Source organism: Aliivibrio finisterrensis, from assembly GCF_008933155.1.
Lineage (GTDB): Bacteria > Pseudomonadota > Gammaproteobacteria > Enterobacterales > Vibrionaceae > Aliivibrio > Aliivibrio finisterrensis.
In genome coordinates this window covers 1-57,671 of sequence record NZ_WBVP01000002.1, presented here as the reverse complement: position 1 = coordinate 57,671, position 57,671 = coordinate 1, and the positions used below count along the sequence as shown (strand labels likewise).

Genomic DNA, 57,671 nt, shown 5'->3' with positions numbered 1-57,671 from the left:
TAAAATTAAAAACCATACGTCTATTATTGAGTATTCATCTTATAAAACATTTAAAATATTATTATCTTATGCTTCGTTGTTAGTAAAGAAATACAGGAATAATCGTAACGTACCAATCTTTTACGATGGAAACCAAATAATAATTATTGGTAATTACATAGACAAAGGTAAGATTGATAGTTTTGCTTTAGGAATATATGAGTTGTTAATTAAACCAATAAAAATAAAAAACAGAAACTATATACTCCAGCCTATTATTGGTAATGTAATTTATTCAAATGATATAACTGATGCCGATGAAATACTTAAGCGAGCAGACATTGCTTGCTATAAAGCGAAAAAATTAGGGTTAGTTATTGATTATTATTCAGATAACTTTGCTCGTTCAATTAATGATGAAGTGGATATTTTAAGTAAGTTAGTATATGCCATTCCAAGTAAAGAGTTTGAACTATATTATCAGCCAATAGTAAATAGTATTGATAAAACACTGCATGGGTATGAGGCTTTGATTCGTTGGCCGCAGAAAGATGGGAGTATGATCCCTCCTGATAAATTTATATTAATTGCTGAAAAAAATCATTATATTAAAGAAATTACACAATGGGTTGTATCTCAGGCTGCAATAGATATAAGGACTTTTAGAGATCATAATTTAAATTATCAGGTTCACATAAATATATCGTCATTGGACTTGTATGATAACGATTTATATAATCAATTGTTTAATATGGTGACAAATAAACAACTTGAACCTTCTAGTATGATACTGGAAATAACAGAAAGTGCCTTAATGTCTGATGTTGATGCTGCCTATTTAATTTTATCAAAATTATCAGAATTAGGTTTTTATATAAGTATTGATGATTTTGGAACAGGGTATTCTTCTTTATCTCTATTAAGAGTTTTGGCCTTTAATCAAATTAAAATAGATCAGTCTTTTATTAGAAACATGCTTGTTGGTAATAGTGATTATGCAATTGTAGCATCTACTATTTATCTTGCTCACAACTTAGGATGCACAGTCGTAGCTGAAGGAATCGAAGATGAGCAGCTGCTTATTGAATTACAACAATTGAGTTGTGATTATGTTCAAGGTTATTATATTAATAAGCCACAACCTATTAATGAAATCATTAATTGGTCTCTGAAGCATAGTGTAATGGAATGATTACCAGATATTATGTAAATTAATTAGGCGAGAAATTCTTCAATTTGTAGGGAGACTTTATTTAATCCTGTAATTATATTGTTAATGCTCTCTGAAGATGGTAGCAGATTGTTTTTAAGTTGTATTTCGCTTTTTTCAATATCAGAGATTACACTTTCTTCGCAGAGGGAACTGAGCGCCCCCTTTAACGTATGCAGGGTATGAAATAAAGCGGTTCGGTTATCTGCACTATACTGTGCATTAATTAATTGAGGTACTGACTGATGCTCATCTAGGTAAAGCTGAAAGAGTTGCTGGATAAACTCATGCTCTTCTTCAAACATTTCTTCTAGTTTTTTTAGATTTATCATATTCATTCCTTCTTTATATACTATTTTGTGATTTAGCTATTATCTACTTATTTGAGTTTTTTGCCTATCTTTGACTATATATTAAACTAATCGTATAAGTAATAGACAGTTGTGATTTATTTAAAAAAAAGACTTGCGCCTGATCTCATTTTCTCTATAATGCGCGACATCACTTGATGAGGCAGATGCTTCAGAAGAGTCCCGTGGAGGGATGGCTGAGTGGTCGAAAGCACCGGTCTTGAAAACCGGCAACCGTTAATAGCGGTTCTAGGGTTCAAATCCCTATCCCTCCACCACATTTATTATTGAGCTAAGTTAGCTTGATGATGACAAAAGATATAGTGTGCCGACTTAGCTCAGTAGGTAGAGCAACTGACTTGTAATCAGTAGGTCACCAGTTCGACTCCGGTAGTCGGCACCATCTTTTCTCTTTATGAGATGTAAAACCTATTCCCTTTTAGTTCAGTTGGTAGAACGGCGGACTGTTAATCCGTATGTCGCTGGTTCAAGTCCAGCAAAGGGAGCCACCTTTAAGAACGCCGCTTGATAGCAATATCAAGCGGCGTTTTTGTATTTGTCAGTTATAAAATAATCTTCTTTTTTGAATATATTTACAAAGATGTCTCATAAGTGATTGTTTTTAAAGTTATGAAATGTGTTTAAATCCATTTTGTCACTTTACAACACTAGAAGCTCAGGAAAGTATTCAAGGATGAATAAAAAGCCTCTCACTAGTTATCATTAGACTAATTAAGAGGCTTTTTCTGAATTGTGATTTTCTATTTAGTTTTTGTTCACTGCCGTCAATTTATTATTTTCTAATTTTTCTTTTAGCCACAAACCAGATGTCTTCATTACATATGCAAATACAATACCCAAGATTAGAGATGGAATAACAAGCTGCCAATTACCATTTGAAGCGAAGGTTGCACACGAACCAATAAAGGTACCGGGGATAAAGCTTAACCAACTCTTCTTTGCTTGTGCACACATAAAGAAAGCAACAATAGCAGTAATGACATAACCGATGATCTCTAGGCTTACCATTGAAGAAAGTTTGATGATGACCATAGCCCAAAATACACCACTAAGATTTGTCGCAATGCTTAATCCTATGCCTTTTATTCCATCAACAGGAGAGGCGAAGTAGGTAGTGCAACCAAGAAAACCAGCCCAACTTAATAAGCCTAAGCTTACTGCTACCCAGCCCCAAAGGCCTGAAAGGATACCTGTAGTAATGGCAATGGCAATTAATGTACTCATGGTTATACCTATAATATCGGTTATTTGCTAATCACCTATCATAATGTCTTTAACTGTGATTTTTAGTGATTTAAATCTCCTTAATTAACTATTGTTACATTGCTCTCTTTAAAAATTGAGAGTGCAATCGATTGCACTTTTATGAAGTCAAAATGTAAATAGAAAAATAAAGTTTTAAGTAAATACACACATACATGTAAAACTTTATTTCACTGTGAATTAAGTATCTTGGGGTTGTAATGTGTATTGTTAGTCTTAAATTTTTATTTTGCACCTCAGTTGGTTGGGGGTTATTGTTGGTTACCTCACATAATGATAATTATATTTTTAGTGCAGCTACTAGTATTCCGTTCCGTTATAAGTTGACGTAACTCTCATTATTTTAATTTATACCGTAAAATATAGAATTAAATGTGATTCAAAGCATAATTTGGATTTATCTTAATTTGTAAAGTTAAAAAACTTTTGTATTGTAATTACAGATTTGAATTTTAATTACTTTATTTTTAGGAATGGAATTATGTTGAAAAGAACCCTTCTTTCTACTGTTATTATGGCAAGCTTAGCGGCTTGTTCTTCTACTTCTTCTGAACAATCAACAGTTAACCAGTTGGCTGAAAACCTAGATATTAATTACACAGTTATTACTAACCAAGGCGCTGATGACGGTCTTGCTTGTAAAGAACTTCAGGCTGAATGGGCATCATGTAACAAAGTAAACATGACAATCACCAACACTGGTGAAGCGGTTGATTCTGCTGATTGGACAATCTATTTTCACAGCATTCGTTTAATTCTAGATGTAGAGAACGACCAATTTAAAATTACTCGTGTAACGGGTGACTTACACAAACTTGAACCAACAGATAAGTTTGATGGTTTTGCTGCTGGCGAAGAAGTCGTTCTTCCATTGGTAGCTGAGTACTGGCAGCTATTTGAAACTGACTTCATGCCAGGTGCATTTGTAACGGCTCCAGGTGCAGAAGCTCGTAATATCATTTCTTTGGATACTGAAGATACTAGTGAGTTTGTTGATGAAATTATCGGTGTTCAACTAAAACGTACTCTTGCTGATAACAACGTTGTAGCAACAGCAAACACTCGTTTTGAGAAAAACGCTGATGTAGCTGAAGTAGATGCGTCTTCTCATATTATTCCAACACCTTTAAAAACAACGCTAACGAATAAAACGGTTGATTTAGCAAAAGGTATCTCGATCACTGCTAATGGCATTGATGCAGACCAACTTGCTGCATTAAATCAACGTGCTGAACTTCTAGGTCTTGAAACTTCTGGTGAATATCCAGTGTCTGTTTCTGTAGATAAGAAGCAATTCAAAGATGGCGTATCTGGTGCATACAAATTAGATGTGGCTGAAGGTAAAACTACGGTTGTTGCATTTGACCAAGCGGGTGCATTCTACGGCGTACAATCTTTACTTGCTCTAGTAAGCTTAGATAGTTCAGAAATCCCAACGCTAAACGTAGAAGATGCTCCACGTTTTGAATACCGTGGCGTGATGGTTGATGTTGCTCGTAACTTCCACTCAAAAGAAGCGATTCTTGCGACGGTTGATCAAATGGCAGCATACAAACTTAACAAGCTACATCTTCACCTAACAGATGATGAAGGTTGGCGTTTAGAGATCCCAGGTCTTCCTGAACTAACTGACATTGGTGGCAACCGTTGTTTTGATGAGACAGAAACATCTTGTCTACTACCGCAACTAGGTTCAGGTGCTGATTCAGATAACTTTGGTTCTGGTTTCTTCACAACAGAAGATTACTTAGAGATCCTAACGTACGCGAAAAACCGTAACATTGAAGTGATTCCTGAAATCGATATGCCAGCACACTCACGTGCAGCAGTTATGTCAATGGAAGCTCGTTACGCACGTCTTGCTGCTGAAGGTAAGATGGAAGAGGCGAATCAATACCGCCTGATGGATCCAAAAGACGAATCAAACGTAACAACGGTTCAGTTCTACAATAAACAAAGCTTCATTAACCCATGTTTAGATTCATCTGCAACGTTTGTAGATAAAGTGATCACTGAAGTTGCAGCAATGCACAAAGCGGCTGGTGTTCCTCTATCAACATGGCACTTCGGTGGTGATGAAGCGAAAAACATCAAACTTCACGCTGGTTTCCAAGACATCAACGATGAAGAAAAAATCGCATGGAAAGGTGACTTAGACTTATCTAAGCAAGACTTCCCATTTGAAAAATCACCACAGTGTCAGTCTCTGATTGCAAGCGGTGAAGTTGCAGATTTCGAACATCTACCAAGCCATTTTGCTGAACAAGTATCTAAAATTGTTGCAGCTAAAGGCATTCCACATTTCCAAGCGTGGCAAGATGGTCTGAAATATTCTGAAGGTGCTAATGCATTCGCAACTGAATCAGTACGTGCAAACTTCTGGGATACTTTATACTGGGGCGGCGGTGCTTCAGCGTATGAGTGGGCTGAAAAAGGTTACGACGTAGTGATCTCTAACCCAGATTACGTTTACATGGATTTCCCATACGAAGTTGACGCAAAAGAGCGTGGCTACTACTGGGCAACTCGTGCAACAGATACACGTAAGATGTTCGGTTTCGCACCAGAAAACCTACCTCAGAATGCGGAAACATCAGTTGACCGTGACGGTAACGGCTTTGAAAGTGCAGGTACAGTAACACCTAAGAAACCTTTCTACGGTCTGTCTGCACAACTTTGGTCTGAAACCGTACGTACTGATGAGCAATATGAATACATGGTATTCCCGCGTGTTATCGCAGCAGCAGAGCGTGCATGGCATGAAGCATCTTGGGAAAATGAATACAAAGCAGGTGTTAAATACTCTCTAGAAACAAACCTAGTGAATAAGAAAGCACAGCTTACTGATTGGACAAACTTTGCAAACACTATGGGTCAACGTGAATTAGCGAAGCTTGAAAGAGCGGGTATTGATTACCGTCTACCAATCCCAGGTGCAGAAATTGCAAACGGCGAACTAAGCATGAACATTTCATTCCCAGGTGTAACGCTACAATACTCTGTAGATGGCGGTAAAACATGGTCTGAATACGACAATGCGAACAAACCAAAAGTAACGGGTGATGTTCAAATTCGTTCTGCATCATTTACTGGCGAGCGTGTTAGCCGAGTAACTAGCGCTAAATAATTTACGTTAAAAACAGTAAATTCAGTCATTAAATAATCAAACGGCACTTCTGTTATAGAGGTGCCGTTTTTGTATTTATATGGTTTTTTAGTTTACTGTCCTATGCTTGTTATTTGCTTCCTATTAGTTGTGTTAAATATGATTTGAATATTAATGGCGGTAAACAAGGTAGTAATGAAGCGGGTGCCTTGTTACTTGCTATTCAAACGGTTTCGAATAACTTAAAAGAGATGATAGGCCAAATAGTTGAGACTAGTAATAAGTTGAATGATTCATCAAGTTATCTAAGTAATGCATTAGATAAAACTAGTAATGGTGTGAAAGATCAATTCTCTGCGATCACAGAGTCAATTACTAAGTTAAATGATATGAATACACAAAGTGCAAGTGCATCAGAAGAACAAAGGGTTGCCACTGAGCAAGTAAATGAAAGTATGAAAAACGGTATTTCTCAAGAAAATCATACTATTCTGATGGAAATAGTTAAATATTATGAAGCGCTTGTTGAATTGTCCGTTGTTTTAAATACTACCGTTAAACAATCTAAAATGTAGTTATTAATTTTAGTATTGTTCAATAAAAAGAAGCTTCCCCTCAATAAATAACATTATTGAAGGGTTTTTATTTATTCGATCTTACGCGGCTAATATTCCATTTTATAGGTCTAAATTTAAGGAGGTTTTCGTGTTTCTTAAGGTAGTACTAATGATTATTTTTCACAAATTCTAAAAAAGTACGGTCTGCTTTTGATAGATAACCATTTTTTCGCCATGCAATTGAAATATCTAAAAAGATAGGCTCACTAAAGGGAATTGAGACAATGTCAGGTTCGTTTTCTGTGGCTAATTCGAGCAAAGCACTAATGGCGAAGTCACGTTTTACAATTTTTAAGATCACTGGTAATAAGTTGGTTTCAAAAGAGAAATTAGCGGTTAGTTTTTGTTGTTGGCAAATAGCATCTAACCTTTCGCGATGAAAGTACCCTTGTTTGAACATCACCAACTCTTGAGAGAAAAATTCAGTAAACGATAAGGTCTTTTTCTTTGAAAACTCATGTTCAGGGCTAACAACAGCCACCATTTGAGATCGAAGTAAGTGATCGGAGTCGAGCTCATTAGGTAAGTCTCTTACTTGAGTAATGCCAAGGTCAATTTCCCCATCAAGCAGCATTTTTTGTATTGACTGTGCGCCGGCCTCTACCATAGTGAGTTTTAATTTTGAGTATTTGCTTTTAAAAGCCATGAGAACCTCTGGGAAATAGTAGGTGCCCATAATGCTTGGTACGCCTAATCGTACTTCCCCTTTTTCTAATCCTCTTAATTCTTTCATTGCAAGAGAAGCATCATCGAGTTGTTGTAAGATCAGTTTTGCATGACTAAGCAGCGTTTCACCTTCGTGAGTTAGGGATATTTTTCGTTCGTGACGACGAAATAACTCAAGTTCTAATTCAGTTTCTAATTTTTTAATCGCCACGCTTAATGCGGGCTGAGCGATATGTAGACTGCTAGCTGCATGGGTAATGTTTTTATGCTCTGCAACTGTGACAAAATACTTTAGTAACCGTGTATCCATATTTATTACACACCATAATCAAAAACTATCAAATCGATAATTATTATATATTTTCACTATTTCAATGAACTTGCTACTGTTTTGATATTGTTTTTTCTAATGATGATCACTGAGATGATTGAGTTTCGTAGTAAGGCGTATTACCAAGTGAGTGCCGCATTGGCTTTTGGATCATTTTTGGTCTTTTGTAATTTGTATCTGTTTCAACCTATGTTGCCAGTATTGGCTGATCATTTTATGGTGTCTGCGACTCAAATCAATTGGTTGTTGGCTGCAGGGACATTAATGCTGGCCCTGAGTTTATTGCCATGGGCGATGGTGTCTGATTTCATTGGTCGACGCAAAGTGATTTTATTGAGCTTATTCATGCTTCCTGTCATTGGAGTGACCTCATTATTAACCGATAGCCTTATTGTTCTTATTATATGTCGTGCTGCAATGGGTATCGCACTTGCTGGATTTGCGGCTGTTGCAGTCGCTTATATGGCGGATGCGTTTACTGCTAAAGCATTTAGTTATGCCATTGGTGCTTATATTAGTGCTAACTCGTTAGGAGGGATTTCTGGACGACTATTTAGTGGTGTTATAACCGATCACTTTAGTTGGCAAATGGCAGTGATCTTGATGGCTCTAATAAGTGCAATTGGTGCCATTATCGTTGCTCTAATTTTGCCAAAAGATACAGCTCAACAAACTGAAAAACGGTCAGTCTCTGATTATCATCGTGTACTTGTTCAGCATTTAAGAAACAAGCAACTCTTTTTGGCTATGCTGATTGGAGGGGTTAATTTTGCTTTGTTTGTTAACTTATACTCCGTTACTGGTTTTCGTTTAATTGCTGAACCTTATTCGTTGCCTTTAAGCGTGACTTCTATGATCTTTCTTTGCTACTTATCAGGCACAGTGAGTTCCCGTTTAGTTGGATTATGGTGTCAGCGATTTAATGCGGTATCGGGTATGTTTTCAGGAACGTTACTTAGCATAATCGGTATGCTTATCGCTAGCAATCAATCGCTTATTACTATTATTATCGGTTTGAATGTATTAAGTTTTGGTGCTTTTTTTACGCATTCATTGGCGTATGGCTGGGTAAGCCAAAAAGCAGAAACGGAGAAATCAACAGCAACGGCATTATACTTGGTGCATTACTATGTTAGTGGCAGTTTAGGTGGGTTTTATTTAATGTATTGTTGGCAGCATGGGGGATGGGAAAGCGTAACTCTGGGCGCAGGAATACTTTATGTTGTTATCTTTTGGCTTTGCTGGCGTTTATATCATTACGCCCATACCAAGGTTGCATGGGCATAATTTAAAAGGTCTTTTTATTTGTTAGATTTCAAATACTTTAAAACCATTTTTTCCAGAACGTTTGATGTCATACATTGCGGCATCAGCATTGTGCATTACATCATTGATGGAACCGCCATGTTCTGGGAAGAAGGCAATACCAATACTTGTACTTAAATGGTAAGGCATGCCTTCTAACATCAATGGAACATTACTGTTTTTAATAAATTTATCTACCTGTGCGATCGCTGTTTGCTGCTCAATAATATCATAAATCAGAACGGCAAATTCATCACCGCCAAGACGAGCTACATAAGCATTTTTAGAAAAAGCGCTGCATAGGTTTTTGCCTATTGCTTTTAAAGCTAAATCACCAGCACCGTGACCAAAGTTATCGTTAAGATCTTTAAAACCATCTAAATCGATATAGATTAATGCTAATTTAGTATCGTCTTTTCGAGCGTTCTGCATTTTCCAGTGAAATAGCTTTTTAAAATAAGCACGATTAATTAAACCAGTTAGACTATCATGATGTGCTAGTTTCTTGATTTTATTGTGGTTCATTCGTTTTTTAAGCTGTAACTGAGCCATTAATAACGCCATGAGTAAAGAAAAAAGAAATAAACTAATTACAATAAGTAGTTCACTTTGCTCAATTTTCTCTAAGCTCCAAATAGGGGCTCTTGGCACAAAGGTAATTAAACGCCAACATGAATCTCGTTTAATGATTGAAACGTGTTTATTGGTTTCTATGTTTTTAGGGTATGAAAAGACAGAATTAAAAGTCAGTATGCCTGAGCCTATTAGATATTGGCCTTTTGAGCGATTTTTAAAGCACTCATATGTTTTTGGATAAATTGCAGAATATTTTTTATCTGCATTTTTACCAAACATAAATGCAAATTCTAATTCAGGTCTTTTATCATAAATAAGAAAATAATCATCGCTATTAATAAGCATATGGTGATTTTTTTGCTCTAATGAGAAAAGCTTTAAACCATCAAGTAGATGCTCAGCTAAATAATTGAGTATCACCACACCACGTTTTTTCCCATATTCATCAAATACAGGTGTCGCAAGACGGATCATGGGCTTATAAGGTAGCTCAATCTCTCCGTGCTCAATATTTAAATCAAGAATCGAGATATAAATTTCACCGTCATGTAATTTTAAGCTGTCTTTAAAATAGTATCGATTACATTTATTTTGTAGTTTCTCTTTAGGTACGATTGATGGTATACCATTATTATAATTGATACGTATGATCTCATTACCATCAAGATCAAGGTAACGTAACTGGTCGTAAAGTCCTTTTCTAAGGCTTAAAGCAAGTGTACTTAATTCGGCAAGTTTAATGAGTTTTTTGTCTTGCCTATCATAAGCCTTATTGATATCAATGAAGTCAGAAAGCAGCAGGAGATCTTTCCCTATGCTGTTAAGGGTCATTGCAATGTATTTTTTCTGAGCGGAAATTAATGCACTTTGTTCTGTTCTTATTTGATTGATTTTTATTTCACTTTCTGAATGTTTGTAGAAGTAAAAAATAGAAAATAAGAAAGAAAATAAACACAAAAATAAAACAATAAAGCGAGACCAAAAAAATAGATTATTAGATTTATTAAATGTCATCACTTTATTCACTTAACTTAAAATTAACATGAGTACCATTTATGCAATAAACTCTTTCGTGAGAATATCATTTTTTGGTGTTATAAGTGGGGGGACTCTATAGCATATGAATATTTCTATCAACGTTTAAAAGTAATAAATTCGAAGAAAAATTGACTTATACCGTTGTGGCATCGGAAATTAATATGCTAAGTAACTAAGAGTGGTTACTTGTTGTTTGTCTTTTTAGTTTTATTCGTATTAAGTAAACAACAAGCAATTAATTTACTACTATTTAGCCACTGAAATTGCTTGTCGATAAACTCAAATCTACTTACTTTGAAGAGGGGTAATTAATACTGATGTATTCAGGCTCTTCAATCCCCGCTTCTTGGTTTAACACACGGGTTAATACAAAGTAATAATTTGCTAATACATTGGCGAATCTAGGCAGTGTTTCTGGAATGTTCTTTGTGGTTAATTTATCCACTTGAACTAAAGCGCGCACCACTTTTTTACTTAAACTACGGCATTGGTGAAGTAGAATCACAGGGCCAGTGCCTCGGGGAAGAACAAAGCGCTTCGCATCGTCGTGAACTTGAGACTTAAAGTGTAACATTTCAGATAGCAGGTTTTGAACATCGTCTTCAAAAATACCGCATTTACCACGAATTGATCCATTTAAATTGAATATTTTTGGTTGTAAGCGTTCTAGGGATTCTCGAACTTCTTGATTTAATGTTTGAGAAAGAGCGAGGCCAGTATAGGTACATAACTCGTCAGTTAAAATCTCAAAATCACACAGGGGACTGTCTTCAAAAATGAATGGGTAAGAGAGTTCAGCGACATTACCAGATGCTTTAAGTGTCATAGTTACATTACTTATTAGTGGGTTATGAAGAAATACACTTTACCATGAGCTAAGAAAACATAGCGAGATAATCTGAGTTTAATAGATAGAATATATTATCGTAGCGACGTACAATGTCGACCACTTCGGAATACGGTGAGAATCCGTAACGGACGCGCCACTGTGAAAGTCTCAATGGGATTTGAGTCAGATACGAAGTGATTAATTTTATGCTCTATTGTTCAGAGCTATAATGTACGCGATTTACAGGAGTTGCCATGCGTTGGCTTGCGTTAAAATCATTTATTATTGCCTCTTCTTGTTTGTTTTCTTTTTCATCGATGGCTGAGACTATTTATCCGTTAAGCGTGGTTGATGGCTTAGGGAATTCTGTCGTTATTGAACAAGAGCCTAAAAAAATATCCTCAAAAACATTATTTACAGATGCTGTGTTATTAGAATTGGTGGATGATAGTTCACTCTCAAGTTTGACTGATCTCGCTAATAATCCTAACTATTCTGCGGTAAAAGATATTCTTCCTAAATCAGTACCTTTATTAGCGCTGAATGTAGAAATGATCATCGCGAATCGTCCTGATATTGTGTTTGCTGCGAATTGGAGCGACGCATCAAAATTAGCGATTATTGAAAGTGCAGGTATTCCTGTTTATCGAATTCAAACACCTAAAACGATTGCAGAGATTGAAGCTGAGATCTTACGTGTTGGCGAGATAGTTAACAAAAGCGAAGCGGCTAAAAAAGTCGTTGCCAAAATGAAAGCGCGATTAACTCAAGATGTGATTAAGCCAAAACAAAGATTTACAGCGTTAGATTACAACCCGTGGGGAACATCAAGCGGACAAGACTCAACATGGGATGAAGTACTAGAACAAGCGGATTTGGATAATGCGATTGAAGGATTAGTCAGTGATAAGTACGGCCAAGTGCCTGTATCAAAAGAAATGGTCATTGTGCTTAATCCTGATGTGTTGTTTATACCTGCTTGGGTTTATGGCGATAAGGATGGGGCAGAGCAGTTCAAACAAGAAGTGATGTCTGATCCGTCATTGCAGTCGGTCACTGCTATTAAGGAAGGGCGTGTGTATCAAATGCCTCATGTATTAAGAAGTGTTTATAGCCAGTACATTATTGATGCTGTTCTTTTTGTTAATCATTCTGCGTATAAGAAACCTTAATGCCTTTTTATCGTTTAACTTCAGTTCAAATTATTATCTCAGTCAGTCTGTTTATTGGTCTGTTTTTGTCGTACCTCAGCCTTGGTGCGGTGCATATTCCAATTATCGATATTTTGTCGATGTTTAAGAGTTACTTGATGAATGGCAGTGAAATTGCCACAAAAGAATACCCATTAGCCTCTGCAATTGTCATGCACATTCGATTACCTAGAGCGTGCGCCGCTATTCTGGCTGGTGGCGCATTGGCGTTGGCAGGAGCTTGTACTCAGGGTTTATTTAAAAATCCATTAGCGAGCCCTGATGTATTGGGTGTGAGCTCTGGCAGTAGTTTTGGGGCTGTCATCGCAATTGTATCTGGCTTCTCGTTTATGAATCTGCTGTGGTTACCTATTTTTACTACGGTTGGCGCATTGGCGGCATCAGCATTTATCTATGTTTTAGCCTCTCGCAGTTCGTCGTCTCAAATTCTGTTTTTAATCTTAACCGGTTTAGCACTCTCTAGTTTATTGGGGGGGGCACGAATGGGGTTGCTATTAATGGCTCAACAATATGAAGTCAGTCAATTTGTCTTTTGGGCTATGGGTGGCTTAGATGGGCGTATGTGGCAACATTTATTATGGCCAACGCCTGTCATTATTGTCGTTTCAATTTTGCTCTTAAAAGAGAGTCGCGCCTTAAATTTATTAGCTCTAGGTGAAGAAAGCGCGCATGGCATGGGGCTGAATGTAAAGCAGACTAGATTCAAATTACTCATGTTCGCTACTTTGTTAACGGCAATGTCGATAGCGATAGCAGGACCAATTGGATTTATTGGTTTGATGGTGCCACATTTGGTGCGTTTATTGGTTGGGCCTGCGCATGAAAAACTGTTGCCGTTGTCTGCTATTTTTGGTGTTATTTTCTTGCTCGTATGTGATTTGTTAGGCCGTTGGATTATTGCGCCAAATGAGTTGAAAGCGGGGATTATTACCTCGTTTATCGGTGGTTGTTACTTTATTGGTTTGATTATTCGATTCCAAAGAAAAGGGCGTTTAGCATGAGCAAGATGAATTTAACAAAAACGCTTCTGAACGTATCAAATCTCAGCTATCAGGTCGGTTCAAAAGCGCTATTAAAAGACATTTCATTTTCAGTGAATGCGGGTGAGTTGGTTGGTATTATCGGCCCTAATGGCGCGGGAAAAAGTACTTTAATGAAGTGTATTAGTGGCTTTCAAAGCTATTCACAGGGTGAAATATCAATTAAAGGCAAGTCGCTATCGAGTCTTTCTCATATTGAACGTGCATTAAGCATGAGCTACTTACCCCAGTACAGTGAAGCTGCATTCCCATTTAGTGTGATGGAAACTATTGGTTTAGGGTTTCATGCTCGTCAGCAACAAGAAGTCATTTCAGCAGCCCTGATTAAAGATCAAAGCAAAGCGGCGTTAGAAAGGGTGGGAATAGGGCATTTAAGCTCCAGAACCGTGACAGACTTATCTGGCGGTGAAAAGCAACTAGTTCACTTTGCTCGATCATTAGTGCAAGGAACGCCATTAATGTTGCTTGATGAGCCAACCGCCAGTTTGGATATTGGCCATGAATCTCAATTAATGAATGTACTTCATAAAGAGTGCCAAGATGGAAAATCTGCCTTGGTTGCGATTCATAATCTAAATACAGCCGCTGAGTTTTGTGATCGCCTAATCTTGATTAATCAAGGAGAAGTGATGGTTGAAGGTAAACCCAACGAGGTATTGAGTGAAGAGAATATTCGAACTTTATATCAAGATTTAGTTATGGTGTCCCATCATGCGGTGACAGGGAATACGATAGTGTCGCCGTATAAGAAGTAACCCAACATTTAGAGAGTAATCATAAAAAAATCCAGAGTCTCGTTTGAGTCGCTCTGGATTTTTTGTTTACTGATTAGATGAAATTATTCACACGGTGGTGCCATGTGAATTAATGCCAAGCCACCAAGTGATGTTTCACGGTATTTACGGTTCATGTCTTTCCCCGTTTGGTACATAGTTTCTATTACTTTATCTAACGAGATTAAACATTTACTAGTGCGCTTTAACGCCATGCGAGAGGCGTTAATTGCTTTCATTGACCCCATTGCATTACGTTCGATACAAGGCACCTGAACAAGACCACCAATCGGGTCGCAGGTCATACCTAGCGAGTGTTCCATGGCAATTTCAGCTGCCATACAAATTTGCTCATTACTGCCGCCGCGAAGTGCTGTTAGCCCTGCTGCTGCCATTGAGGATGAAACACCAACTTCACCCTGACAACCCACTTCAGCACCAGAAATAGATGCATTAGTTTTGTATAAAATACCAATGGCACCAGAGACGGCTAAGAAGTCTTTTAGTTGCTTTGTATCTAGTTCTTTAATGAACCTATGGTAATACATTAACACGCCAGGAATGACGCCAGCAGCGCCATTGGTTGGAGAGGTGACGACTTGGCCGCCTGCTGCGTTTTCTTCACTTACTGCAAACGCAAACAAGTTAATCCAATCCATGATCTCCATTGGATCATTCTCAATAGAGGCGTTTGCTTCTAGCTTTTTGAGTAACGCAGGCGCACGACGAACGACATTTAGGCCGCCTTCAAGAATACCTTCAGTTTGAAAACCACGATCCATACAAAGAGACATTACCTTCCAAATTTGGTCGGCTTTTGCATCAATAGCTTCCATCGGTTGAAATGCAACTTCGTTACGTAGTACAAAAGCGCCTAAACTTAGTCCTTGAGCTTCTGCTTTCTCTAGCATTTCATCAGCTGATTTGAAGGGAAACTCAACCTCAACATCAGTGGTGCTTTTACCATTGATTAATTCATCAGCGGTTGCAATAAAACCGCCACCAACAGAGTAGTAGGTCTCGATGGCAAGTTGTTGTTCTGCGGCATCAAAAATGGAAATCGTCATACCATTTTCGTGCAATGGTAAATTGGTGTTATGAAAAAGCATGTCAGTGTCATAATCAAAGATGATTTCATGATCACCTGCAATATGTAATATCTTATCTTCAATCGCTTTTTTCATCGCCAAATTTGCACTGGTTATTTTGATGGTATCTGGACGGTTACCAAGTAAACCTAAAATTGTAGCGCGGTCAGTGTGGTGGCCGACTCCCGTTAGTGAGAGAGAGCCATAAAGATCAACTTGAACACGAGATACTTGTGCTAAATGAGGTTGGATTAATTGCGTGAAATTGTATCCAGCAATCATAGGACCATTGGTATGAGAACTTGATGGCCCAACGCCGATTTTGTAGATATCAAAGATAGACAGCATAAGACATTACCTATTGTAGAATTGCAAAACCAAGAATATAAATGTGTGAGCGGCATTTAAAGGTATTGCTATTATAATTATTAAGTTTAGTTGTTTTGTAGATTTGTGCTGATACCAATTTAATTTCGTTAGTTGGTATCAAAATTAAAAATCCCAAGTATGGATAACGAGAACTTGGGATTGGTGACGCGGAAAGTAACATGAATAAGGAGTGACAAATACCCCTAAAAAGAAAGGGTAATGATGCTTTTGTTACTTAATTGCCAGTCCTTTATTACTTAAATAACCTTTAATATGTGGGCGAGATTCTTGTGATAATTTACCTGTGATTTGCTCTGACCATGAACTCTGTTTTTGATTACTGGTACGTGTTGCATAGTATGTCGACATGGTGTCGTCGTATTCATGGATTTTATTTTTATCGAGTGGCTGATAGGTATTTTCATGAACGATAACCTCTGGGCTTAAACGAGGTTTCTTTTGTGGTGTTTGAGCAGGGTGACCTAAACACATACCAAATAGTACGGCGGTGTAATCTGGCAACTCAAGTAAATCATCCACTTCTTGTGCGTGAGTTCGTAAGCCACCAATGTATACGCCACCGAGGTTCATTGATTCTGCCGCTAATAAACAATTTTGCGCCATGATCCCGGCATCAACAGCTCCAATTAGGGTTAATTCTGTATATTCCGCTTTTATTTCTGAGTTCATTTCATGGTGACGTTGAAAATCAATACAAAAAACCAAAAATTCCGCAGCCCCTTCCACATAAGGTTGACCGCCAGAAAGCTTAACTAAGGCTTTACGTTTATCTATATCAGTCACACGAATAATCGAATTTACTTGAAGTAAGCTAGAAGAAGAGGCTGCAATACCAGAGCTGATGATTGTATCTAATTGCTCTTTAGAGATAGGTTCGTTAGTGAAAGAACGAATAGAGCGGTGGTTTAAAATCGTATCGATAACTGGGTTCATAACATAGTCCATTATTCGGTTTGTAGGAAAAGTAAACAGCTTACATGAGTGATTTATCAATATTTCTTAAATCAAGAATAATCACTCATGCTCACTATGTCTACATGCCGAAGAAAGTCCCTACCGCCAAGCCTAGGAAGATCACAGCAGTAATACGGTGAATTAAGGCCAGTGGCAGCTTGTCTGCAGAGAATTTACCGATAAGAACAACAGGAACATTAGCAAGTAACATGCCTACGGTTGTGCCTAAAACACCCAATGTAGAGGACCTGCATTTTGATCGCCTAAAATAGAAGTCGCGGTGGGTACTAAAAGGTGTTATTTCTCATTTTAACTGCAAAGTGTTTTATAATGTTTCTTGATTTAAATTTTACTCGATGGACAATAATGGACCTTATTCAACTCTCTCGCATTAGCTTCAAGCATCTTACTGCGTTGCATGTCATGCTCTCTACACACAGCGTAACGCAAAGTGCTGAGATATTATGCATGAGCCCATCAAGTGTGAGTAAAACCTTATCTCAATTACGACAATTATTGGATGATGAGCTGTTTTATCGTGACGGTACGAAATTAATTCCAACCTCTTATGCGTTAAAAATTGGGCCCGTATTGCATCAAATTTTAAATAATATGAATGGGTTACTGAATCAGTCTACGTTTAAACCTAAAGACTTCTCTGGTAAGTACTCACTCTCAATGCGAGAAAGTACTTTTGAGATATTTGCCCCAATCATTAGTGATATTCTTTCGACTCAAGCGCCTAGTTCTCATATTGATATTCACTCAAAAGAGCAGTTGGGGTTTGATGCCTTATTAAATGGCCAAGTTGATGTGATTTTACTGCCACATGATAGAAGTCAGCCGCCAACAACTGAAAAGCAGCTGGTTTGGGAAACGGTGATCGAAGATGAAATGATTTGTCTTATGAGTGCCGACCATCCCTTAGTTGATAAGGAGTTAACGGTTGAGGATTATCTAGCTTATAAACATATTGGTATTTTTGATAAGGAATTAAATGTCCCTTATTTTGAGCAGTGTCTAGCTCAGCAATACCAACCAAGGGACGTCGCGATTTCAGTCGCTGATTTTGGCAGTGCAGCGACCTTGTGTCACCACACTGAATTTTTATTTACGAGCTCTAAAAAATGGGCAGAAATGGCAAGTCAGGCGAAGGGGTTAGTGATAAAACCGATGCCATTTGATTATGGGCAGGTGGTGTATAGCATGGTTTATAATAAATTAAGTATTAATGATCAGGCGGTAAGTTGGTTGTGTGATCGCATTAAAGAGAAATAAGACATCTTGCTTAGGTAATTAATGTTACTATTTTTGGATAAATATTAGCGTCACATTTTATGTGATGTTTTATAACTATTTGTTTATCAAAGCAGTAAAATGGTCTACCACAAGAACAGATCACCGCAGAGCACTCTTTACAACGCATATACCCAAGACAGTTGAACCAAGATGATAAAGGTCATCAAGATGTGTTGAATATACACTTAGAGCGTTATCATTTGCCTCTGAGCAGATTCAGCATTGGGAATTTAAAGGATTGTTTTCGAAAAAAGAATCTAAAGAAAACCGCTCACAAGGTGTCGGTCGAAATAATCGATACTTGACTGCGGTATTTTCAAAATAACCAATAACCAAAGCATTAAGTATAAATCAATGGGATGATCACTGATCGCCCTAATCTCATCACTAACTTGGCTTCAAACTCTTCCATCTGTACTTTACTGCATTTATCCCACCCTAGCGCTTCACCAATTACGCCATGATGTTGGAATGCATTTAAACGGATAGTGATATATTCGGGTAATGTCTTTAAATACTCACTAATAGCATCGATTTCACACAATAAATCGGTTTTATGTGGAATGTACAACAGTCGAATTTCGTGCAATTTTTCGTGCTTAGCTAATAGATTGATCGAGTGTAATACGCGATGATTCTCTCTACCGACTAACCATAGATGCGTGTCATTTTGCCATGCTTTTAAATCAATCATAGCCCCATCTAAATAGGGTAGAACTTTATTCCAACCTTGCTCAGACAGACTGCCATTGCTGTCTATGAAACAAGTAAGGTGGCTTAATGATTTTTCGGCTTTGATGGCTTTAAAGTATTCAATAATAAAAGGTAATTGTAAGGTCGCTTCACCACCAGAAATCGTAACACCACTCAAAAATGGCGCGTGTTTTTTGGTGAATTCAATCAGCTTTCCTACCGTATACGTTGTTATTTTTGGGTTTGATTTACTTGGGCAGACATCAATGCATTTATCACATTGAGTACACAGCGCTTCATTCCATATGACTTTCTTGCTTGGTGAATCATCAAAGGTTAATGCACCTGTTGGGCACGGTTCAACGCAATCACCACAATGATCACAGTGATTAATGGTATGAGGGTTATGACAAGTTATACAATCGTAATTACAGCCTTGTAAGAAGATCACAAGGCGGTTTCCTGGGCCATCAACACAAGAAAAGGTCAGTACTTTACTGACCAATCCTGTTTTGTTGTCGCTGATGTTATCGCCAGAAAAAAGCTCAGCGTTAACCATAGTAATGATTTCTTATTCTGCGTACGTAGGTGTCATCTCTAGCGCTACAACACGAGGTGTACGGTTCAATACTTCCGTGTTTTTCGCCGCTTCTGCTCCTAAAAACGTCGTATTGGTTCGAGACCCTTCTGCGTCGTATTTAGCAATATCAGACAGTTTTACCATGTAACCTGTAATACGAACTAAATCGTTAGAAGCAACATTGGCGGTAAACTCACGATAGCCTAATTGCAGTGCGCCTTTTGCTAGGTTAAACATCGCTTCAGGATTTGATTTAACCGTTTCATCAATGGTCAAGATATCACTGACACCAGAGGTGTAATATTGATGGTGCTCAGCAGTGGCTTGCACATAAGATACTGGATCTGGCTCTGTGCCATAAGGGATGCGAACACCTGGAGTGACCTCAATGTCTAAGCTAATGCCACCTTGTGCATGAAGCAATGCTTTCCCGTGATAGCCGTGTATTACCTCGGTTGAATCAACAATTTCTGAGAGCTGTTTTGAAATAGCATGACCTAATTGGTTTGCTATTTCATCATGACCGTATTTTGCCTCAACGCCTTCTTTTTCCATAAGAATATTAACGGCTTCAGCCATGCCGTAAATACCAAACATTGGAGCGAATCGGTCTTCACTAATCAATCCTTCTTTGGTTAAAAAACCCTCAAAGAAATTTGATTTTTCATGTAAGAATGTACTTCTTGTATTAATTAAGCCAAACATAACGTTGCAGTAATTAGGTAGCACGTTATCAACAAAGTCCACTTTATTTTGGGCTTTTTTAGCCACTTCTTTTAAGTTCATGCGGACAAGAGTGTTAGAGCCACCTGCTAACGGTAGCGAGTTGTAGCAACTGACGATGCCAAAGCCGGTGTTATTGTACGCTTTTGCGTGTACTGGGTAATTTGCAATGTGAGGTTTACTGCACTCACAAATATTTGAAGCCGCTTGACGAAGCAGATCATCTGGTGTGATCTCAGCATCGTACATAAAGGTTAAGTTAGGTGCTATTTGCTTTAATTCAGCATCAACACGCAAGATAGTACGGCAAATAATGTTATCTGTTGGGCCAATGTTTACATGCATGAAGGCATCAGGTAGCGTGCGATCAAGCATGATCCAAAAACGTTTTATTTTTTGGTAAATTTCTTCATCACTAAGGGTACCAACAAAAGGCATGAGCACAGTATCAAGTTGGCCAAGATAAACAGGGATAGAAGTAACAGAAGGGACATGATGATAGATTATAGTGAGTAAATTTAATGCATCATCAAAATCTTCGGCCGCAGATAGCTCTAGGTATTTTGAACCTTGAGATAAAAACTTTGCGTAATCAGGCAATACATAACGAGGTTTAAAAGGGGCGTGGCCCTCAAACATATCACACAGAATGCCATCATCCAGTGCTTGTTGAGTATCAGAGTCAATCTCCATATAAGGCAAGCTAGCCTCAGCTTCTAATGCTAAATATTGTGATTTCTGTTTTGGAGAAAGGTTTGCATCGGTAATGATGCTATAGAAACGTTCTTGACTCATGATAAAACCCTTTTTATTAGTATGGGTTTATTCTAATGGAATAGTGTGATTTCTTTTAGTGAAAGTATGCGAAGTACTTATTTCTATTTTGGAAATATAAGATAATTGTAGTCGATATGTTCACATAAATCGCCCTGGTGTCTCACCTGTGTGTTGTTTGAAAAAGTGAATAAATGCGCTATCACTAGAGAACTCTAATGAATGAGCAACTTCTGAGACGCTTTTATTTTCAGCAAGATGTTCAATAGCGGTAAGTAAGCGCCATTGTTGTCGCCACGCTTGATAAGGCATCCCTGTTTCTTTTATGAATAAACGTGAGATGGTTTTGCTACTGGCCCCAATTTGAATCGACATTTCATTTAATGGCTGGGGAAGGAGCGCCTTTGTGGTTATTTTATTTAACCATGCAGTGAGTCGTTTGTCCGTAGGCAAAGGAAGGGTGAGATCGTATTTTTCAGCATGAAGTAATTCCTCACAACATAAAGCCAGAGTATTGGTTTGCTCATTGCTTGGTTTATCCCACTCCCAAAAGGCCATTCGTTCAATAAGTTCTTTCAATAAGGGGGTAATGTTAAAGATGGCGAGTTCGCTAGGTAAGTTATCAATAACTGACGGATCAAAATAGAGCGATCGATAAGCGACAACATTTCTCATGACAGCGCAGTGTTTCACGCCTGCTGGGATCCATGCGGCTTTGGTTGGTGGAAGTACACAGTGTGAGCCATCCAGAGTAATACTCATGCATCCGTGCGGAGCAAATAGTAGTTGAGCTCGCAACGGTTAATTCAGGTGGCTGTTGTATTTAGCCTGATAGGCTCGGTTCAGGTGTATTTGTATCAAGAGAGTCTTTGGTTTTTGCTCGGAATGGCAAGTGTGGTTGCTGGGTTTGGTATGGCTATTCCTAATATATTTAGCACGGCACTCGTTAATTATAAACACCAAGTAGGAACTGCTGGAGCTAGTGAACTTCGTTTACCTACGGGTAAATCTGTCTATTCAGCAGATAAGAGAAACGTTTCATCATGGTTGGAGCTCGTTGATGTAGCAAGATGTGATGCATTATTGCAATGTGGGAATCGTCAGGCTTTCGCTGAAGATTTAGCTCATTATCAAAAACGCTATAGAGATTCAAAAGCAGAATGGAATTTGGGAGTATTCATATTAGATGTAAATGGACTCAAAGCAATTAATGATCAATATGGTCATGACTTAGGTGATGAGTTAATCAGAACAAGTAGTTCTCACATTTCAGCATTATTAAGTGAAAATGGCTCTCTTTATCGAATAGGTGGTGATGAGTTTGCTCTTTTAACTAAGGGAATGACCAGAAAAGAATGCACACTCTTGGCTGAACAACTACACGTAAGTCAAGAGAGCTTAAAATTCTTTGATAAAGAAGGAAAAGCGTATGATGCGAATTACTCTATTGGTTGGTCATGCTCAGATAATGCTGATTTGTTTAAAATGTTTACTATTGCTGATGAGTCTATGTATCAAGATAAGAGGGAGTATTACTTACATTTATAATGGTGCAGCACATTTTAATTAATGTGCTCTATTTCTTTACGATCTAATTAATTCAGTGCATTTACTTGCCAATAATCAATGCTTTCAATGATCGTTATAAAATAGGTTACAGCCACTTTTTATGCACTAACTCTTTTGCAAACCATTCACACGCTTTGCCATCATTATCTTTATGCCATGCAATAAATAAAGGTGGGTTAACTCTTGGCACTGCGCATTTCTTCTCAATCAAAATACCGTCGTTTAGCTGTTGTTTAATTAAATGGCGAGGTAAAAAACCAACACCAAGCCCCATTGTCTGAGCCTCAATTTTAGCCTGCATGGTTTTAAAGCGAATTTGTTGTTTGCTCTTAAATAGACCAGTGTCTCTGGTAGGCAGTAATAAAGAAGAATCAGACACAATTAAGGAAGGGTACAGCAATAAATCACTGGCTTCGATAGGCCGTTCTATGAGGGCCAAAGGATGACTCTGACTTACTGCAAATAGAAAGTCGACTCTACCAATTTCTTTTATTTGATACTCGCCTTTTGGTAAATGATCTGAAACGCCAATGGCAATATCAGTACGGTTACTATGTAAGGCATCCCAACCGCCACCGAGTGATTCTTCAGAAATAGTAATATTGGTATCATGTTCTAATTTATTGAACTTAAGAATAGACTCTAGCAAAGGAGTTAGCGGGATAATGGTATCTCTTGAGATGATAAGGTTTCTTTCCCACCCAGAATCAAGCTGCTTTACTGCTGATTCTAATTTATCGGTAGCGATTAGAATTTCTCGCCCTTGCTCTAGTATCAACTTACCTGCAGAGGTCAGTTGGGCTTTCTGTTTTGAGCGATCAAACAAAATTACATTAAGGTCATCTTCGAGCTTTTTAATGGTATAAGTGAGTGCTGAAGGGACTTTGAATAAGGATTTAGCTGCAGCGGCAAAACTGCCTTTTCTATCTATGGCATCTAATGCTCTTAGTGCATCAAGCGTGATGGGTGATTGCATGACGATCCTTATTCAATCTATATTGAGTCGTAATCTGACAGAATTGAATTAATACTAGACCTCTTACCTTATCATGCCAATTTTTATATTCAAAAAATTTGAACGGTAAGCTCAAATACTTCCAATTTTCTTTACGGACCGATTATCTATACTGATTAGCAACGACAGAGGGATCTTCTCTTAGACTTAATTGGTAAGGAAATAAAATGAAACAGAAAATTGAACAACTATTAGCTTCAAACGCAGGGTTTAACACATTAGCGCTTCGTATTCCTGTGGGCATTATCTTTATGGCTCATGGCGCTCAAAAACTGTTTGCGTGGTTTGGAGGTTATGGTTTATCTGGCACGGGGCAGTTCTTTGAATCAATTGGACTAGCACCGGGTGTCGTAATGGCATTTTTAGCAGGCAGTGCTGAGTTTTTTGGTGGCCTATTTATTATTCTTGGTTTGCTGACTCGACCATCGGCGTTGGTATTGGCATTTACTATGTTGATTGCGATTGTAAGTGTTCACTTACCTAATGGATTGTTTATGTCCAATGGCGGTTATGAGTTTGGTTTAGCACTATTAGCAGCGAGTGTGTCTTTGATGTTATCTGGTGGAGGTAAAGTAGCGGTAGATAACTGGTTAGCAGATCGACTTTCTGTGCAAAAGTAATGTTTAGTAAATTTGAGTGATAATAAAGGAGAAGATGATGTTTGAATTAAGAAAAGCGAATGAGCGTGGTAGTGCAAATTTTGGTTGGTTGAATGCAAAGCATACCTTCTCCTTTGGTCACTACTATGACGTGAATCATATGGGATTTGGCCCATTACGAGTGATTAATGAAGACCGAATTAAACCTGAAGGTGGCTTTGCCCCTCATGGTCATGAAAATATGGAAATCTTAACCGTTGTGTTGTCAGGCGTAATTGCCCATAAAGACAGTATGGGACAAAATGAGAAGCTTGTACCGGGTGAATATCAGTTGATGTCAGCAGGGTCAGGGGTTCAACACAGTGAGTTTAATCCCTCTTCAAATGAAGAATTGCATTTATTGCAAATCTGGATACAACCGAATGTATTTAATGGTGATCCGAGCTATCAACAGAAACCTTTCCCTCAAGAACAAGGTTTTGTAGATATAGCAACGCCAACAGCGAGTGAAGGCTCATTTTTAATTAAGCAAAATGCGGTGATAAAGCAACTTATTTTAGAGCCAAATACTCAGCAATCACTTTCTATCGAGTTAAGTAATAAGGTCTTTGTACAAAGTATTAACGATGGGTTGTCGGTTGGTGAAAGGGAGCTAAGTTCTGGTGATGGGCTTAAAATAACTCAGGAATCAGAATTATTATTTAGCAATAACAGTTCAGAAAAAGTTAAAGCTATCGTTTTTATTATGTAACTGTCTTTGTTCTTACTGGTGATCTGCACTCTACATTAACCGCTATTTCTTTGATGAGTTGGCGGTTTTTTTATGTCTGATAAATACTCATAGTTACTGATTTTGTTTATTTTGAGGGTTATACCAGATTTAGTTCTACGTTATCAGTATCTTACCGTAATTAATAATGTTAACTGTTAGACAAAAAAACAGATAAAGCTCCAATTCGAACGTTCGAATGCGCATTATGTTCGTTTGTGTCACATTTATGTCATGCACTTCGCGTTATCATCGCTCCCATCTTCTAACACGTTAAATAGGTTAACAATGAAAACATTAATAGCGCATCGTGGAATGTCTTCTCTTGCCCCTGAAAATACCCTTTCAGCTTTCTCTTTATGCAAAGAGCATGGTGTTCAATGGTTTGAATGTGATGTGGATATTCTTCAAGACGGTACGGTCATTATTTCTCATGATGATACGTTAGATCGTTGTACTGATAAAAGCGGTCGCTTATGTGACATTAGTAGCGCTGATTTGTCTTCTATTGATGCAGGCAGCTGGTTTAGTGATGATTATATTGATGAGCGTTTACCTACTGTTCAACAATTAATCGAAATGGCGAACGAAAAAGAACTGAATTTAAACATTGAAATTAAGTCGTGTTCAGCAAGTGCGAAACTAAGTCATCTGTTGATTGATAATTTGATCATTGCTCTTAAAGAATTAGCGCCAGAAAGAGAGCTGATTATTTCAAGTTTTAACCACCTTGTATTATCAGAGTTTAAGCGTAAAAGTCCTCAAACTAAAATTGCGTGTTTGTTTGAAAGTCATAACTTATGGGATGACTGGAATTCAATTATTGAATGGTGTGAAGCAGATTATATTCATCCTGAAGAGAAAGGCCTAACTCGTGAAATGGTACAAAAATTCAAAGCATCAGGCATTAAAGTCAATGTTTGGACTGTGAATGATTTAGCTCGTGCAAACGAACTGTTTAATTGGGGAGTTGATGGTATTTGTACTGATATAGCACATCAATTCCCATCGAAATACAAAGCTAGAAAATAATAATTACAATATTAAAAACAATAACGTGAAAGGATACCCGCTATGAACTTATTTGAAAAAATAGGGTTTACCAGTCGAAACCAACTATTTGGCTTCTTCTCAGTCGTGATGTCAGGACAGATCATTTACTCTGCTTTTGAGGCATTTAAAGGCACATTCTACAATTTACTTTTAGAAGTTCTTCAAATAGACAATACCCAAATGGGGATCTTGTTTACGCTGATTGGTTCAGCGATGTTCTTCTATATTCCGGCTGGCTGGGTCAATAACCGCTTTTCTGTAAAATCCATTTTAATCACCAGTTTGAGTATTCGATTTTTGAGCATGATGGGGATTATTTTCTTAGAGCCCGGTTTTAGTGTTCTGGTTGTGATTGCGGGTCTTTGGGGCTTAGTCGATGCAGCATTCTGGCCTGCGGTTGTGAATGGTGTAACGTTAATGTCTGGCGATAAAAACAAAGGCATGGCATTTGGCTTGTTAGAATCTGTGCGACGCGCGGCTGAAATGAGCATGAATGCTGCTATCGTTGGTATTATGGCACTGGTTGGCGGCTCTATTCTTGTCTTCCAAGGCGCGATTGTTTTCTACACGTTACTTATTCTTCCTATGATTTTCTGTGTATGGAAATTTGTGCCAGATAACCACATGGAAATCAAACAAGGTGAAAGCAAAAACAAAGAAGCGTTAAAAGGTTTATTTCATGTATTGAAAATGCCAACGGTATGGTTAGCAGCGATTACGTCTTTAACGGTATATTGGATTTACATCACTCTAATTTACACGGTTCCTTATCTACAAGCGGTATTTGGATTATCAACAGCACAAGCGGCGGTTTTCGGTATTATTAATACCGGTGCAATGGGTGTAGTTGCTGGTTTGGTTGCGGGTTCGATTGCTGACTTTGTCTTTAAATCTTCAATTAAAATGATGTTCTTTGCATTAGGTTTAACCGCAGTTTGTTTAGGCGTCACTATTGCGTTGCCTAAGACTGAAGGAATGCTAATGATGAACATGGTGCTACTGATGTGTTTCTCATTCAGTATTTTCTTAGCAAAAGGAATTATCTTAGCACCAGTGGCTGAAGCTGGAGTACCAAAAGATTACAGCGGCTCTGCAATGAGTGTGGGTTCGTTTGCGGCTTACGCTTCTGTGTTCTGGGCTTATGCATTGAATGGCTGGATTATCGATACTTACCCTGCGATTGAAGCCTATCAAATGATCTTTGGTATCGGCTTAACAGTTGCGGTACTTGGTATGGTGTGTTCACTTATCCTGATTTCACTGAAGAAGAAAAACGGGGGCGATCAAGAGGGCAAACTGGTTGAATCAGAAGCTTAATTATCTACTGAATTAAATAAAACCCCAGAGTGTGAAAATACTCTGGGGTTTTGTTTGTTAGGTATGTTGAGTTATCAATATAACGTAAATGATTAAGCGTTCAGTACAAACTCTTCAATCACTTTAGCGACGCCGTGATCATTATTGCTAACGGTAATATGGTTCGCAATTTCTTTGATATCATCAGTCGCGTTCGCCATTGCAACGCCAAGACCTGCGTATTTGATCATATGCCAGTCATTGCCCGCATCGCCCATGCAAATAACTTCATCTGCAGTAATACCAAGATGATCCGCCAGTGCTTTTACACCGACGCCTTTATTGCTGTTTGGGTTTAAAAACTCCAAGAAGAAAGGCGCACTTTGTACAATAGTAAATTGCTCATATAGTGCTGTGGGCAGTTGTTTGATGGCAGCTGAAAGTAGTTCTGGCTCATCAATCATCATCGCTTTCATGATTTGTTCGTCATCAGCCAGTTCTTCAAAATCAATAACTGTAATTGGCATACCTGTGATGCTAGATTCATGCTCGGTGTAATGATTTAATTGTGGGGTAATTAAGCCTTTTTCTTGAGAGAAAGCATGAACATGAACCCCAAGCTTTTTAGCTAGCTTAGCAATGGCTTTTGCATCAACGCCCGTAATGATTTGGCTGCGGATCACTTCTTCACTTTTTACTTTTTGAACCAGTGAAGCATTGTAGCTAAGAACATAGTCGTCCTCAGTAGTCATTCCTAATTCTTCAAGTTGTGACTTCATTCCGTTGATTGGGCGACCTGAAGCTAATACAACCACAACGCCTTTTTCACGAGCTGCAGCAATCGCTGCTTTGTTTTCTGCTGAGATTTGTTTATCTGAATTAAGCAGAGTGCCATCCATATCCAGTGCGATTAATTTATACATCATAGTTACCATTGGATTAAAAATACTATTAGCTAGCTTACCTGAATTTTATGAAAAAAATACTATATACTGTCGCTGATTTTTACTACTGATACAGGCTAATGAAGTTAAGTTCTCGATTAGATACCATAAAAAATAAAGTTACCGATCACTATGATCATATTTGGGATTGCTGTTGTGATCATGGCCAACTAGGTGTTGCTTTGCTGAGCTCACAACCTAAGAGTGTGATCCACTTTGTTGATGTCGTGGATGAGCTGATGGTTGATCTTGAAAGTCAGCTTCAAAAACACGCATCGGCAATTCAGTCTCAGTGGCAAGTGCATTGTATGGATGTCGCCAATTTACCGTTAGTTAAGGGTAAAAAGAACCTGATTATTATTGCAGGCGTTGGTGGGGACTTGTTGATTGAGTTGGTGCGTTCTATTCAGACACGTAATAGTGATATTGAGCTGGAGTTCATTCTTTGCCCAGTATTACATAACTATATGGTTAGATGTGAGTTGGTAGAGATGGGCTTTGGTCTGATATCAGAAACAGTAGTAAAAGAGAACAAACGCTTTTATGAAGTGCTGCATATTAGTAATCAAGCAGCAAAACCGATTGCGCCTGTTGGAAGCGATATGTGGAATTTATCAGATAGTGATCATCAAGAGTATCTAAAAAAGACTATTTCACATTATCAACGAATGGAAGTGAATCTTAAATGTACGAGTAGGGTAACTGAGCTGTATCTTGGTATTTTGAATTGAAAAAAAATGCGACAGCCTTAATTATTTAGTATGTAGCTATTTATTAAAAATAGGACTTCATGTAAAAAGGCTGTCATTCAGTAAGTTAGTTATGAAGCGTAATTCATAATATAAAACAGCGAGGTTGTTGATATCACAATCCACAAACTAATACCAAAGATCAATGGTTTTGCGCCCGCCGCTTTTATTTTTTCAATCGAAATACCGCAGCCGATAAAGAATAAGCACAGAACTAAGAGCTTTTTCGATATATCAAAAATGCCTTCATAAACTAGATTGAACTGCGGTAGGTTATCGCTGATTAAAATAGCTAAGCAGTAGAAAAGGATAAAGTAAGGGATCGTGATTTTTTTACTGTTGCTACGAAAAAGAAGAGCACTAATAAAGGCAACAGGAACAATCCATAATGCACGCGCTAATTTAAGCGTTGTTGCTGTTTTTAATGCTTCTTCACCGTATGCAGAAGCAGCACCAACCACGGATGAAGTATCGTGAATCGCAATAGCTGCCCAAGTACCAAAGGCGTGTTGGCTTAGCTCTAATGCATGGCCAATGACAGGAAAAATGAATAGTGCAATTGAGTTCAATACAAATACGGTAGCTAAAGCAAGACCTGTAGATTCTTCATCGGCATTAATCGCAGGAGCAACTGCAGCAATAGCACTACCGCCACAAATAGCAGTACCCGATGCGATCAGATGGCCTGTCACTTTATCCAGTTTCATCAATCGTGCTAGTAACCAACCTAAAACGAGTGTGCCCACAATGGTTGATAAAATAATACCAATTCCATTTGAAGTTGCTTCTATTGCTTCATTCAGCTGAATACCAAACCCTAAGCCAACAATAGAGTAAGCTAATAATTTTTTAGTGACTTTTCCCAATGCAAAAGTCGTGGGTACAAAACCAAAGCTTGCTAAAGCAAAACCCATAACTAAAGCGGTAGGTGAACTAACCCAAGGGGTGAGCGTTAATAGTGCAGCAAGATAAAAAGGAAAGTAATGTTGCAAATGGGATTTATTAAAAGTCATGTTTATTATTCGTAGGTATAGATAAAGCAAAGATATCACTTTTATTCTGTTTAGTAAGTTTAATAATTCAATATATTAGGTTAAATAAACCTTAACATAAGTAAGGGTTTTAAAAATGATTCGTAATGCAGCGCAATAGACTGGATCTCTTAAAAATAAAAGTAAATTTAAGAGAGTTACACTCTTATAAATTCAAGGTTAATCGGTATACTTTTTAAACAAAGAAAAATAATAAAATGGCTAGGTAGCAGATCCCAAGGAGGGAGTATGGAAGAGACAAAAACAGCGGATGGAAATAGTGGCGTAGAAGAAACGGAAGAAAGTGGAAGCGTATTACAATGGGGACGCCTTTCTCGTTTTAATCATATTATCTGGACGGTATTGGTTGGAACTCTTCTAGCGCGAACTACGTATTTTATGGCGTGGCCCTTTCTTATTGTCATTTTATATCAAGATTTTAATGCCAGTGCAGTAACGGTAGGGGCTATTTTAGCAGGCTCGGCAGTGGTGGGTTCATTTACGGGACTATATTCTGGTTGGTTATCTGATAAATTTGGCCGTAAGTGGGTGATGGTTTCAGGCTGTATTATTGCGGCGTTTTCGTATTCAGGAATTGGTCTTGCGAACTCTATTTTTCAGTTATTTGTTTTAGTCGGTATGTGCGGCTTAATGCGACCAATGATTGAAGCTCCTGCAAAGGCGGTGATTGGAGATAACCTAGACGATGACAAAGACAGAGAACTCGCGCTTAATGTTCGTTATTTCTTCATTAATGTAGGTGGGGCTATTGGTCCTTTAATTGGTATTACTTTAGGTTTAGCTCATCCCAAAATTCTGTTTTTAATTACTGGAGTTACCTATTTAGCTTTTGGTCTCTTTTTGTTTATCTCTTTTGCTAGAAGTAATAGCGAAACATTGCTGTCTAAAAGGACAAGTGATGTAACGTCTTTTTTCTCAACCGTTCGGATCATCAGTAAAGATAAACTCTTTATTAAATTGATAGCCGCAAATTTAATTATGATGTTTGTCTATGGTCAGTATGAATCTTCGATCCCTCAAGTTATTGTTCGTACCGATATTGTCGATGCTGCCAAGTTTATTAGTGGCTTGGTGTTAGTAAATACATTAACAATTGTGGTCTTGCAGTTTCCGATGTTAAAGCTACTTGAGAATGTTCCACTATTTACACGTACTCGTATTGGTATGGCGATGATGGCCCTGGCGCAAATTGGCTTTTTAATGGTACCTATTGATTTTCCTGTTGGGTGGCTAATGGCATGTCTTATTTTAAGTGTGGGAGAGGTGATAGCCTTCCCAACCTTGAATGTACAAATAGACCAATTAGCGCCTAAACATTTACGAGGAAGTTATTTTGGTGCCGCCGCGATTTACGGGCTAGGGTTTGCACTTGCTCCTCTCGTTGGCGGAGTGCTTATTCAACTTGGTGGTGCGAGCCCTCTGTTTATTGCTTGTTTTATTCTTTCTTTACTAATGATTGGTTTATATAAGTGGGCGGAGAAGGAAATACCAAGTAATTAGTTCGGTGTTGATTTAGTCGAAAGGTAGGTTACTACCGCACTATGAACAGGGACTCTTTGGTATTTTATTTTTAAGCATGTTTAAAGCGTTGGGTATTTGCAGACAAATTGAAATCACCAATAATTAAGGTAGGAATATAAGGGGAGTAATCCGCTAATCATATAATAACTTGTTGGTGTATATTGTACTCTTAAATTCAATGGCTGTTTGACTTGTCTTTGCTCTTTAGTATAGGCGATAAAACAGATTTTGGAACAGGGTCGAGAATTGCACAAATTATTCATGTTAATAATGAACTACAGCGGATCATAAGTCTATCTTCAGTGAATCTTAAGTCTGATGTGTAACACTTATTTCATTCTCTAAGAACCTGAAGGTATGCTGTGCTGTCCAATCTGATTTCAAAACTTAAAAGCCAAAAAATAACCATAAAAATGGTGTCACTGATTATTTTTGTATCCCTGTATTTTGCCGTGGTATTTAACTATCCAATTAATGAAAAAATTTACCAACTCTCTCAAGGTAACGGTCTTTTTCTGTTTTTAACACCTGCAATTCTTACCTGTGCTTTTATTATTATTTTCTCAATAATTGCTGTGCCTTACTTGTTCAAAGGTATTGTGATTATTTTGACTCTTACCTCTTCGATGGCGTTTTATGCCGCATTGCAATATAACACCATGTTTGATTATGCAATGATAGAGAATATCTTTGAAACCAACGTTGGAGAAGCTTCTTCTTATTTAAGCTCGGCTTCTATCGGTTATTTTATTGTCTTTGGTGTACTTCCATCATTGTTTTTACTAAAAGTAATCCTGATCCGCAATACTTCATGGGGTAAAGAACTATTCCATCGTGCAGCATTAATTAGTGTTGCGATTGTGGGGTTGTTGTTGATCTCTGTTTTCTATTTTAAAGATTATGCCTCGATTGGTCGCAATAACTCGTACCTAAATAAAATGATTAACCCTGCCTATGCTTTCAATACGGTTAAGTACATTAATAATGAATATCTAACCGCACCTTTGGACTACATCACAATCGGTGAAGATGCAGAGATAATTCCAGTGAAGAACGGTAAGCCAACCTTAATGGTTGTGTTGGTTGGTGAAACTGCTCGTGCGCAAAACAGTGCTTATAATGGATATGAAAGAGAAACCAATCCATACACCAAAGATCTTGGTTTGATTGCTTTTCAGAATGTGACGTCGTGCGGAACAGCAACAGCCCACTCTTTGCCATGTATGTTCTCTAATATGGTGCGTACTAATTACAATAGAGACCGTGCCAATAACCAAGATGACGTATTAGACGTGTTGACTCATGCTGGTGTTAAATCGGTATGGATAGATAACGATGGTGGTGACAAAGCGGTTGCCAAGAACATTAAAAAAGTGATGATTAGTAATACCTCTTCAGATGAATTTTGTAATGGCTCAAGTTGTTATGATGAAGTGTTATTACAAGGCTTAGATGAGCGAATTCAAAATACCACAGGAGACCAACTGTACGCACTGCATATGATTGGTAGCCATGGCCCAACGTATTGGAAGCGTTATCCTGAGAATATGGCGGTATTTACCCCTGCATGTAATCGTAGCGATATCGAAAACTGCAGTGATGAAGAGATCACCAATGTGTATGACAATACCTTAGTTTACACCGATTACGTAATAGCGCAGACGATTGCAAAGCTAAAAACGTATTCTGATAAATATAACGTAGTGATGCTATACATTTCAGATCATGGGGAATCGTTAGGTGAAAATGGGTTATACCTTCATGGAGCACCTTACATGATAGCGCCTAAAGAGCAGACTCATGTGCCTTTCTATATTTGGATGAGCGATGATTATGCGAACCAAAAAGGCATAAATAAAGCCAGTGTTATCAGTAAAGCGGCAGCGGGTGGTTTTTCCCATGATAATTTGTTCCATACGTTACTTGGCTTATATGGCGTGAAAACTAGCGCGAAAGACAATAGTTTAGACATTATGGCGAACTAGTTAGAATTGAGTTCATCATATTAGAAATGGGTTAATCATGAGAATGGTTAGCCCATTTTTGCTATTATCATTATATAAAATAATAAAGTGGTACTGAATAATGAAAATATTGCTAATAGAAGACTCTGAACATTTACGTCGTAGCTTAGTGGTGGGCCTGAGTAACCTTGGTTTTACTATTGATGAAACTGGCGACGGTTCAAAAGGGCTCTCGATGGCAATTACCAATGAGTATGACTTTATTATTTTGGATTTAATGCTTCCTAATGTCGATGGTATTACGTTATTAAAGAGCATTCGTAAAATGGGTAATGAGGTAAAAGTAATTATCTTATCTGCAAAATCACAGCCAGAAGATCGCGTTGAAGGCTTAATGTCTGGCGCTGATGATTATCTGGTGAAACCATTTTCGTTTGATGAACTGCATGCTCGTATCTTAACCGTAGCTCGTCGAGGTGGAGTAAAGCATAATGACGACCACGTAGAAGTTGAAGGTTTTACGCTTAATTTAGCAAAGAAAGAACTCGAATTCTCAGGTCAATTGATTGAACTAACAAAAAATGAATACAAGATTGTCGAGTGTATGTTTCGTTCTCGTAATCAGGTTATGACGACAGAAAATATCAGTGATTATGTTATTGGCTCATTTGATTCAGTCTCGAAAAACACCATAGAATCACACTTATCCTCCATTCGAAAAAAAGCGAAAGCCGTTGGTGGTGAATTGCCGATAAAAAATAAACGAGGCTTTGGTTATTACGTGGAAAAACGCTCATGTACTCAATAAAAGATCGGTTGGTTAATGCGTTAACCGTGATCATTGGCATCATTCTATTAGTGGTTTTTTTATCTTTGGATTTTATTCTCGATGCTTGGGTTGATCAGCAATTCGATGATGCATTAGTGGAAAAATCAAACTACTTCAAATCCTTAGTTGAAGTGGAAAGTGATGGTATTGAGTTTGAATATCACAAAGGTTTTATGCCGCAATTTGAACGCAAAGAAGAGGCTCAATACTTTCAGATTTGGGTAGGTGAGAGCACTTTTGCAAAGTCGCAATCTCTTACCTACTTTGATGATGTTGATCTAGATTACCAAGATGTCCCTACCCATGAGAGTCGTATCTTTGATATAAAACTTCCTGATGGCAGCGTGGGAAAAGCTATTTCAGCTCGTTTCCAACCCCAATTATCATCCGATGTAGATCCTACAGATGTGACTTATATCGAAACCATGTACTTAACCTTGGCGATTTCTAATCAACGAGTGAGTAATATTTTATTGATGGCAGATCTGTCTCTTATCTTTGTTTTTATTACCGCTATCTTTGGTATTCGAATGGTTGTGATAAAAGTGGTGGATAGAGAGTTAGATTCATTATATTTACTCAATAAAGAAATTTCAGAACTTGATGAAAATGCACAAGGTATTCAATCTAACCCAAAAGAAAGCAAAGAGATTTCACCTATTAGAAAAGAGCTCAATCGATATATTGAGTTGAATATTCAAAATGTAGCCAATGAAAAACGTCTTTCTTCTGATATTGCTCATGAGTTAAAAACACCGATTGCAGAGCTCATTAGTTTGAGTGAAATGAACATTCGTTTTCCTGATGATGTTCGTATTTCAGCGACATACCAAGAAGATGTGCTATCGATTTCGAATAATATGAAAACCATCGTCAATCAATTAATGGCATTAAGCCAAAGTGCATCAGGAAATTATGGGATTGAGAAGAAAGAGGTGGATGTTCGACTCTTGACTGAGGAGGTTTGTGCAGAATTACAGTTTAAGCATCCAACAATGGGAGAGAGGGTTGCTTTCTCTTCATCATTAGCTTCACCGATGATTCATGTTGACCGTTTTAGCTTGGAAACCGTGATTAAAAATTTATTGGATAACGCTCTTTTTTATAGTGTAGAAGAGTCCGCAGTGTCTGCTAGTATTGAGAAAGAGGGCGATGGAAGTGTTGTGATTAAGATAAAAAATACATCTTCTAATCCATTAACTCATGACGATCTCAATAACATATTCAAACCTTTATATCAGGTCAATAAATCAAGAACCCACACAGATAGGCATGGGTTAGGCTTAGCTATTGTAAAGAATATCGCTCAATTAAATGGTTATGATTTATCGGTTGATTACCAAGAGAGTAGAGAGGTTACATTTACGGTTGTGATACCGCAGGGGTAATGTTAGCTAGTATTATTGCGAACCTATCTTTATTTAATAAAAACCCAGCGAATAAGCTGGGTTTAGATAGATAAATTATTAATTAACCTAGATTGGCGATTTTAATTAATATTGGTGAAAGCATTTTAGTTCAGCACAATATTTACGCCAGAGGGTGATCCTACTTTATGCGTGAGCAATATTTTGGGTAGAAAGAATAGTCTTTAATGCGTCAACAGCGATACCAAATTTACCGGCATCACTTTGTTCTAATTCTTCTACTTCACCTTCTTCAATATTCTCAAGCGCAGCGAAGCCAGCAAAGTTACCTAAATGGGGTTCTAGGGATAAGAATCCGTGGTAATCTCGTTCACTTGTCAGCTCTTTGATGATTTGGCTAATCTGCCCATCACCTTCACCAGCAGGAACAACAACGCTATCGGACGAACGCGCATCTTTGATGTGATAGTAAGCAACATGGTCCTTTAGCAATGAGTAAGTAACGAAAGGGTTTTCACCGCACTGCACAAAGTTAGCAGGGTCAAAAACAAGCTTAAAGTTGTCGCAATTCACTTTTTCAACCAGATTCAGACAACGTGCAGACGTATCGCCGTAAATATCTTTTTCATTTTCATGAAGTAGCGTTATATCGTATGGCGATGCGATTGCTGATAGCTCTTTCAAGTGACGGATTACTTCATTAGCATAATCGTCATGATTGGTGTCTTTTTCCATAAAGAAACTAAAGATACGCATGTACTTAGATTCAAGGATTTTCGCAACTTCTAATAGGTGAACGAACATAGCTTTGTGAGCTTCAAAATCATCTTTCAGATAAATTTTACCAACAGGTGATCCAAGAGATGAAATTTTAAAACCACGTGCATCAAGCTGATTTTTTATTTCAACAGCTTCTTCCACAGTTACTTCGCTAATGTTTTTTCCATTAACACCACGCATTTCAATGTGCTTGATACCATGTGTGTCAAGAACATCCATTTGTGTGGTTAAATCCATATCAATTTCATCTGCAAAAGCAGACAGCAATACGTGTTTGCTCATTATTAGTCCTTATTTCTTATTTGATCAAGAATAGAGATTGTTTTAAGACCTTCATCGAGATTGATGTAGTCACTTGTGTTATCAATGATTGATTTGTAGAAAGCATTGATTGCTTTCTGATGACTCGCGCCCCAATAACTCATGCCTCGTTGATCAGGTGCGAAGTCTTCTTCTAGGAACACAAAATCTTTATTCTCATCTTCGATGTAAAGTTTGCCATTCATGTATTTTAGTAAGCCATTCTGGAAAAGAAGTTCCATCTCAACAGGGGTGTTACTTGAGTAAGCATTAGTGCCATAGAATAAGCCCTTAGCCCCATTTTTAAACTCAATATATATTTCTGCTGTATCTTCAACTTCGATATATTCTTGGAATGCCTTTGTTGAGTAACTACCGTTTAAAGTACTAATCTCACCACCTAGCCATTGAATCAGATCAAGTGTATGAATGCCTTGATTGATAAGGAAACCACCACCTTCAGTCGCGTATTGACCACGCCAATCACTCTCAGCATAGTATTGAATAGGCTCACGGCACCAAGTAACAAAACCCTTAATACCAATTAAGTCGCCCAAAATACCTTGGTCAACATAGTGACGCATGACTAAAGACGTTGGATTTAATCGGTTCTGAAATGTTACTGCTAGCTTGGCTTTTGAGTTCGAAAGAGCAGATTGAACTGCTTTCGACTCTTCGATGTTCATGACTACAGGCTTTTCAGTGACAACATGAATGTTTAGTGACAGAGCCTTTACAATCATTTCTTTGTGGAGATAGTGAGGTGTACAAATATGAACAACGTCTAAATCTTCATGTTCCAACATCTCGGCATAATCTGTGTATGCCTTACAGTTCATTTCGTTGGATACTTTAGAAACAATATCGTTCTTTATGTCACACACACTTACCAAGAGTGTATCTTCGTTTTTATTAATCGCTTCCAGGTGGATAACTGAGATGCTACCACACCCAATAAGACCTACTTTTAACATGGCTGATATCTCTGATAAAAAAAAGGGGTAAAGAAAAATGGAACAGAGAGTGATTTAGTAGTGGTGTTAGCTCTAACACCACTACTATTTAGTTTGGGACTTAGAAGTACTCAGAGAAACCAAGTGCTTTTAGGTTATCCATACTGATTTGTAGAGATTCGAACGGATCACGTCCGTAAGTATCATCTTGTTCGATTGGTAGGTATTTAACACCAGTACGTTCACAAGCTTTGATGATTGCTTTAAAATCAAGGTTACCTTCACCAATTTCAGCGAATTGGATGGTGTTAAAGAACACTGACATATCCCCTTTTGCAAGAGCGCCCATCATTGCCTCTGGATCAGGGGTAGCGATACGGAAATCTTTAAGGTGAACTAATTCAGCTCGGCCTTGCAGATTTTCAATCACAGTAACTGGATTTAAACCGGCACGTTGGATCCAGTGAACATCAATTTCAAAACCGATGTTTTCTGGGTTCGTGTTTTCAAGCAGCATATCAAAGTATGATTTACCATCTACTTTATCGAACTCTAAATGGTGATTGTGGTAGAAAAGCTTAATGCCTTCAGCGCTTAGCTTCTCGCCCCACTTATCCATTTCTTTCGCAAACTGAACAACTTTCTCAACATCACCAAACATTGAGAATGGAAGCATACCGATACGTAGATATTCAACGTTCAAACGTTTCGCATCAGAGATGATCTTGTCGTAGTGCAAGTCAAAAGAGTCAACAGGGAAGCTTGGGTGAATCTGTTGCGTGTAAGCACTTAGAGAACAAATATTGATACCGAAGTCTTGAATCGCTTTTTCCATTGCGACTACGTTTTCTTCGGTCATATCAAGCTGTGATATCTCAACAGCGTTGAACCCCATACCAGATAAAGTTTTTAAAGTTTCGTAGATACCGTTTTCTGCAACTTTATCTTTCAGCATCATCATCTGAACAGCAATTTGCGGCTTAGTCATGATTAGTTCACCTTCTTAGCTGTTTCTTCATCAATCTTCTCTTGAAGTTTGGCGAAGTATAGGTCTTCATCGATTGGTAGTGAAACTTCTTCACCCAACCAGCTAGATAGGTGCATTGCATTTGTGATGCTTAATGCATTGATGCCTTCAGAACCGTGAGCGACAAGTGGTGTATCGTTCAGGATAGCGCTTGCAAAGTTCTTCATTACATCTTTGTGTTGAATGCCCCACTGGTCATCAAATTCAAAAGTGCTCTCAGTAACACGGTCACCAATGCCACCGCCCATGAACAACTGCTTCATGTCATCAAATGATAGGTTTTTGCTGATTTCTTGCTCAGGTTCGTTAAGCACTTTAAGCGTAATTTTCTTGCTGCCATCAACAACAATCTTGCCCTTATCACCAAGAATTTCAAAGCGGTCAGTACCCATGAGGTCGTGAACACAAGTGATGAATGAACCTGTCGCACCGTTCGCGTATTCAACAAGTGTGGTAACATCATCTTCTACCGCGATGTTACGTTGACTTCCGTAAGATGCTTTCGCTAGTACTTTGGTCGGCATACCACATAGCCACTGCCACAAATCGATTTGGTGTGGTGCTTGGTTGATTAGAACGCCACCGCCTTCACCGCCCCAAGTTGCACGCCATTCGCTCATTTGGTAGTAGCCCTCTGGACGCCACCAAGTCGTGATCATCCAGTTTGTACGACGAATTTCACCAATAACACCTGAATCCATGATTTCTTTAAGCTTAATGTAAAGAGGGTTCATACGTTGGTTGAACATCATTGCGAATTTTAGTTCAGGCTTAGTTGCCGCGAATTCGTTCATTTCTTTAACTTGCTTGGTGTAAACACCTGCAGGCTTATCAACAAGCACGTGAAGGTTACGCTTCATTGCTTCGATAGCCATTTCTGGGTGTAGATAGTGTGGAACTACTACAAACACAGCATCAACTAGACCACTGTCCATCATTTCGATGTAATCAGTGAAGAAAGGAACATTAGGAATTGTTTCAGCTGCCCATGTTTTACGCTCAGGGCTAATATCACATACCGCACCTAATTCCATGCCTTCAACAGTGCCGATGTCATTACCCATTAGTTTGCCGTGAGCTACAACAGAAGAATACATCGAACCTTGTTGTCCAATGCCAATAATGCCTACGCGAACAGTCATATAATACCTCAGTAATTTATTTAATATATTGTTTTGTAATTAAGTTTATATAATTAATAATAATTCAATGCTTATTATTAAACAGTGAAGTCAGTCAATATTTTATCAATTGTAATGCGTTGTTTTAAATATAAATACAATGCTTTATAACTGGAGTTTTCGATTGTCTGTTGAGTGCATTAATACAGACAATTATTTATTCACTTGATTTTTACTTTAAATAAAATGGTGTTTATAAGTTTAAAAAGTATTTAAAGTTGCTACTTTGTAAAATAATTGATATTAATTACTCTAAATTTAAGTAATATCTATCATATATTATTACATGATGTTAAATGTGTATTTGATGTCTAGGTTAATATCATAGTAATCAAGATCTTCGTTAACCACACCTGTACGTTTTTCCATAGCTTTGTTAACAATTAACTGAGTAGATACGCCTTTCAAGCTACCTTGTGTAAACTTGTGCTGGATAACCAAGTTTGCACCAACGCCGTCAACTTCAGTCGTTTCGTGATAATTTAAATCACCGTCGGTCTTAACTAGAGATAGCATGGCCATCCAGTTTTCATTGAAGTTGTAACCTGCACCAGTCGAGAACGATGTAGTGTTTTGGTAGTTGCGAGAGATTGACATATCAAACGGGAAGCCGATATCTGTATCGATACCACCCGCATCGATACGAGAACCAACTTGACCAAAACCAGCATTAGCAAACATGTTGCCTTTTGCGTAGGTAATTTGACCAGAAACTACATAAGTAGAATCGTCCTTACCTAATGGTTGAGCGTCTTTGGTATACCCTATTAAACTACCATAGAACGCACGACCATCTAGTTTAATAAAGGATTTATCATTATTTATCCACGCGTAATCGGTATTCATTTGTGCCTGAACAGAAACATCACCTTGATAGCTCATACCAAGGCCAAAGTGCTTCATGGATTCGTCATATACGTATGCAGAAAAGTACCTCTCGCTTTTATCCCCGTTAGCAACACTTTCATCAACCATTTCAGTGTAGTAACCACCACCAAACCTGTTAGTAATCGCACCATAGAAGTGTGAATTTTCAGTTGGTGAATAGCGAAGCATCGCACCCTCACGCATGTAAGGCATGGTACGAATTGAGCTGTATTCTAAGAGTGGCACTGCATGATCGATAGTACCGTGTCCCATATCGACACCAAAGCGACCTAATTTCAACTCTACGTTATCTGTAGGTTTGAAGTTCAAAGAACCTCCAAACAATGAGAACGATTCAGCGCTACCGCTACTTTCATCTAAGTAGAAACGACTCGTTGCGCTAGATGGCGACCACAGTTTTTGGACTGTATAACCGTATGCTTGAACGTCTAGCCATGGCAGTAGATTTTCAGTTTCATAATCTAGCATGGCGCCTTGTACCCATGCTTTCACGTCTGCAGATTTGCAGTTGCGATCAATTGGTGTGGTATTTGGGTTGCCATCACTGTCATAATCACCATCACCACATGCACTAGGGCGATCCGCTACACGTAATTCATTATGTAGTTTGAGAGTCAAAGACTGATCAAGTTCACCGACAGGTTCAGACGCAATAGCACTATTTGTTAGGATAAGAGTAATAGCAGATGCTAATATTCCTTTATTTACTATTATACTTTTCAATTTTATTAACCTTTTGTTTGTTTCTAATTAATAGGGATTTATTTTTAATTAGTGTTTAGCAGCCAAATTAGACCGCTAAACAGGTCACGATTATTGTATTATTATTATTTTGGTTATTATTTTGATTATTGTTTTAGTAATTATTTTGGTTACTGAGTTTTTATTATTCCAGATTATTTAAATTAGCCTTTGTCGCCTAATTTCATCATAGCTTGGTTGTGTCTAACCATTTCTTCACGTTTTTCAGGAGTTAGGTTCCAAATGAACTTGAAGATTAACCACATCAAACCTGCTGCAACTGCTGGCATTAAGAACACGATAGCGTGTAAGCCTTGTTGCGTTTCAAGCGTTTGAGTTGCTAGAGTCGCGTTGTAACCTACTAGAGTCACACCAATACCACCCACTAGACCAGCTAGAGCACCTGCTAGTTTACGAGACAGAGAGTAAGCAGAGTAGATAACACCAGCTTCACGCTTACCAGTTTTGTAATGGTTGTATTCGATACAGTCAGCAACTAATGCCCACATCACACCGACACTGAACATGCTGAATATTTTTTCTATACAGTAGAACGTTAGATATTGCATTGGAGTAGATACTAGGAAGTAACCAGCCGTACAGAAGATTAGAGAGCCAGCACAACACCATAGGATAAGAAGACGGTTGCCGTACTTATCAACGAGTTTAGGGCTGAATTTCATAATCAATGCCATTACTGTCAAGTCAATAAAACCTGTATAAGCAAGGATTTCCATCGCGTTGTCTAGGTTACTACGGATGTAGAACAGTAGAACGCCACCAATACCATAAAGTGCAGTTAGTGAAACAAGACCAGCCATTGCTGCTGCGATTAGAAGACGGTTAGTAAAGATAGAGCGAATCTGATCTTTAAACGGGGTCATTGGTTGTGGTTCTGGTTTGATGTTCTCTTTAGTATTCAAGAACGCTAGTGCGTGAGAGGTGATGCCTAAAATACTACAAGCAACCGCACCAACTAGGTACGCAGTTTTCATATCGTCAGCAAAGATAACGAAAGCAATTGGTAATGCAGTTTTGATGATCGTGCCAGCTAAAATCGCACCAAATACACGGAAGTTAGAAAGTGCTAGACCCTCTGCCGCATCTTGTGTCATTGAAGAGGCAAGTGACCCATAAGGAATGTTAACAAATGTATAGCACATGCCCCAAATGATGTATGTAGCTGACATCCAAGCAATTTTAGCGTTCATTGATTCTAGTGAATCTGGAACCAAGAACATTAATACTGCTGCTGCGGCAAGCATGAACGTACCTTTTAATAGGTAAGGGCGATACTTATCTGCTTTCGGATCGTTTTTCTTGATGTATGCGCGCTCTGAGATTGTCCCCATGATTGGATCATTACAGCCATCCCAGATACGAGCAACAAGGAATAAAACCCCCACAGCTGCTGCGGATACGCCGATAACATCTACATAAAACGCCATGAAAAATGTAGAAGATAAAGCAAATGACATGTTATTACCGATGTCACCGAACATATATCCAATTTTATTTTTTAAACATAATTTCTTATTCGGGTTACTCGAATCAACTTTATTAAAAAAGTTCCAGAGCCATGACCTTTGTTGCGGTGTAGCCGTTATTGTACTCATAATTAAACTTCCATATTTAGGTAGCCAGACCAATTCCGACCACCTTTAAGCTATTTAACTAAAGAAAGCACGTTTTAGTGCTGCTTCCATTCCGCGAACTTCCGCAAGACCTTTCAAGCGTCCAATCGCAGAGTAGCCGTTCATGTTCTTTTTCTTTAGGTCATCCAACATTTGGTGACCATGATCCGGACGCATTGGGATTTTACGGGTATCGCCTAATTCTTGGCGTTTCTGTTCTTCCGCTAGTAGTGCAGAAACAACGCCATACATATCAACATCACCTTCTAAGTGAGCTGCTTCGTGGAACGATAACGGGTTAGTTTCATCACGTTGAGTAGAACGTAAGTGAGTGAAGTAGATGCGATCTGCGTGTTTGTTGATCATTCCTACTAGGTCATTATCTTCGCGAACGCCGTAAGAACCAGTACACATAGTGAAGCCATTCATTTGGCTTGGAACATTTTCAACTAACCAATCCATATCTTCGATTGTCGAAACAATGCGAGGTAGACCAAACAAAGGACGTGGTGGATCGTCAGGGTGTACTGCTAGTCGTAAGCCATATTGTTCACAAACAGGGATCAATTCGCCTAAGAAAAGTGCCATATGTTCACGTAGCTTATCTTTACTGATATCTGCATACCGAGCTAGTTGGTGTTTAAAATCGTCAAGGGTGTAAGACTCTTCTGAACCTGCTAGGCCCGCAATAATATTACTTGTTAGAGCATCAATTTCATCGGCAGTCATAGACTCGAAACATAAACGCGCTTCTTCTTGTTCAGCCTGAGAATATTCTTCTTTCGCTTCTTCGCGACAAAGAATATATAGGTCGAATGCAGCAAACTGAACTTGATCAAATCGCAGAGCTCGAGAGCCATCAGGTAATTCAAATGCTAAATCAGTACGAGTCCAATCAAGCACTGGCATAAAGTTATAACAAACCGTATCGATTCCACACTCAGCCAAATTGATAATGCTTTGTTTGTAGTTTTCAATCCATTGAGCGTAGTTACCAGTACGAGTTTTAATCTCTTCGTGAACAGGGATACTTTCTACTACAGACCAGTTCATCCCCATATTTTCGATGATTTCTTTACGCTTCAAAATCTCATTAACGGACCATACTTGACCATTAGAAATATGATGAAGAGCAGTAACTATGCCAGTTGCACCTGCTTGTTTAATATCAGATAGAGTGACTGCATCTGAGTCCCCGTACCATCTCCACGTTTGTTCCATAATTTCCTCTGTTTCTTTTTCTGTTTTAGTAGTGATGGGGGGTATTTTTATCGCTCAATGGAAAATAATCAATTGCATAGATCGAATTGGTTGACCTTTGTTGCAATAATTATAGTTTTTGGTAAACCATGAAGTGTTTTGTGATTTAGTTCTAAGACGTACAAAAATATTTGGATTAGCGATAGGTGTGATCTTTAATTTAGTTGTTTTTTTTCAAATGGTTATGATTCAATTGTGATTGACTGATTTATATCCAAAAACGCCTTTTTCTCCAATCTATGTGTATGATACAGGTAGATTGTTAACTTTTTTTAGCAAATCAGCTACGAATGATAGCGGTGTGTAGCGCCCTTTATCATTGATTGGTTGAGGTCTTTTGGGTTTTTAATCGCTCCTTGATGGATTTTTGAGTATTTTTCGACGTAAAAACCTTTATTGGTTATCCAATTTAATGCTGCTTATGTCACAGATTAATTTTATTTAGTTAATATAATGCCTTGGCGGTGCGAGTTAATGGATGTTTGTATGATCGCTAAAAAAATATTGGTTTACCAATTTGTTGGTGACTGAATTTCGTTTTGCTCTCGAAGTGGGAGTCACTCAATCTCGTTTATTAATTTAATTAATAGTTTCTGGCCTATATGTTCGCTTCATCGGGTATCTATGATGAAGCCAAGGATAAATAATGAAAACAATCGAAAATACCAACTTGAATACACAAGTAATTTGTCCAACTTTCGTTCGCTCAAACCTAAAAACACGCATCGTTCACCTTGGTTTTGGTGCATTCCACCGTGCACACCAAGCGCTATTCACTAATGAAATGCTAGAGAAAACCAACAGTGATTGGGGCATTTGTGAAGTAAACCTATTTGGTGGCGAAGATCTGATTGAGCAACTTCGCGCGCAAGACCATCTCTACACAGTGGCAGAGAAGGGGGCAGAAGCGACCGACGTTAAACTGATCGCATCAGTGACTGAATCGCTGCATCCAACTCTAGATGGCAAAGCCGCTGTATTGGCGAAGATGACCGAAGAGCAAGTGGCGATCGTATCGATGACCATCACAGAGAAAGGGTACTGCGCTGACCCAGCAACAGGTCGTTTAGATAAAAACAATGGCCTCATCATTGCGGATTTGGCTAACCCACAAGATCCAAGTTCAGCGATCGGTTACATCGTTGAAGCATTACGCCAACGTCGTGAAAAAGACATTAAGCCATTTACGGTTATGTCTTGCGATAACGTACAAGAGAACGGTCATGTAGCACGCGCGGCAGTGTTAGATTTCGCTAATCTTGTTGACGCTGAATTGGCATCATGGATTGAAGCAAATGTTACTTTCCCATGCACCATGGTCGATCGTATTGTTCCAGCCGCAACAGAAGAAACCTTGACTGAAATTGCTGAACTAGTGGGCGTTCAAGACCCATGTGGTATCGCATGTGAACCCTTCCGTCAATGGGTTATTGAAGACAACTTTGTTGCAGGTCGTCCAGATTGGAACGTTGCTGGCGCAGAATTTGTAAGTGACGTGGTACCGTTTGAAGAAATGAAACTGCGCATGCTAAATGGCAGTCACTCATTCCTTGCTTACCTAGGTTACCTAGGCGGCTATGCGCACATCTCTGACACAATGACTAACGATGATTATCGTAAAGCGGCGTTCGACATGATGATGAAAGCGCAAGCGCCAACACTGACTATGCCGGAAGGGACTGACTTAGAAGCGTACGCAACGCTGCTGATTGAGCGCTTCACTAACCCAAGTCTAAAACACCAAACATGGCAAATCGCGATGGATGGCAGCCAGAAGATCCCGCAACGTATGGGTGGATCGTTACGTCATCATCTAGCGCAAGGTACAGATTTCAAATGGCTGGCAATGGGCATTGCCGGCTGGATGCGTTACGTCGGCGCTCTTACTGAGCAAGGCGAAGCAATTGATGTACGCGACCCAATGGTTGAGCAGTTCCAAGCCATTTACGAAGAACATGGTTTGAACGCTTCTGCGGTGAAAGCGCTGCTTTCAATCGAAGCAATTTTCGGTACAGACCTTATCAAAAATGAAATCTTCGTGAGCGCAGTGACTGATGCTTACCAATTGATTCTAGATAAAGGTGCGCGCACAGCCGTCGCCTCTCTTTAATCGATTAAATGATGCTCTCTAATGTGAGGGCTTCTTGCTTTAAATATTGCTGTTGTAACTATTGTTGAAAATTTTTTTGTGTGGGCACGGCCGGCACTTACGGAGTAAAAAATGAAAAGTTTTTTGTGTGAAGATTTCTTACTATCTAACGATATCGCTCGCGAGCTATACCATGATTACGCCAAAGCGATGCCGATCTACGATTACCACTGCCATTTAAACCCAAAAGAAGTGGCTGAGAACCGTCAGTTCGAAAATCTGACTAAGATCTGGTTAGAAGGCGATCATTACAAGTGGCGTGGTATGCGTTCGGCCGGCGTACCTGAAGCGTTGATCACAGGTAGCAAAGCGTCAGATTACGAAAAGTTCCAAGCATGGGCAAAAACCGTTCCGCAAACATTGGGTAACCCACTGTACCATTGGTCACACCTTGAGCTACGTCGTCCATTTGGTATTACTGGCAAACTGTTTGGCCCTGAAACCGCGGATCAAATTTGGCATGAGTGCAATGAGCTACTGGCAACACCTGAATTCTCAGCTCGGGGTATCATGAAACAGATGAATGTTGTGATGGCAGGCACCACTGATGACCCAATTCATTCACTGGAATACCACAAAGCCATTACCGAAGATGACAGTTTTGATGTTGAAGTTGCGCCAAGCTGGCGTCCAGACCGTGCGTTCAAGATTGAATTGGATGGCTTTGCCGAATACATGACCCTGTTAGGTGAAGCTGCGGATGTTGAAATTACACGCTTTAACGATTTACTGACTGCGCTAGAACGCCGCCTAGAACACTTTAGCGCACATGGCTGCCGCGCTGCTGACCACGGTATTGAAGTGGTTCGCTATGCTGCAGAGCCAAGTGAAGCGACACTGGATGCGATGCTAACGCGCCGTCTGCAAGGTGAAATACTGAGCGAACTAGAAATTGACCAGTTCAGCACGGCGGTTCAAGTGTGGCTTGGCAAGCAATACGCGAGAATGGGCTGGGTAATGCAGCTGCATATCGGTGCACAACGTAACAACAGTACGCGCATGTTCCAATTACTCGGTGCTGATGCAGGCTTTGACTCAATTGGTGACCGTCCGTTCGCACTGCAATTGTCTTGCTTGATGAACGCTATGGATATCACTAATGAGCTGCCAAAAACCATTCTTTACTGCCTAAACCCACGTGATAACGAAATGATGGCAACCATGATTGGTAACTTCCAAGGTGGCGGTATCGCAGGCAAGATCCAATTCGGTTCTGGCTGGTGGTTCAATGACCAAAAAGATGGCATGGAGCGTCAAATTCAACAGCTTTCTCAACTGGGTCTACTGAGCCAATTTGTTGGGATGCTGACCGACTCTCGCAGCTTCCTATCGTACACGCGTCATGAATACTTCCGTCGTATTCTATGTAATACCATTGGTCAATGGGTGGTGAATGGAGAAGTGCCAAACGATATTGCAACGCTGAGTAAAATGGTTCAAGACATCTGTTATCAAAACGCTAAGTCTTACTTCGTTCTACCAGGAGAGCAAGTGATCGCGTGATTGCATGTGGCGCTACTTGGATGGTTGAAAAAACGCTAATCAACGAAGGTCGTTGGGATGAGATTGGTCGTCTTGCGCGTGAAGCGGTAGAACTACAAAGTGAGTCACTATGATGGAGTCTTTAACTCAGTGGGCAATACCTGAATGGGATCTCGCACAAACTATCGGCATGATGGCCTTTATTATTGGCGCAAGTGCCTTTCTACACAGTGATGGGCGACGCTTTCGTCTTCATTTGATGTTGTTCTTCATCGCTATGCTGTGGGTGATGGGGATGCCACAACTTGAGCACTACTATGAAATATTGACTATTTTTGGCCCGTCAGTCGCCACCTATGCCTTGTTTAAAATGCAGGGCGTCGGAATGCGCTTACTGGTCATGTTCAATTCATTTTGTTGGGATCAATTGGCGGAACCCTAATGGAGCTGACCTTTATCATTGTAAACAGCGTGACAATCTTACGTATGTATTACACGCGCCCCGCGCTAAAAGTATAAAGCATCGATAATTAGGAAAATTAATACAAACCGAGTGGCCGCCGAAGATATAGAAAAGGGAATAAAGAAAAACACCGAGTTTTGGTAAACCAAAGGACTCGGTGTTTGTTTTTAATTAACCGCTTGGCGCTAGCCTGTTAATTTAAGTTTCGTTTTTATATCGCACTTAATTGGCCATTCGTAGCTTGCATCGCTGGTACCCATGCTAGCTTGTCTGCCGACATCTTGTTACCGCAAGGCAGTTTAATATGATTGACCAGCCATACCACACAACCTTGCTCTAGATTGAACAGAACACGCGCTTGTGAGTATAAATTACCATCATCAAATGCTTCGGAGATAGGCATCGCCGCGCCTTGCCATACACTCACTAAATCTTCAACTTTATGCTCAACAGCAAGCATAATCACTTCCGGTTCCACATCTTTCACAATGCGCATTTCAACGTGAGTACGTAATCCAGCTTGTTTAAGAGTAATCTGATGAGGAATATTGCTGTCATTCCACGCTAATGTGGTGTTGATTGATTGTTCAGCTAACCACTGATGAGAAATTTTGATAACTGCCTTACGAACAGGCATAGGCTTATTGACTGCAACCAATGGACGGTGAGGTTGCTCAGTATTGAAAATGATAAAATCATGCGGTTCCAGATTAGCAAATTGCTCATTGATAATGTTGTCGCTAAATGCAACATCACGATCTTCTAGTAGATCTTCGGCAATGCTTTGAAATGGCTGGAGGCTGTAACCAAAGCGCTCTTCTCCCGAAAGAATGATTTGTACATCAATGTATTTGCGGTGAATTTCAGGTTTACACTCAGAGATGACTTTAGTGTTGTCATCAACCACGAAAAAGAAAACATCTTCACCTTCAAGCGGATAACGGCCGTTTTCTACTGAAGCATTGATGCGTTGTTTCACCTGTTCAATTACTTCAAACATTTTAACTGGGATATTTTTATAGCTGTCCAGTTTAGATAAGTTGCCTTTAAACACTAATTACCTCAATAGCCACGTTGTGGCAGCACCAAAAAGAACCATTATAAGCGAATAATACAATTGGTTGACCAATTAATGTTAGGTAAGGAGAACTAGATCAACAATTATCTCGGCTGCTGACTAAACCAAGGTTTTTGATTGCACTCTCCTCTTCAGTGGAAAACCAATTTATCCATTTTGGGTTTATCTATCGTAAAGAATATTACGCAAGTAAATGGTTATGACTTATCGGTTGATTATCAAGAGAATGAAAGAGAGCACATTTACTGTTGTGATACCGTAGAGTAGGAATTATATCTGTTGGAGAGTTGTTCGACGGCCTTTAATTTAATAAAAAACCCAGCAAATAAGCTGGGTTTTAACGATATGGTTTAACCATTATATCTAGCTAAGCATCAACTCGATAAGAATCAAATAAGTAGCCATCAAAATCATCAGAATCGGTATCTGATAGTGATAGAAGTGCTTCTTTTACATTCTCCATATGTTGCCACATGGCTTCTTTTGCTTGTGCTGGGTTTTTCTTTTGCAAAGCAGAGAGGATCTTAGCGTGATCTTCTAGAAATTGAGAGCGATACTCAGTGTCATCAATATGAGTATGAAGTTGAGCCCACATTTTACTGCTGGTTCGGCGCTCCCATGCTGTTTGCGCTACTTCAATGAGGTAGTTATTTTGAGTTGCCTCTGCAATTAAAATATGAAAATCTTTATCGTGATTGTATTCTTGATTGCCTGATGCAACCGCAATACGTTCAGCATCAAGTATTTGCTTCATACGGTTAATTTGCACACCAGTAACATTAGCAGCTGCGAACTCGGCAATATTGCTTTCGAGTAACTGGCGAGCTTGAAGCATTTCAAAGGTGCCAATATCATTATTGTCGTAATTTGAGTGATTAGAGTTCACTGATATATGTTGTGCGTTGTCGTCATCAGGCAGTGATATCACATATACGCCAGAGCCTTTACGAACTTCAACTAAGCCTTGAAGCTCTAGCATGATAATAGCATCTCGGATCGTAGTTCGGCTGACGCCAAATTGCTCTGCAATATCTCGTTCTGTTGGCAGTCTGTCGCCGACCTGATATTTACTTGTTTTTAATTGCTCAATCAAATCCCTTCCAATTGAGACATATCGTCTGGTTATATTTTCCATAAGTACCTTATTTTGATGACTTACTACTTTTCTATGGTAACAAAAAATCAACCTGCATTATATTAACTTATGAACCAATTTCAAATTGAGCCTTAGTTCCCAAGAATAACCTACCCACTTTGATATAGATAAGAGAGTCAGTTGCCAATAGGCTTCAAGTTCTCACATAATCAACTCAGCTAGTAATATGGTACACCAATATAAGCAACTAACACTAGGTGAAAGATATCAGATTGAAGTTTGGAATTCACTTAGTATTTCAGCTTGTGAAATCGAGCAAAAATTACAACGGAGCAATGGTTCAGAACTATGACGTTGTCCAGCTGGAGTAAACTTGATGGACTATTTTGCCAATATTGTGCGCGTGCATATTAAAAAATGTCTTTAAAGTATCCGTTAGAGGCTTCTTGAGCTGTATCTGGCTCATTTGATAATGACCACATTACGATACATGGATGGTTTTTATCACGACGGATTAATTCATGAATTGCGTTGTTTTTTTGAAGTGGATAGTAGGGAAGGATTTTTAAACGAGCAATTAAAAATAATTAATTGGTTGACCTAATTCGCAATGTTATTTAATTCTGGTATGCCAATGTGTTTTTTGTGATGCACCACAAAGACGAGGGTTATTTTTTCAACTAAATTACGAGGATATTATGGTTCTGTAGACCAAACTGGCGTCGGCCAAGCACATTCACCGGAGTTTTTATGAATATATCGACCATTACCCTTCCTGCTTCCGTTATTCAACCAACGTTTAATCGTGATGCTTTGTTACCACGTATTGTACATTTAGGGTTTGGCGCATTTCACCGTGCTCACCAAGCATTAATTACCAATGAGATGCTTGAAAAAACAGGTGGTAACTGGGGGATCTGTGAGATTAACTTGTTTGGCGGTGAGGATCTTATTCATTCATTACGTGAGCAAAATCATTTATATACGGTAATGGAAAAGGGTGAAAATAAAAATACCGTTAAACTTATTGGCTCGGTTATTGAGTCCATTCATCCACAATTAGAAAGCAGTGATGCATTACTTGCGAAAATGGCAGAAGAGCAAGTTGCTATTGTTTCTATGACCATTACCGAAAAAGGGTATTGCTGTGATCCAAACACAGGTCAGCTCGATAGTGAGAACGGATTAATTCAGCATGATGTTCAATCTCCTCGCAAACCACAATCGGCAATTGGTTATATTGTAGAGGCATTACGCTTACGTAAAGAGGCGGGAATTACGCCATTTACCGTTATGTCATGTGACAATGTACAAAACAATGGCAAGGTTGCTAAGGCGGCTGTGATTGGTTTTGCAAAGTTGGTTGACCAAAATTTGGCTGAGTGGATAGAAGCAAATGTTACTTTCCCTTGCACCATGGTTGATCGTATTGTTCCAGCAATTACGGATGAAACGTTAGCGCAATTAACTTCTGAACTAACCATTGAAGATCCGTGTGGTATTGCTTGTGAAGAGTTTAGACAATGGGTAATTGAAGATAATTTTGTCAATGGCCGTCCTGAATGGAATGTCGCTGGTGCAGAGTTTGTTGACGATGTGGTTCCTTATGAAGAGATGAAGCTGAGAATGTTAAATGGTTCCCACTCGTTCTTAGCGTATTTAGGTTATTTAGGTGGGTATGCTCATATATCCGATACGATGACAAATGATGACTATCGTGTTGCTGCATACCAATTAATGATGGCAGAACAAGCGCCTACATTGTCATTATCAAAAGAGGTAGATTTAAACGATTATGCGACATTATTGATTAATCGTTTTACGAATCCAGCCCTGAAACACCAAACGTGGCAAATAGCGATGGATGGGAGCCAAAAACTACCTCAACGTATGGTTGAATCGATTCATCATCACATTGAAAAAGGCACTGACTATAGACTATTAACTTTAGGAGTGGCTGGTTGGATACGTTATGTGGGTGAGCAAGATGAAAACCAGCAAGTGATTGATGTAAGAGATCCTATGCTTGATAACCTTCGTGCTATATATCGTGATTATGGTCATTCGGTTGAGGTCGTATTGCCATTATTACAAATGAGTTCTATTTTTGGCCATTTAGCTGAGGATTCAAGTTTTGTTTCTTTAGTTCAGTCTGCTTATCAGAAGTTGTTAGAGAATGGCGCAAAAGCAACGGTAGCGGCTTACGCTCGTGCTAAATAGGAGCGGTGAATGAAACCTTTTTTATGTGAAGACTTTTTACTGAGTAATCAAACAGCAAAAGATTTATATCATCATTTTGCTAAAGCATTGCCAATTGTCGATTATCATTGCCATTTAGATCCTCAAGCGATAGCTCAAGATCGACAGTTTGAGAACCTTTCCCAGATTTGGCTTGAAGGTGATCATTATAAATGGCGTGGAATGCGCGCTGCTGGTATTTCAGAATCACTGATTACAGGTAAAGACTGTTCTGATTTTGATAAGTTTATGGCGTGGTCACAAACGGTGCCACAAACGCTAGGAAACCCACTGTATCATTGGACTCACTTAGAACTTCGTCGTCCATTTGGGATCGTAAATACAGTATTAAATCCGACCACGGCTGAAACAATTTGGCAGCAAGCGAATGAGCTATTATCTACACCGTCATTCTCAGCTCGCGGCATCATGAAGCAAATGAACGTTAGCATGGTAGGCACAACGGATGATCCGCTTGATACGCTTGAGCACCACCAAGCTATTGCACAAGATACGAGTTTTGATGTTCAAGTTTTACCAAGTTGGCGACCAGATAAAGCGTTCAAAATTGAATTAGAAGGCTTTGTTGATTATATCCAACAGTTGTCTCAAGTCGCTGATGTTGAGATTAATCATTTTTCAGATTTACAAACCGCGTTATTAAAGCGATTAGAGCACTTTGATTTGCATGGCTGTCGTAGTGCCGATCATGGTATTGAAGTGGTTAGATACGCAGATATTCCAGCATCACATACTTTAGACTTGTTATTGTCACGTCGCTTAAAAGGCGAAACATTAACAGAGTTAGAGATAGCTCAATTTTCAACAGCCGTTCAAGTGTGGCTTGGCAAGCAATACGCTCGTCTTGGTTGGGTAATGCAACTGCATATCGGCGCTCAGCGTAATAACAGTACACGTATGTTTAGGTTATTAGGTGCAGATGCAGGGTTTGACTCTATTGGTGACCAGCTTGTTGCCCTCCCTTTATCTAAGTTGTTAGATTCAATGGACATCAGCAATGAACTACCAAAAACCATTTTATACTGCTTAAACCCAAGAGATAACGAAGTACTTGCAACCATGATGGGGAACTTCCAAGGTGGTGGAATCGCAGGGAAAATTCAGTTTGGTTCTGGATGGTGGTTTAACGATCAAAAAGACGGCATGATTCGTCAAATAGAGCAATTGTCGCAATTGGGTTTATTAAGTCATTTTGTTGGCATGCTAACGGATTCTCGTAGCTTTTTATCTTATACGCGCCATGAATATTTCCGTCGTATTTTGTGTAATATTGTAGGTACTTGGGCTGAAAATGGTGAAGTTCCTGATGATATGCAAATGTTAGGTGAGCTGATCACTCGAGTTTGTTACACCAATGCTAATGCGTATTTTAATCTGAAAGACAAAACGGCTTCATAGGTGAATACGATGAAAAAAATAGCAATTATCGGCGAATGCATGATCGAATTAAATGGTCAGCCTTTTTCAACCATGCAACAAAGTTTTGGCGGCGATAGTCTTAATTCAGCATTATATCTTTCGCGTTGTATGAAAGATCAAGTTGAAGTGAATTACGTTACCGCGATGGGTTGTGATGCTTTGTCTGAAGGGATCGTATCTCGCTGGAAAGAGGAAGGAATACATACGCAATGGGTGATGAAAGATGAAAAACGTCAACCGGGATTGTATTTAATTCAACTTGATGAACAAGGTGAGCGTACTTTCTTGTACTGGCGTAATAATTCAGCTGCACGTTATTTAGTACAGCATCCGTGCTTTAAACAAGTATCTCAAGATCTCGAAGGGGTCGATTGGATTTATTTGAGTGGTATTAGTTTGGCTATTTTGCCACACGTTGATCGTCTTGCTTTGATTAGTCGTTTACAGGAACTACAACAGCAAGGGGTTAAGATTGCTTTTGATACCAACTATCGCCCTGCCTTGTGGGAAAACCATGAATCTGCTCGTTTAGTTTACAACGCGATGTTTGAAATTACAGAATTGGCGTTAGTTACTAATGATGATGAACAGCATTTATGGGGCGACAGTAATGAACAAGCGACGCTAAAACGATTACACAATTCTGGTGTAAAACAAGCGGTCGTAAAGATGGGAGCTAATGGCAATCTTTATTCAGTTCAAGGTCAACCTGAGGTGACGGTTCCCGCGTGTCCGGTTGATAAAGTGATAGATACGACGTCAGCAGGCGATGCGTTTAATGCAGGCTTTATGGCTGGCGTACTTGCTGGTAAATCAGCGAAAGAATCATCACAGCAAGGTCACCAACTGGCCAGTGTGGTTATTCAGCACAAAGGCGCGATAATTTCGCACCAATCCATGCAGCACATTAATTTTACGATTTAATTGAAATTCATAAATAGGATATTACATGAGCCATATTTCACAACAACTTGCACAAGTTAAAATTATTCCTGTTATTGCGCTAGATAACGCAGAAGACATTATTCCACTAGGAAAAACATTGGCAGAAAATGGTTTGCCAGCGGCTGAAATTACATTCCGTTCAGATGCGGCTGTTGAAGCTATTCGTCTATTACGTCAAGCGCAACCAGATATGCTTATTGGTGCAGGTACGGTACTAAATAGAGAGCAAGCGATTGCAGCAAAAGAAGCCGGTGCAACGTTTGTTGTCTCTCCTGGTTTTAATATTAATACCGTAAAAGCTTGCCAAGAAATTGGTATTGAGATCATTCCTGGTGTAAATAACCCAAGTACGGTTGAAGCAGCATTAGAAGCAGGATTAACGACGCTAAAATTTTTCCCAGCAGAAGCGTCAGGTGGGATTAATATGCTTAAATCGCTGTTAGGCCCTTATGGTCAAATTCAATTAATGCCAACGGGTGGGATTAATGTGAATAACGTAAAAGACTATTTAGCCATTGATGGTGTTTATGCGTGTGGCGGTACGTGGATGGTTGATAAGAAGATGATCAATGAAGGTCGTTGGGAAGAGATTGGCAGACTAGCAAGAGAAGCGGCAGATTTAGTGAAATAGTCGTTAGGCTGTTATAAATAATAAAGAAAAGGAGCAATTATGCTCCTTTTTCTTTTTTATTCGATAATAAATAATTGATATTTTTGATTATTAAATATAACCACAAAGCTCTGAATAATCATAATTTATAGACTATAATCTGGCGGGCATAATAAAAATACTCTTTAATGGATAAAGGAAAAACAGATGAAAAAGTGGTTGTTATTGCTCAATAGCCTAATACTTTCTTTTAGCGCTCATGCTGCAGATACATGGAAAGAAATAGAACAAAAAGCCAAAGGACAAACAGTATATTTCCACGCATGGGGGGGAAGCCAAGAGATAAACAATTACCTTCGTTGGGCAGATAAAGAGCTACAGCGTAATTATGGTGTCACGCTAAAACACGTAAAAGTGGGTGATATTGCAGAAAGTACGTCACGTTTATTGGCTGAAAAAACCGCAGGGAAAAATGACGGTGGCAGTGTTGATATGGTTTGGATTAATGGTGAAAACTTTAAATCCATGAAGAATAACCAACTGTTGTTTGGTCCATTTGTTAATCAGTTACCAAGCTGGGAGTTTGTGAATAAAACGCTTCCTGTAGACAGTGATTTTTCTGAGCCAACGTTAGGTTTAGAAGCGCCGTGGGGTGTGGGTCAACTTGTATTTATTCATGATAAGCAAACACTAAGTAATCCGCCACAATCTTTTGCTGAACTGCTTAGTTACAGCAAAGCCTTTCCAAATAGAATTACTTATCCTAAGCCGCCAGAATTTCATGGTACGAGTTTCTTAAAAGCGTTATTAATTGAGTTAACTAATAACAACTCTCAGCTAATGCAACCGGTAGATAACGCTAATTTTGCTGAAATAACTCAGCCATTATGGATCTATTTGGATGAGCTGCATCAAACTGCGTGGCGTAAAGGGAAGCAATTCCCATCAGGTACAGCACAATCACTGCAGCTATTAGATGATGGTCAAATTGATCTTGCGGTTACGTTTAATCCAAATGAAGTCTTTTCTGCACAAGCAAGTGGTAAGTTAGCTGGCACCACACAAACCTACGCAATGGAAGCGGGGGCACTGTCTAATATTCATTTCTTAGCTATCCCATGGAATGCATCAGCAAAAGAGGGCGCTCAAGTAGCAATTAACTTTTTACTGAGTCCTGAAGCTCAGTCTCGTAAAGGAGATTTAAGTGTCTGGGGTGACCCATCTGTGCTGTCGTCACAGTATTTAACGGGCTCTGCGAAAAATACGAAGCTATTCAAATCTTTAGCAGAACCACATCCAAGTTGGCAGGTCGCGTTAGAGAAAGAGTGGCTAGTTCGCTACGGAAAGTAAGTGATTGTAGTCGTTATAAAAAGGTCTTTCATCTTTATTATAAAAAGAAAGGCCTACTTATTTCTTAAACCACGATATTTCAAGTTAGTGCTTTTATAAGCATGATAAATTAATACCTTCAAAGCAATACATTTCTCTTATTAGTAACTCGTTATTATTCGGATTTTCTGAATAATGAATTCGTAATTTGTCATATTGTCTAAATAATTTATTGGCTTTACTATTTTGTAACGAAATGGAGTTTTGTTTATATTCTTTAGGTAAGCATTTATAGCCTATATGTATTGCTAATAATTACGAAGAACTTGTATTCAGAATTTCCATTGTTATTTTTACGAGTATAATAAGGTTTATTCATGAATAAGTTATTGATTACGACAGCAATTTCATCGGTACTATTATTACCATCTACCGTATTAGCGGCATTACCTTTGAATCCTGTTACTATGCCAACAGCTTACCCAACGGTACAGCAAGAGACACCAGTTAGGATTCCGACAGCCACCCCAACAG

Annotated in this window: 48 protein-coding genes, 3 tRNA genes, 5 pseudogenes and 1 riboswitch (1 of these 57 running past the window's edge); of the genes and pseudogenes, 32 read left to right on the top strand and 24 right to left on the bottom strand. The window is 38.8% G+C overall.

The features are described from left to right. On the top strand, positions 1-1,171 hold the 3' portion of the coding sequence (locus tag F8B77_RS02130) for a putative bifunctional diguanylate cyclase/phosphodiesterase (RefSeq protein ID WP_151653274.1). It extends 380 nt beyond the left edge of the window; only the last 1,171 of its 1,551 coding nucleotides appear in the window; its start codon lies beyond the left edge, outside the window; its stop codon occupies positions 1,169-1,171. A gap of 23 nt (positions 1,172-1,194) precedes the next feature. Here the strand turns inward: F8B77_RS02130 and F8B77_RS02125 are convergent, their stop codons facing one another. Beyond that, positions 1,195-1,521 (bottom strand): Hpt domain-containing protein, encoded by a 327-nt coding sequence (locus F8B77_RS02125; protein WP_151653272.1) that lies wholly within the window; start codon positions 1,519-1,521, stop codon positions 1,195-1,197. Positions 1,522-1,726: 205 nt separating this feature from the next. Between F8B77_RS02125 and F8B77_RS02120 the strand changes: the two genes are divergently transcribed. The 3 genes from F8B77_RS02120 (at position 1,727) to F8B77_RS02110 (ending at position 2,048) form a co-directional block, all read left to right on the top strand. Next, positions 1,727-1,817 (top strand) — tRNA-Ser (locus F8B77_RS02120). A 49-nt stretch (positions 1,818-1,866) separates the two neighbouring features. Continuing rightward, positions 1,867-1,942 (top strand) — tRNA-Thr (locus F8B77_RS02115). Between the two features lie 30 nt (positions 1,943-1,972). Then, a tRNA-Asn gene (locus tag F8B77_RS02110) sits at positions 1,973-2,048 on the top strand. Positions 2,049-2,304: 256 nt separating this feature from the next. On the opposite strand, the gene F8B77_RS02105 is transcribed toward F8B77_RS02110, so the two are convergent. Further along, positions 2,305-2,784, bottom strand: a complete 480-nt coding sequence (locus tag F8B77_RS02105) for a DUF1097 domain-containing protein (RefSeq protein ID WP_151653270.1) — start codon at positions 2,782-2,784, stop codon at positions 2,305-2,307. 520 nt (positions 2,785-3,304) lie between these two features. On the opposite strand from F8B77_RS02105, the gene F8B77_RS02100 reads away from it, so the two are divergent. Together F8B77_RS02100 and F8B77_RS02095 are read left to right on the top strand one after the other, a co-directional pair. Beyond that, on the top strand, positions 3,305-5,950 hold the full coding sequence (locus F8B77_RS02100; RefSeq protein ID WP_151653268.1) for a beta-N-acetylhexosaminidase: 2,646 nt from the start codon (positions 3,305-3,307) through the stop codon (positions 5,948-5,950). Between the two features lie 143 nt (positions 5,951-6,093). Further along, a complete protein-coding gene (locus F8B77_RS02095) occupies positions 6,094-6,504 on the top strand; it encodes a hypothetical protein (protein WP_151653266.1) in 411 nt (136 codons plus the stop codon). A gap of 148 nt (positions 6,505-6,652) precedes the next feature. On the opposite strand, the gene F8B77_RS02090 is transcribed toward F8B77_RS02095, so the two are convergent. Further along, the gene (locus F8B77_RS02090; RefSeq protein ID WP_151653264.1) at positions 6,653-7,522 is read right to left on the bottom strand and encodes a LysR family transcriptional regulator; all 870 of its coding nucleotides are present in this window, start codon (positions 7,520-7,522) and stop codon (positions 6,653-6,655) included. A gap of 114 nt (positions 7,523-7,636) precedes the next feature. Between F8B77_RS02090 and F8B77_RS02085 the strand changes: the two genes are divergently transcribed. After that, on the top strand, positions 7,637-8,830 hold the full coding sequence (locus tag F8B77_RS02085) for an MFS transporter (RefSeq protein WP_167512734.1): 1,194 nt from the start codon (positions 7,637-7,639) through the stop codon (positions 8,828-8,830). Positions 8,831-8,851: 21 nt separating this feature from the next. Here F8B77_RS02085 and F8B77_RS02080 read toward each other — a convergent pair whose 3' ends face one another. Then, positions 8,852-10,441, bottom strand: coding sequence for a sensor domain-containing diguanylate cyclase (locus tag F8B77_RS02080; RefSeq protein WP_151653643.1), 1,590 nt, complete (start codon positions 10,439-10,441; stop codon positions 8,852-8,854). Between the two features lie 310 nt (positions 10,442-10,751). Continuing rightward, positions 10,752-11,288: a cobalamin adenosyltransferase gene (locus tag F8B77_RS02075; RefSeq protein ID WP_151653261.1), complete on the bottom strand. Its 537-nt coding sequence runs from the start codon at positions 11,286-11,288 to the stop codon at positions 10,752-10,754. Between the two features lie 81 nt (positions 11,289-11,369). Then, positions 11,370-11,505, top strand: a riboswitch (cobalamin riboswitch). Positions 11,506-11,545: 40 nt separating this feature from the next. Here F8B77_RS02075 and F8B77_RS02070 point away from each other — a divergent pair. Genes F8B77_RS02070 through F8B77_RS02060 form a run of 3 tightly spaced genes read left to right on the top strand, consistent with a single transcriptional unit; the run spans position 11,546 to position 14,297 of the window. After that, a complete protein-coding gene (locus tag F8B77_RS02070) occupies positions 11,546-12,463 on the top strand; it encodes an ABC transporter substrate-binding protein (protein WP_151653259.1) in 918 nt (305 codons plus the stop codon). Next, positions 12,463-13,503, top strand: a complete 1,041-nt coding sequence (locus F8B77_RS02065) for a FecCD family ABC transporter permease (protein WP_151653257.1) — start codon at positions 12,463-12,465, stop codon at positions 13,501-13,503. The genes F8B77_RS02070 and F8B77_RS02065 overlap by 1 nt, the downstream gene beginning before the upstream one ends. Next, positions 13,500-14,297, top strand: a complete 798-nt coding sequence (locus F8B77_RS02060; protein ID WP_244298167.1) for an ABC transporter ATP-binding protein — start codon at positions 13,500-13,502, stop codon at positions 14,295-14,297. The genes F8B77_RS02065 and F8B77_RS02060 overlap by 4 nt, the downstream gene beginning before the upstream one ends. Positions 14,298-14,380: 83 nt before the next feature. On the opposite strand, the gene F8B77_RS02055 is transcribed toward F8B77_RS02060, so the two are convergent. The 3 genes and pseudogenes from F8B77_RS02055 to F8B77_RS02045 all read right to left on the bottom strand — a co-directional run. Beyond that, complete coding sequence (locus tag F8B77_RS02055; protein ID WP_151653255.1) at positions 14,381-15,751, bottom strand: L-serine ammonia-lyase; 1,371 nt, start codon at positions 15,749-15,751, stop codon at positions 14,381-14,383. Between the two features lie 252 nt (positions 15,752-16,003). After that, positions 16,004-16,726, bottom strand: a complete 723-nt coding sequence (gene nfsA, locus F8B77_RS02050; protein ID WP_151653253.1) for an oxygen-insensitive NADPH nitroreductase — start codon at positions 16,724-16,726, stop codon at positions 16,004-16,006. A gap of 100 nt (positions 16,727-16,826) precedes the next feature. Continuing rightward, positions 16,827-17,026: pseudogene (locus tag F8B77_RS02045) on the bottom strand (TMEM165/GDT1 family protein); the annotation flags it as partial. 87 nt (positions 17,027-17,113) lie between these two features. Between F8B77_RS02045 and F8B77_RS02040 the strand changes: the two are divergent. Further along, a complete protein-coding gene (locus tag F8B77_RS02040) occupies positions 17,114-18,025 on the top strand; it encodes a LysR family transcriptional regulator (protein ID WP_151653251.1) in 912 nt (303 codons plus the stop codon). A gap of 361 nt (positions 18,026-18,386) precedes the next feature. On the opposite strand, the gene F8B77_RS02030 is transcribed toward F8B77_RS02040, so the two are convergent. The 3 genes and pseudogenes from F8B77_RS02030 to F8B77_RS02020 form a co-directional block, all read right to left on the bottom strand. Then, positions 18,387-19,298 carry a YjjW family glycine radical enzyme activase gene (locus F8B77_RS02030; protein WP_151653249.1) on the bottom strand — a complete coding sequence of 304 codons (912 nt, stop codon included), beginning with the start codon at positions 19,296-19,298 and terminating at the stop codon, positions 18,387-18,389. 12 nt (positions 19,299-19,310) lie between these two features. Next, entirely contained in the window at positions 19,311-20,837 is a 1,527-nt protein-coding gene (locus F8B77_RS02025) for a YjjI family glycine radical enzyme (protein WP_151653247.1), read from the bottom strand. 120 nt (positions 20,838-20,957) lie between these two features. Then, a pseudogene (locus tag F8B77_RS02020) lies at positions 20,958-21,611 on the bottom strand (AraC family transcriptional regulator); the annotation flags it as partial. Positions 21,612-21,626: 15 nt separating this feature from the next. Between F8B77_RS02020 and F8B77_RS02015 the strand changes: the two are divergent. Further along, positions 21,627-22,364, top strand: coding sequence for a GGDEF domain-containing protein (locus tag F8B77_RS02015; protein WP_244298163.1), 738 nt, complete (start codon positions 21,627-21,629; stop codon positions 22,362-22,364). A gap of 106 nt (positions 22,365-22,470) precedes the next feature. On the opposite strand, the gene F8B77_RS02010 is transcribed toward F8B77_RS02015, so the two are convergent. Then, a complete protein-coding gene (locus tag F8B77_RS02010) occupies positions 22,471-23,361 on the bottom strand; it encodes a LysR family transcriptional regulator (RefSeq protein WP_151653243.1) in 891 nt (296 codons plus the stop codon). Positions 23,362-23,567: 206 nt separating this feature from the next. Between F8B77_RS02010 and F8B77_RS02005 the strand changes: the two genes are divergently transcribed. The 4 genes from F8B77_RS02005 (at position 23,568) to F8B77_RS01990 (ending at position 27,138) form a co-directional block, all read left to right on the top strand. After that, positions 23,568-24,020 carry a DoxX family protein gene (locus tag F8B77_RS02005; protein ID WP_130047569.1) on the top strand — a complete coding sequence of 151 codons (453 nt, stop codon included), beginning with the start codon at positions 23,568-23,570 and terminating at the stop codon, positions 24,018-24,020. A gap of 37 nt (positions 24,021-24,057) precedes the next feature. Then, the gene (locus tag F8B77_RS02000) at positions 24,058-24,750 is read left to right on the top strand and encodes a pirin family protein (RefSeq protein ID WP_151653241.1); all 693 of its coding nucleotides are present in this window, start codon (positions 24,058-24,060) and stop codon (positions 24,748-24,750) included. Positions 24,751-25,056: 306 nt separating this feature from the next. Beyond that, positions 25,057-25,800 (top strand): glycerophosphodiester phosphodiesterase family protein, encoded by a 744-nt coding sequence (locus F8B77_RS01995; RefSeq protein WP_151653239.1) that lies wholly within the window; start codon positions 25,057-25,059, stop codon positions 25,798-25,800. 42 nt (positions 25,801-25,842) lie between these two features. Continuing rightward, a complete protein-coding gene (locus F8B77_RS01990; RefSeq protein ID WP_151653237.1) occupies positions 25,843-27,138 on the top strand; it encodes an MFS transporter in 1,296 nt (431 codons plus the stop codon). Between the two features lie 92 nt (positions 27,139-27,230). On the opposite strand, the gene yidA is transcribed toward F8B77_RS01990, so the two are convergent. Further along, a complete protein-coding gene (yidA, locus tag F8B77_RS01985; protein ID WP_167512733.1) occupies positions 27,231-28,040 on the bottom strand; it encodes a sugar-phosphatase in 810 nt (269 codons plus the stop codon). Between the two features lie 101 nt (positions 28,041-28,141). Between yidA and F8B77_RS01980 the strand changes: the two genes are divergently transcribed. Further along, entirely contained in the window at positions 28,142-28,792 is a 651-nt protein-coding gene (locus F8B77_RS01980) for a tRNA (adenine(22)-N(1))-methyltransferase (protein WP_151653233.1), read from the top strand. A gap of 89 nt (positions 28,793-28,881) precedes the next feature. On the opposite strand, the gene F8B77_RS01975 is transcribed toward F8B77_RS01980, so the two are convergent. Beyond that, positions 28,882-29,823 carry a YeiH family protein gene (locus F8B77_RS01975; RefSeq protein WP_167512732.1) on the bottom strand — a complete coding sequence of 314 codons (942 nt, stop codon included), beginning with the start codon at positions 29,821-29,823 and terminating at the stop codon, positions 28,882-28,884. A 267-nt stretch (positions 29,824-30,090) separates the two neighbouring features. Between F8B77_RS01975 and F8B77_RS01970 the strand changes: the two genes are divergently transcribed. The 4 genes from F8B77_RS01970 (at position 30,091) to F8B77_RS01955 (ending at position 35,564) form a co-directional block, all read left to right on the top strand. Continuing rightward, entirely contained in the window at positions 30,091-31,362 is a 1,272-nt protein-coding gene (locus tag F8B77_RS01970; RefSeq protein ID WP_151653229.1) for an MDR family MFS transporter, read from the top strand. Between the two features lie 434 nt (positions 31,363-31,796). Then, positions 31,797-33,368 (top strand): phosphoethanolamine transferase, encoded by a 1,572-nt coding sequence (locus F8B77_RS01965; RefSeq protein WP_151653639.1) that lies wholly within the window; start codon positions 31,797-31,799, stop codon positions 33,366-33,368. Between the two features lie 100 nt (positions 33,369-33,468). After that, positions 33,469-34,155, top strand: a complete 687-nt coding sequence (locus tag F8B77_RS01960) for a response regulator transcription factor (protein ID WP_151653227.1) — start codon at positions 33,469-33,471, stop codon at positions 34,153-34,155. Continuing rightward, the gene (locus F8B77_RS01955) at positions 34,143-35,564 is read left to right on the top strand and encodes a sensor histidine kinase (RefSeq protein ID WP_151653225.1); all 1,422 of its coding nucleotides are present in this window, start codon (positions 34,143-34,145) and stop codon (positions 35,562-35,564) included. Before F8B77_RS01960 ends, F8B77_RS01955 begins: the two co-directional genes overlap by 13 nt. 165 nt (positions 35,565-35,729) lie before the next feature. Here F8B77_RS01955 and F8B77_RS01950 read toward each other — a convergent pair whose 3' ends face one another. The 7 genes from F8B77_RS01950 to uxuA form a co-directional block, all read right to left on the bottom strand. Further along, a complete protein-coding gene (locus F8B77_RS01950; RefSeq protein WP_151653222.1) occupies positions 35,730-36,605 on the bottom strand; it encodes a sugar phosphate isomerase/epimerase family protein in 876 nt (291 codons plus the stop codon). A gap of 2 nt (positions 36,606-36,607) precedes the next feature. Further along, positions 36,608-37,597 carry a Gfo/Idh/MocA family protein gene (locus F8B77_RS01945; RefSeq protein WP_151653220.1) on the bottom strand — a complete coding sequence of 330 codons (990 nt, stop codon included), beginning with the start codon at positions 37,595-37,597 and terminating at the stop codon, positions 36,608-36,610. Between the two features lie 100 nt (positions 37,598-37,697). Then, positions 37,698-38,564 (bottom strand): sugar phosphate isomerase/epimerase family protein, encoded by an 867-nt coding sequence (locus F8B77_RS01940; RefSeq protein WP_151653218.1) that lies wholly within the window; start codon positions 38,562-38,564, stop codon positions 37,698-37,700. Between the two features lie 2 nt (positions 38,565-38,566). After that, a complete protein-coding gene (locus F8B77_RS01935; RefSeq protein ID WP_151653216.1) occupies positions 38,567-39,745 on the bottom strand; it encodes a Gfo/Idh/MocA family protein in 1,179 nt (392 codons plus the stop codon). A 321-nt stretch (positions 39,746-40,066) separates the two neighbouring features. Then, positions 40,067-41,395 carry an OprD family porin gene (locus tag F8B77_RS01930; protein WP_151653214.1) on the bottom strand — a complete coding sequence of 443 codons (1,329 nt, stop codon included), beginning with the start codon at positions 41,393-41,395 and terminating at the stop codon, positions 40,067-40,069. A gap of 182 nt (positions 41,396-41,577) precedes the next feature. Next, positions 41,578-43,029, bottom strand: a complete 1,452-nt coding sequence (locus F8B77_RS01925) for an MFS transporter (RefSeq protein WP_130045228.1) — start codon at positions 43,027-43,029, stop codon at positions 41,578-41,580. A gap of 54 nt (positions 43,030-43,083) precedes the next feature. Further along, entirely contained in the window at positions 43,084-44,268 is a 1,185-nt protein-coding gene (gene uxuA / locus F8B77_RS01920) for a mannonate dehydratase (RefSeq protein ID WP_151653212.1), read from the bottom strand. Positions 44,269-44,953: 685 nt separating this feature from the next. Here uxuA and F8B77_RS01915 point away from each other — a divergent pair. The 4 genes and pseudogenes from F8B77_RS01915 (at position 44,954) to F8B77_RS01900 (ending at position 48,457) form a co-directional block, all read left to right on the top strand. Then, entirely contained in the window at positions 44,954-46,417 is a 1,464-nt protein-coding gene (locus tag F8B77_RS01915) for a fructuronate reductase (RefSeq protein ID WP_151653210.1), read from the top strand. A gap of 111 nt (positions 46,418-46,528) precedes the next feature. After that, positions 46,529-47,959, top strand: a complete 1,431-nt coding sequence (gene uxaC, locus F8B77_RS01910) for a glucuronate isomerase (protein ID WP_151653208.1) — start codon at positions 46,529-46,531, stop codon at positions 47,957-47,959. Further along, a pseudogene (locus F8B77_RS01905) lies at positions 47,944-48,072 on the top strand (bifunctional 4-hydroxy-2-oxoglutarate aldolase/2-dehydro-3-deoxy-phosphogluconate aldolase); the annotation flags it as partial. The gene uxaC (F8B77_RS01910) and the pseudogene F8B77_RS01905, both read left to right, overlap by 16 nt. Then, a pseudogene (locus F8B77_RS01900) lies at positions 48,069-48,457 on the top strand (YgjV family protein). The pseudogenes F8B77_RS01905 and F8B77_RS01900, both read left to right, overlap by 4 nt. Positions 48,458-48,612: 155 nt before the next feature. On the opposite strand, the gene F8B77_RS01895 reads toward F8B77_RS01900, so the two are convergent. Then, positions 48,613-49,455 (bottom strand): NanQ anomerase/TabA/YiaL family protein, encoded by an 843-nt coding sequence (locus tag F8B77_RS01895; protein ID WP_151653206.1) that lies wholly within the window; start codon positions 49,453-49,455, stop codon positions 48,613-48,615. A 141-nt stretch (positions 49,456-49,596) separates the two neighbouring features. Between F8B77_RS01895 and F8B77_RS17455 the strand changes: the two genes are divergently transcribed. Next, a complete protein-coding gene (locus F8B77_RS17455; RefSeq protein ID WP_167512731.1) occupies positions 49,597-49,746 on the top strand; it encodes a hypothetical protein in 150 nt (49 codons plus the stop codon). A 100-nt stretch (positions 49,747-49,846) separates the two neighbouring features. Here F8B77_RS17455 and F8B77_RS01890 read toward each other — a convergent pair whose 3' ends face one another. Continuing rightward, the gene (locus tag F8B77_RS01890) at positions 49,847-50,614 is read right to left on the bottom strand and encodes an FCD domain-containing protein (protein WP_151653203.1); all 768 of its coding nucleotides are present in this window, start codon (positions 50,612-50,614) and stop codon (positions 49,847-49,849) included. A gap of 187 nt (positions 50,615-50,801) precedes the next feature. Between F8B77_RS01890 and F8B77_RS01885 the strand changes: the two are divergent. Then, positions 50,802-50,924: pseudogene (locus F8B77_RS01885) on the top strand (IS30-like element ISVsa7 family transposase); the annotation flags it as partial. Positions 50,925-50,985: 61 nt separating this feature from the next. Here F8B77_RS01885 and F8B77_RS18085 read toward each other — a convergent pair. Further along, positions 50,986-51,102 (bottom strand): glycoside hydrolase family 2 TIM barrel-domain containing protein, encoded by a 117-nt coding sequence (locus tag F8B77_RS18085; RefSeq protein WP_425277975.1) that lies wholly within the window; start codon positions 51,100-51,102, stop codon positions 50,986-50,988. A gap of 223 nt (positions 51,103-51,325) precedes the next feature. Between F8B77_RS18085 and F8B77_RS01875 the strand changes: the two genes are divergently transcribed. The 5 genes from F8B77_RS01875 to F8B77_RS01855 all read left to right on the top strand — a co-directional run bounded on the left by F8B77_RS01875 (position 51,326) and on the right by F8B77_RS01855 (position 57,158). Next, on the top strand, positions 51,326-52,795 hold the full coding sequence (locus F8B77_RS01875; protein ID WP_151653201.1) for a mannitol dehydrogenase family protein: 1,470 nt from the start codon (positions 51,326-51,328) through the stop codon (positions 52,793-52,795). Between the two features lie 9 nt (positions 52,796-52,804). Further along, positions 52,805-54,232 carry a glucuronate isomerase gene (uxaC, locus tag F8B77_RS01870; RefSeq protein ID WP_151653199.1) on the top strand — a complete coding sequence of 476 codons (1,428 nt, stop codon included), beginning with the start codon at positions 52,805-52,807 and terminating at the stop codon, positions 54,230-54,232. A gap of 9 nt (positions 54,233-54,241) precedes the next feature. After that, positions 54,242-55,177, top strand: a complete 936-nt coding sequence (locus tag F8B77_RS01865) for a sugar kinase (RefSeq protein ID WP_151653197.1) — start codon at positions 54,242-54,244, stop codon at positions 55,175-55,177. Positions 55,178-55,202: 25 nt separating this feature from the next. Beyond that, entirely contained in the window at positions 55,203-55,829 is a 627-nt protein-coding gene (locus F8B77_RS01860; RefSeq protein WP_130045219.1) for a bifunctional 4-hydroxy-2-oxoglutarate aldolase/2-dehydro-3-deoxy-phosphogluconate aldolase, read from the top strand. A 186-nt stretch (positions 55,830-56,015) separates the two neighbouring features. Further along, a complete protein-coding gene (locus F8B77_RS01855) occupies positions 56,016-57,158 on the top strand; it encodes an ABC transporter substrate-binding protein (protein ID WP_151653195.1) in 1,143 nt (380 codons plus the stop codon). The last annotated feature ends 513 nt before the right edge of the window (positions 57,159-57,671 follow it).

Coding starts and splice junctions, on each gene's coding strand:
- F8B77_RS02125 (WP_151653272.1), bottom strand. CDS start 1,521: ATGATAAATCTAAAAAAACTAGAAGAAATGTTTGAAGAAGAGCATGAG.
- F8B77_RS02105 (WP_151653270.1), bottom strand. CDS start 2,784: ATGAGTACATTAATTGCCATTGCCATTACTACAGGTATCCTTTCAGGC.
- F8B77_RS02100 (WP_151653268.1), top strand. CDS start 3,305: ATGTTGAAAAGAACCCTTCTTTCTACTGTTATTATGGCAAGCTTAGCG.
- F8B77_RS02090 (WP_151653264.1), bottom strand. CDS start 7,522: ATGGATACACGGTTACTAAAGTATTTTGTCACAGTTGCAGAGCATAAA.
- F8B77_RS02085 (WP_167512734.1), top strand. CDS start 7,637: ATGATTGAGTTTCGTAGTAAGGCGTATTACCAAGTGAGTGCCGCATTG.
- F8B77_RS02075 (WP_151653261.1), bottom strand. CDS start 11,288: ATGACACTTAAAGCATCTGGTAATGTCGCTGAACTCTCTTACCCATTC.
- F8B77_RS02070 (WP_151653259.1), top strand. CDS start 11,546: ATGCGTTGGCTTGCGTTAAAATCATTTATTATTGCCTCTTCTTGTTTG.
- F8B77_RS02065 (WP_151653257.1), top strand. CDS start 12,463: ATGCCTTTTTATCGTTTAACTTCAGTTCAAATTATTATCTCAGTCAGT.
- F8B77_RS02060 (WP_244298167.1), top strand. CDS start 13,500: ATGAGCAAGATGAATTTAACAAAAACGCTTCTGAACGTATCAAATCTC.
- F8B77_RS02055 (WP_151653255.1), bottom strand. CDS start 15,751: ATGCTGTCTATCTTTGATATCTACAAAATCGGCGTTGGGCCATCAAGT.
- nfsA (WP_151653253.1), bottom strand. CDS start 16,726: ATGAACCCAGTTATCGATACGATTTTAAACCACCGCTCTATTCGTTCT.
- F8B77_RS02040 (WP_151653251.1), top strand. CDS start 17,114: ATGGACCTTATTCAACTCTCTCGCATTAGCTTCAAGCATCTTACTGCG.
- F8B77_RS02030 (WP_151653249.1), bottom strand. CDS start 19,298: ATGGTTAACGCTGAGCTTTTTTCTGGCGATAACATCAGCGACAACAAA.
- F8B77_RS02025 (WP_151653247.1), bottom strand. CDS start 20,837: ATGAGTCAAGAACGTTTCTATAGCATCATTACCGATGCAAACCTTTCT.
- F8B77_RS02010 (WP_151653243.1), bottom strand. CDS start 23,361: ATGCAATCACCCATCACGCTTGATGCACTAAGAGCATTAGATGCCATA.
- F8B77_RS02005 (WP_130047569.1), top strand. CDS start 23,568: ATGAAACAGAAAATTGAACAACTATTAGCTTCAAACGCAGGGTTTAAC.
- F8B77_RS02000 (WP_151653241.1), top strand. CDS start 24,058: ATGTTTGAATTAAGAAAAGCGAATGAGCGTGGTAGTGCAAATTTTGGT.
- F8B77_RS01995 (WP_151653239.1), top strand. CDS start 25,057: ATGAAAACATTAATAGCGCATCGTGGAATGTCTTCTCTTGCCCCTGAA.
- F8B77_RS01990 (WP_151653237.1), top strand. CDS start 25,843: ATGAACTTATTTGAAAAAATAGGGTTTACCAGTCGAAACCAACTATTT.
- yidA (WP_167512733.1), bottom strand. CDS start 28,040: ATGTATAAATTAATCGCACTGGATATGGATGGCACTCTGCTTAATTCA.
- F8B77_RS01980 (WP_151653233.1), top strand. CDS start 28,142: ATGAAGTTAAGTTCTCGATTAGATACCATAAAAAATAAAGTTACCGAT.
- F8B77_RS01975 (WP_167512732.1), bottom strand. CDS start 29,823: ATGACTTTTAATAAATCCCATTTGCAACATTACTTTCCTTTTTATCTT.
- F8B77_RS01970 (WP_151653229.1), top strand. CDS start 30,091: ATGGAAGAGACAAAAACAGCGGATGGAAATAGTGGCGTAGAAGAAACG.
- F8B77_RS01965 (WP_151653639.1), top strand. CDS start 31,797: ATGGTGTCACTGATTATTTTTGTATCCCTGTATTTTGCCGTGGTATTT.
- F8B77_RS01960 (WP_151653227.1), top strand. CDS start 33,469: ATGAAAATATTGCTAATAGAAGACTCTGAACATTTACGTCGTAGCTTA.
- F8B77_RS01955 (WP_151653225.1), top strand. CDS start 34,143: ATGTACTCAATAAAAGATCGGTTGGTTAATGCGTTAACCGTGATCATT.
- F8B77_RS01950 (WP_151653222.1), bottom strand. CDS start 36,605: ATGAGCAAACACGTATTGCTGTCTGCTTTTGCAGATGAAATTGATATG.
- F8B77_RS01945 (WP_151653220.1), bottom strand. CDS start 37,597: ATGTTAAAAGTAGGTCTTATTGGGTGTGGTAGCATCTCAGTTATCCAC.
- F8B77_RS01940 (WP_151653218.1), bottom strand. CDS start 38,564: ATGACTAAGCCGCAAATTGCTGTTCAGATGATGATGCTGAAAGATAAA.
- F8B77_RS01935 (WP_151653216.1), bottom strand. CDS start 39,745: ATGACTGTTCGCGTAGGCATTATTGGCATTGGACAACAAGGTTCGATG.
- F8B77_RS01925 (WP_130045228.1), bottom strand. CDS start 43,029: ATGAGTACAATAACGGCTACACCGCAACAAAGGTCATGGCTCTGGAAC.
- uxuA (WP_151653212.1), bottom strand. CDS start 44,268: ATGGAACAAACGTGGAGATGGTACGGGGACTCAGATGCAGTCACTCTA.
- F8B77_RS01915 (WP_151653210.1), top strand. CDS start 44,954: ATGAAAACAATCGAAAATACCAACTTGAATACACAAGTAATTTGTCCA.
- uxaC (WP_151653208.1), top strand. CDS start 46,529: ATGAAAAGTTTTTTGTGTGAAGATTTCTTACTATCTAACGATATCGCT.
- F8B77_RS01890 (WP_151653203.1), bottom strand. CDS start 50,614: ATGGAAAATATAACCAGACGATATGTCTCAATTGGAAGGGATTTGATT.
- F8B77_RS01875 (WP_151653201.1), top strand. CDS start 51,326: ATGAATATATCGACCATTACCCTTCCTGCTTCCGTTATTCAACCAACG.
- uxaC (WP_151653199.1), top strand. CDS start 52,805: ATGAAACCTTTTTTATGTGAAGACTTTTTACTGAGTAATCAAACAGCA.
- F8B77_RS01865 (WP_151653197.1), top strand. CDS start 54,242: ATGAAAAAAATAGCAATTATCGGCGAATGCATGATCGAATTAAATGGT.
- F8B77_RS01860 (WP_130045219.1), top strand. CDS start 55,203: ATGAGCCATATTTCACAACAACTTGCACAAGTTAAAATTATTCCTGTT.
- F8B77_RS01855 (WP_151653195.1), top strand. CDS start 56,016: ATGAAAAAGTGGTTGTTATTGCTCAATAGCCTAATACTTTCTTTTAGC.